A 56593-nucleotide genomic window follows, 5' to 3' on the forward strand; every position below is an offset into this window, starting at 1 on the left:
GAGCAGGGCTTCCGGGCCATCAAGATGAAGATCGGCCTCGGCGACCCCAAGCTCGACCTGCGGCGGGTGGCGGCGGTGCGCGAGGTGATCGGGCCAGACATCAGGCTGGCCGTGGATGCCAACCACTGCTTCACCGTGCCGCAGGCCATCCGCCTGGGCCGCGCGATGGAGGAGCTCGACATCCTCTGGTTCGAGGAGCCAATCAGCCCGGAGGACCATGACGGCTATGTGGAGGTCACGCGCGCGCTCGACATGGCGGTGGCGGGCGGCGAGAACGACTTCACGCGCTGGGGCTTCCGTGACGTGATCGCGCGCAAGGCGATGGACATCGTGCAGCCCGACGTCTGTGCCGCCGGCGGCATCAGCGAGTGCCGCAAGATCGCCGCCATGGCCTCGGCGCACGGGGTGGAATGCGTGCCGCATGCCTGGGGCTCGGCCATCGGGCTGGCGGCGACGGTGCAGTTCCTGGCGGCCCTGCCGGATACGCCGCCCGCCCTGCGGCCGATGCCGCCCATGCTGGAATTCGAGCAGACGCCCAATCCGCTGCGCGACATGCTGGCGCGTGAGCCGATCGAGCAGCGGTGCGGCATCGTGCGGGTGCCGGACGGGCCGGGGCTCGGCATCGAGATCAACCGCGACGTCCTGCACCGCTACAAGGTGGCCTGACCATGCTCGTCGCGCTGACCGATCCGATCGACCCGGCGGGCGAAGCCATCCTGCGCGAGTCCGGGCATGCCGTGGAGCTGGCGCAGGAGGGTGGACTGGATGACCTGCTGGCCCGGGCCGATGCCGTCATCGTGCGGCGCAAGCTGCCGGATGACCTTTCCGCGCGTGCACCGCGCCTGCTCGGCGCCATCCGGCAGGGGGTGGGCGTGGACATGATCCCGGTGGAGGACTGCACGGCGCAGGGCGTGCTGGTGGCCAATGTACCCGGCGGCAATGCTGACTCCGTCGCGGAGTTCGCCATCGCACAGATGCTGGCCATTGCACGTCATGCGGAGGCCATGCACGCCCTGCTGCTGCGGGAAGGGTGGAACACCGCTCGCGCGCAATCGGCGGCGGCCTCGGAACTGCGCGGCCGTACGCTGGGCATCATCGGTGTCGGTGCCATCGGGCAGCGGCTGGCGGAGATTGCCGCGCATGGTTTCCACATGCGGGTGCTCGGCCACCGCCGCAATGCCGCCGGCCTGCCGGAGCACATCCGCTACGCCACGCCGGAAAGGCTCTTCGCCGAGAGCGACTACATCGTCCTGGCCTGCCCGCTGACGGAAGCGACGCGTGGCCTCGTCTCGGCCGCGCTGCTCGCCCGGATGAAGCCGGACGCCTGGCTGCTGAACGTCGCGCGCGGGCCGGTGGTGGACGAGGCTGCGCTGCTGGAGTCCCTCCGCGCGCGGCGGATCGGTGGCGCGGCGCTCGATGTCTATGCCGTGCAGCCGCTGCCGGCGGACCATCCCTTCCGCAGCCTGCCGAACGTGCTGCTGACGCCGCATACGGCGGGGCTGAGCCGCGAGGCCGTGACGCGCATGAGCATCGGCGCGGCGGAGGAGACTGTCCGCATCCTTCGCGGCGAGCAGCCGCGGAGCTTCATCAACCCGGAAGCCTGGAAGGCGGCGCTGCGGCGGCGTGCGCGTCTCGGGCATTCCGCCCCGGAGGTCAGCCCGGCATGAGGATCTCGCGCGTCCAGGCCACGTGGTGCCGTGTGCCGATCCCTTACGACCAGCAGCACACCAGCGATTTCGGCCGTGTGCCCACCTTCGACTCCGTCATCGTGCGGGTGGAGACGGATACCGGCCTGACCGGCTGGGGCGAGGCCAAGGCCGGTGTGGGCAGCGCCGCCGCCTGCGCCGGCCTCGCCGCCATCATCAACCAGGATTACGCGCCACTCCTGCTGGGCCAGGACCCGCGCGACATCACCCGCCTGTGGGACGTGATGTACAACACCCCGCGCGAGGGCTACGCCATCGCCCGAGGGCATGCCCTGCCGCAGCTCGGCCGGCGCGGGCTTTCCATTTCCGCCATCGCGGGGGTGGACGTCGCCCTGTGGGACATCCTGGGCAAGTCGCTCGGCGTGCCGGTCTGGCGCCTGCTGGGCGGGCGGCGGGCGGAGCGCATGCCGGCCTATGCTTCCGGCGGCTGGGCGGATGCGACGAAGATCGGCGCGCAGCTCAAGGGCTACTGCGACAAGGGCGGCTTTCGTGCGGTGAAGATGCGTGTCGGTGTCATGGACGGCTCGCCCGCCGCCTCCGCGGCCCGCGTGCGGGCGGCGCGGGAGGCGCTGGGCCCGGAGATCAAGCTGATGGCCGACGCACACGGCACCTGGACCGTGGCCGAGGCGCGGGCCTTCTGCCGCATGGTGGAGAACCTCGACCTCTTCTGGTTCGAGGAGCCGGTCAGCGCCGACGACAAGCACGGCCTCGCCGAGGTGCGCCGCTGCTCCACGGTGCCGATCAGCACGGGGGAGAGCGAGTTCACCCGCCACGACTTCCGCGAGATCGCCGAGCTGCGCGCCGCCGACGTGCTGCAGCCGGATCTGGCGATCGCCGGCGGGCTGACCGAGGGGCTGCGCATTTCCGCCATTGCCTCCGCCTTCAACCTGCGGCTGGCGCCGCATCTCTGGTCCGGCGCGCCGGCCTTCGCCGCCGGGCTGCACCTGGCGGCGACGCAGAGCGTCGGCTTCATCCTGGAATACTCCCTCGGCCACAACCCGATGCTGCACGACCTGATCGAGGAGAGCTTCCCGGTCACGGATGGGCATGTCGCGTTGCCCGACCGCCCCGGCCTCGGCATCACCGTGCGCGAATCCTTCCTGCAGCAATATGGGCAGCCCGGAGTTCCGACATGAGCAAGATCGTTTCCATCAAGGCCTATCCGACCTCTTTCCCGGTGCCCAAGGACGGCGGCGTCGCGCTGGGCGTCGGCCGCGCGGTGAAGCGGGACGCGGTGGTGGTGAAGGTCACCACGGAGGACGGGCTGGTCGGCTGGGGCGAGAGCCATCACGGCCGCGCCCATACGGCCGTCGCCGCGCTGCTGGAAACCACGCTGAGCCGTCTCGTGATGGGCATGGACGCGGTGGACACGGTCGGCGTCTGGAACAGGATCTACCGCAACCAGCTCGCCAGCCACGGCATGGGCGCGGGCTGCGCGCTGGCCATGTCCGGGCTCGACATGGCGCTGTGGGACATCCGCGGCAAGGCGGCCGGCTGGCCGCTTTATCGGCTGCTCGGGGGCGCGTCGCGGCCGGTGCCGGCCTATGCGGGGGGTGTCGCGCTCGGCTATCAGCCGCCGGAGCAGCTGGTGGAGGAGGCGCGACCGCACCTGGAGGCCGGCTACCGCGCGCTGAAGTTGCGCATCGGCGACACGGTGCGGAACGACATCAGCCGCATGGAGGCCGTGCGCGACGCTTTCGGCGAGGAGATCGACATCCTCGCTGACGCCAACACCGCTTACCGGCTGGAGGATGTCCGCCGCGTGCTGCCGGCGATGGACCGGCTGGGGATGGGCTGGCTGGAGGAGCCTTTCCCACCGCATGACCGCCGCGCCTATGCGCAGGCCCGCAGCTATGGCCGGACGCCGCTGGCGGTGGGCGAGAATCACTTCACCCGCTTCGAGTTCACCCCGCTGCTGGACGACGGCGCCATCGGCATCTGGCAGCCGGACCTGTCGAAATGCGGTGGCATCACGGAGGCGCTGCGCATCGCAGCAATCGCCTCCGCGTACAAGATCCCTGTCCACCCGCACAGCTCGATGACCGGGCTGAACCAGGCGGCGAGCATCCATTTCCTCTGCGCCATCGACAATGCCGGCTACTTCGAGGCCGATGTGTCGCGCGGCAACCTGTTCCGCGACGCCCTGGTCAGCGAGCCCTGGCGCATCGGCGGGGATGGCTGCGTGCGGCCGCTGGAGCGGCCCGGCATCGGTGTGGAGGTGGATGAGGATTTTCTGAAGGCCCATCCGGCGATCGAGGGGCCTGGCTACGTGTGAACCCAACCCGCCGTGACCGCCCGGGACAAGGGCGGCCTGGCAAGCAGAGGAGGAACATATGGCAGAGAAGAAACGGCGCGGCATGCTGCGCCACCTGGCGACCCTGGCCCTGGCCGGCACCCTCATCCCGGGCGGCATCGCGGCCGCGGTGGAGAACTCGTTCCCGTCGCAGGAAATCCGCTTCATCAACGCCTTCTCGCCCGGCGGAACCTCCGACATGCTGGGCCGCATCCTGGCCGACCAGCTCTCGAAGCAGCTCAGCCAGCGGGTGGTGGTGGACAACCGCACCGGCGCGGGCGGCGTGATCGGCACGCAGGAGCTGGCGCGCGCGGCGCCGGATGGACATACGATCCTGCTGGCCTCCATGGGCATCATGACCATCACGCCGCAGATGCAGGCAGTGCCCTATGATGTCGGGAAGGACATTACACCGGTTGCCAACGTCGCATCGGTCTACAACATTCTCGTCGCCAGCCCGAAGAGCGAGATCCGCACCTGGCAGGATCTCGTGCGTCTGGGCAAGGACAGCAGCCGCAACCCGCGCTGCGCAACGGTCGGGGCGGGGTCCAGCCAGCAGCTTTCCTGTGTGCTCTTCGCGTCTCTCACCGGAGCGCGCATCGACCAGGTGCCCTATCGCGGCGGCGCGCCGGCGATTCTCGACATCACATCCGGCCGCGTGGAGGTGATGTTCGGCAACATGCCGGAATTCCTGGGGCAGATCCGCGACGGCGGGTTGCGGCCGGTGGCCTATGGCGCGGCGGATGCCTCGCCGTTGCTGCCGGATGTCCCCGTCATCTCCAAGACCGGCCTGTCCGACTTCGTCATCCCGAACTGGTTCGGGGTGGTGATGCCGGGTGGTGCCTCGCCGGCGCTGGTGCAGCGGTGGAATGTGGAGATCAACAAGGCGCTGGAAGCGCCGGAGGTGCAGCGCCGCTTCACCGAGAACGGCCTGCAGCGGCTCGGCGGCACGCAGGAGGCTTTCCTGCAGCAAATCGCCGCGGACCGGGCACGGTGGGGCAAGGTCATCCGCGAGCACAATATCCGGCCGGAGTAACGGCCTCGATACTCTCAGGCTTGTGAAGGTCGCGTCTGATCTAGCGCAAGATCATGCGGCAGATGCCCATGCTGTCCTTCCGCCGCTGCCGGCACACAGCCGCGCAGGCACCGTGGCAGTGGCGGAAGGGAGGACCGGGGCGATGCTCGCGCGCGACTCGATGACGCAGGACGTCGTGACTGTTCCCGAGGACATGGCTGTGGCCGGCGTGGCGCGGGTGCTGGCGGAAGCGGGGATCTCCGCCGTGCTGGTCACCGATGGGGAGCACCGCCTGCTCGGCATCGTTGCCGAACTGGACCTCATCCGCGGCCTCTCCGAGGAAGATGCTGCTCCACAGGGCTGGCTGGCTTCGCTGTTCGCCGACCGGCGTGGCCTGGCAGAGCGCTATGCACGGGTGCACGGGCTGCGGGCCGGTGACGTGATGACACGTCATGTTGCCACCGTTTCGGAAGCGGCCCCGGCCGAGGCGATCGCGTGGCTGATGGAGGAGAAGGGCATCCGCAGTGTGCCGGTGGTCACCGGCGATGGCCGGCTGTGCGGTATCGTCTCGCGCTCCGACCTGCTGCGGGCCGTGCTGGCGGCCGCCCCAGCAGTGGAGAGCCCGCAGGGCACGCTCGACGCTCGGATCCAGCGTGACATCCTGGAGGCCATGCGCCAGCAGCCCTGGGCCGATCTTCGCCGCATCTCGGTGGAGGTCCGGAACGGCGTCGTGCGGTTGGAAGGCTACCACCGCTCGCCCGAGGCGCAGCATGCCGCGCGCATACTGGCCGAGCGCATCGAGGGTGTGGAAGCGGTCGAGGACCAGACGCGTCTCACACCGGCTCGCTATCAGTACGGCTTCGGCGGCCCTCTCTGAGGACTCTGGGGCGCGGGTGAGGGGAGGGGAGGCGAGAGGCCCCGCCAAAAACCCCCTCCTGGAGCCAGCCACTGCCCCAGCAACGGCCGTGACGGACGCACAGCGCAGGGGAAAGGTATGGTTCCCCTGCTGCCGGGCGGCCCGGCTTCGCGCTTGCGCACGATCCCGCACCGGCGCATTGTATACCGCAGAATACGAAATGCTGGGCCAGACTGCGGAAGCCCGCGCAGCGCCGCGGCTTGCCGTCTGGAGGGCCAGCAAGCAGGAGGACGGCCATGCTTGAAAAAACCCGCAGGCAACTGCGCATCAGTGACATGCGCTCCAAGGTTTCGCCGGAGGAATGGGAGGCGCGGGTGGATCTCGCCGCCTGCTACCGCCTCATCGCGCATTACGGCATGGCGGACATGATGGCGAACCACATCTCCGCCCGCGTGCCGGGCGAGGGCGCCGCCTTCCTGATCAATCCCTATGGCATGATGTATGAGGAGATCACCGCCTCCTCGCTCGTCAAGGTCGATGCCGATGGCAAGATCCTCGCCAAGCCGGACTATGGCGACTTCGACTATGGCATCAACCGCGCCGGCTACGTCATCCACAGCGCTGTGCATTCGGCCAAGCACGAGATCGACTGCGTCATTCACACGCATACCTGGGCGGGCATGGCGATTTCCACGCTGGAATGCGGGCTGCTGCCGATGACGCAGACCTCGATGCGTTTCCTGCGCATCGGCTATCATGACTATCGCGGCGTGGTGCTGGACGAGGCGGAGAAGGATTCGCTGGTCGCCGATCTCGGCGACAACAACGCGCTGATCCTGCGCAACCACGGGCTGATGACAGTCGGCCGCACCATTGCCGAGGCTTTCAACGCCATCCACCGGCTGGAACTGTCCTGCCGGTCGCAGCTTGCCGCGATGGCCTGCAACACGCCGCTGGTACAGGTGCCGCAGGACGTGCTCGATGCCACCTACATGAACTATCAGCCGCAGACGCGCCGCCCCTATGGCGTGATGGAGTGGCCGGCGCTGCTGCGGATGCTCGACCGCCTCGACCCCAGCTACGCCGACTGAGGGGAACCTCTCCGCGGGCGGGGCACTGCCCCGCCTGCCGCGCTTCCAAACGTCCAAGCAACAAACAACAGGCAAAGGAGTCCGCGATGAAGCTGACCCGTCGCCATGCCTTCGGCTTGCTCGCCGCACCCCTGCTTGCGGCAGCAGGATGGCCCGATCGTCCGATCCGCGTCGTGGTGCCCTATGCCCCCGGCGGCAATATTGACCTGGTCGCGCGCCTGCTCGCGCCACGCATGTCGGAAATGCTGGCCCAGACAGTGATCGTCGAGAATCGGCCGGGGGCTGGCGGCAGCCTCGGTGCGGAGAGCGTCGCCCGCGCTGCGCCGGACGGCTATACCCTGCTCGCCGGCTCGAACGGGCCACTCACCGTGAACCCGCTGGTGCAGGCCTCGCTCACCTACCAGCCGCTGAAGGACTTCGCGCCGATCGGCCAGGTCAACCGCGTGCCGCTGGTGCTGATGGTCACCGATGCGGTGAAGGCGCGCGATGTCCCCGCGCTGGTGACGGAATCCAAGGCCGGTGGGCAGGGATTTTCCTGCGGCACGGCGGGTGTTGGCAGCACCGGGCATCTGGCGCTGGAACTGTTCAACAATGCCACCGGCGCCCAGTTGCTGCACGTGCCCTATCGCGGCGGCGGCGCGGTGGTGCCGGATTTCCTTGCCGGCAACGTCAAGGCGATGTTCATCGAATACTCCACGGCGCTGCCGCTGCACCGCGATGGCAAGGGCCGCATCCTCGCCATTGCTGCCGATCACCGCTCGTCGCTGCTGCCGGATGTCCAGACCTTCATCGAAGGCGGCGTGAAGGATTTCCGCGCCGCCAGCTATTGCGGGCTGCTGGCGCCGAGCGGCACGCCGGCGGCGACGCTCGCCCGGCTGCAGGAGGCACTGGCGCAGGCCGTGGCTGATCCCGGCATCCGCAAGCAGTTGCAGGAGATGGGCTCCGAGCTGGCCGAGGGCGCGCTGCTGACGCCGACGGGGTTCGCCAGCTTCCTGCGCGAGCAGGCGGCGGAGGCGAAGCGCGCCGCCGATCTCGCCGGGATCCAGCCCTCGTGAGCGCGCCCGATCCGCGCATCCCGCCCGGCGCCTGCGACTGCCACTGCCATGTCTTCGGTCCCGCCGCGCGCTTCCCCTATGCCGAGCCGCGCTCCTACACGCCGGAGGACGCGCCGCTGGAGATGTATCTGGCGCTGCTCGACCAGCTCGGTCTGGCGCGCGGCGTGGTGGTGCAACCCAGCGCCTATGACCGCGACAACACCGCCACGCTGGACGCGCTGCGCCGCGCGCCGGAGCGGCTGCGCGGCGTCGCGGTGGGCGGGGCGGAGCTGACGCCCGCCATCCTGCGGGAGATGCACGCGGCCGGCATCCGCGGGCTGCGCGCCAACGAGTACCGCCGCGCCGGGCAGGCGGCCTATCATGGCGGCGTGCGGCTGGCCGAGATCATGCCGTTGATGCCCGCCATGGCCGATCTTGGCTGGCACCTGCAGCTCTGGATCGACGCCGCCGACCTGCCGGAGCTGCTGCCGCAACTGGTGCGGCTGCCGGTGCCGGTCGTGGTGGACCATATGGGCCGATTGCACCACAGCCGCGGCACCGCCGATCCCGGCTTCCAGGCTCTGCGGCGCGGCGCGGCCGAGGGGCGGCTCTGGGCCAAGCTGTCCGGCACCTATCGGCTCGGTGCAACGGCGCCCGATTACGCCGAGGCCCGTCCCTTCCATGAGGCCCTGCTGGCCGCCAACCCGGAAGTGCTGGTCTGGGGCACGGACTGGCCGCATCCGCGCCCCGAGGGGCCGGTGCCGGACGCGGCGGCGCTGCTGCGGATCTTTCTCGACTGGACGCCCGACCCCGCCGACCGCGCACGGGTCCTGAGCCGCAATCCGGCGCGGCTCTACGACTTCCCGCCGGCCTGAGGCGGGGCCGGGCCGCGGGGACGGGCACCGCGGCAGCCGGTGGCTGACGCCCGCAGGCCAGGCAACGACAGCACCACAAGCGTGCGGAGGAAGGGAAGATGACCAGGAAGATCGCCCGGCGGCGGCTGTTGCAGGCCACGCCGCTGTTCGCTGCATCATGTCTCGTGGCCGGGCTGCCGCGCCCGGCGCGTGCCGCCGACTGGCCGACGCGGCCGGTGCGCTTCATCGTCTCCTTTACGCCGGGTGGTACCACCGACATCATCGCCCGCCTCGTCGGCAATGCGCTGGGTGAGCAATGGGGGCAGCCGGTGGTGGTGGAGAACCGCCCGGGCGCCGGCGGCAACATCGGCACGGAATACGTCGCCCGTGCCGACCCGGACGGCTACACGGTGCTGGTGGGCTCGGTGGGGCCGCTGGCGGTGAATCAGTCGCTCTACAAGGACCCGGGCTTCCGCACCCTGGAGGATTTCGCCCCCGTCACCGAGCTGGCGGGGGTGCCGAACATCCTCGTCGTGCCGGCCGCCTCGCCGCTCCACAGCGTGGCCGATCTGGTGGCCGCGGCGAAGCGGCAGCCGGGAAAGCTCAGCTATGGCTCCACGGGGGTCGGCACCTCCTCCCACCTCTCCGGCGCGCTGGCCGACCACATGGCGGGGATGACGACCGTCCACGTGCCCTATCGTGGCGCCGGCGCGCTGAACGACCTGCTCGCGGGGCGGGTGGACTTCATGTACGCCACCATCCCCTCCTGCATCGAGCATGTCCGTGCCGGCAAGCTGCGCGCGCTGGCGGTCAGCAGCCTGCACCGCTCGCGCGCCGCGCCTGACGTGTCGACCATGGCGGAGTCCGGCTTTCCCGGTTTCAACGCCTCCTCCTGGTTCGGCATGGTCGCCCCGGCGAAGACCCCGTCCGAGATCGTGCGCAAGATCGCCGGCGACACGATCGCCCTGCTGAAGAAGCCGGATATCGAGGCGCAGATGGTCAACCAGGGCGCCGACCCGGTGGCCAGCACGCCGGAGGAGTTCCGCGCCTTCATCGCCGAGGAGATCGCCCGCTGGGGCGAGGTGGTGAAGCTGTCCGGTGCGAAGGCCGACTGATCGGCCGTGGAACGGAGGAGGAAGCAATGCCGGAAGTGACACGGCGGTCCATGCTGGCCGCGGCGGCACTCGGGGGGAGCGCATCGGGGCTGGCATGGACCGCCCGGGCGCAGGCGCCCTGGCCGGAGCGCACGGTCGTGCTGATCGTGCCCTATGCGCCGGGCGGCTCGAACGACGTGGTGGCACGGCTGCTGGCGCCGAAGCTGCAGGCACTGCTGGGCCGGAGCATCGTGGTGGAGAACCGCGCGGGTGCCGGCGGGGCGATCGGCACGGCGCAGGTCGCCCGCAGCGCGCCGGATGGCTACACGCTGCTGGTCTCCTCGGCCAGCAACCACGTGATGAACCCGCTGGTGGTGCCGGACCAGGGCTATGACGTGCGCCAGGCCTTCGACGGCGTCACGATGCTGGTGGACGTGCCCCTGGCGCTGACGGTCGCCAACAAGCTGGGCGTGCATGACGTGCCGGCCCTTCTGGCGCTGCTGAAGCGGGAGCCGGGCAAGCACAGCTTCGCCTCCTCCGGCGTCGGCGGTTCGCAGCATCTGGCGGGCGAGCTGTTCCGGCTGCGGGCCGATGTGGACATCGTCCATGTGCCCTATCGCGGCGGCGGCCCGGCGCTGAACGACCTGGTGGCCGGGCAGGTCTCGATGGGCTTCCTGAACCTGCCGACCGCGCTGCCGCAGGCGGAGGCCGGCAAGGTGACCATCCTGGCCGTCGCCGGCGAGAAGCGCAGCGCGCTGAAGCCCGACCTGCCGACCGTGGCGGAAGCCGGCGTGCCGGGCTTCGCCGTGCGCTCCTGGACCGCGCTCTTCGCGCCGCATGGCGTGCCCCCGGCGGTGATACAGAGGCTCAACGCCGCCATCCGGGAGGCCATGGCCGACCCCGCCCTGCAGGCTCGGCTGCAGGAGCTGGGGGTGGAGCCGGACCTCTCGGAGCCGCAGGCGCTCGACGCCTTCGTGCGCGAGGAGTTCGCGCTCTGGGGGCCGGTGATCAAGGCGGCGCATGTCACGGCGCAGTGATGGCGCGTGGCGGGCGGGGAAGGAGGCGCCCGCCGCGCCGGAATGATGCCAGGCTGGGATTGCCGCCGCATCTGTGGCAGGGCTGGCATGGGACCGGCACGCCGCCGGCCCTGCCCGACCGAGAGTGAATGGCCGCCATGCTGCCCTCCGCCCAGCCTGTCCCTCCCGCCCGTTCCACCGGTGCCGGCGCCTATGAAATGCTGCTCGACGCCCTGACGCGTGGCGATCTGGCCCCCGGAAGCCGCCTGCGGGAGGCCGAGCTGGCGGAACGCTTCGGCATCAGCCGGACGCCGGTACGGGAGGCGCTGAAGCGGCTGGAGACCCAGGGGCTGGTCACGCACGAGCCGCACCATGGCGCGGTGGTGGCGCGGCTTGACTACAGCGCCATGGTCGAGCTCTACCACATGCGGGAGGTGTTGGAGGGCACCGCCGCCTTCCTGGCCGCCACGCATGCCACCGCCATCGAGCTGGAGGCCCTGCACGACATGGTGGCGGCGGACCGCGCCCTGCTGGGCGATGGCGGCCGGCTGGCGCACAGCAACCGCCTGTTCCACCGCCAGATCCACCGCGCCGCGCGCAACCGCTTCCTCGACGCGATGCTGGACAATATGCGGCTCTCGCTGGTGCTGCTGGGGCGCACCACCCTCTCGGTGCCGGAGCGCGGCGCGGCGGCGGTGGAGGAGCATGCGGCGATCGTCGCCGCCATCGCGGCGCGTGACCCCGCCGCCGCCGAGGCCGCCGCGCGGCAGCACATCCGCAACGCCTTCCGCGCCCGCCTGGCCCTGGAGAACCGCACGCCTGACGGCGCCTGAGCCCCCCTTGCGCCGCCTCGGTGATGCCGACATTGTATTCCGGCGCATACAACATCGGGGAGAGCACTTTTGGACTGGGACCGCGTCTATGACGTCCTGGTGGTCGGCGGGGGTAATGCGGCGCTCTGCGCGGCTGTCACGGCACGGCAGGCGGGTGCCAGCGTGCTGGTGCTGGAGCACGCGCCGAAGGCCTTTCGCGGCGGCAACAGCCGGCACACCCGCAACCTGCGGGCCATGCACACCGCGCCGACCTCGGTGCTGACCGAGCAGTACCTGGAGGACGAGTACTGGGACGACCTGCTGCGCGTCACCGGGGGGCAGACCGACGAGGAACTGGCGCGGCTGACCATTCGCGCCACCGCCGAGGCACTGCCCTTCATGGAGGCCTGCGGCGTGCGCTTCCAGCCCTCGCTGACCGGCACGCTCAACCTCTCGCGCACCAACGCCTTCTTTCTGGGCGGTGGCAAGGCGCTGGTGAACGCCTTCTACGCCACGGCGGAAAAGTTGGGCGTCGAGATCCTCTATGACACCGAGGTGGCTTCGCTGCGCCTGGATGACGGCTTCGTTCGCCAGGCCGAGATCATCAGCCGCGGCTTCCCGCGCACGGTGCGGGCCAAGACGGTGGTGGCCTCTTCCGGCGGCTTCCAGGCCAATCTCGAATGGCTGAAGCAGGGCTGGGGTCCGGCGGCGGAGAACTTCCTGATCCGCGGCACGCCCTATGCCAAGGGCCGCGTGCTGCGCGACCTGCTGGACCAGGGCGTTGCCTCCGTCGGCGACCCGACGCAGTGCCACGCGGTGGCCATCGACGGGCGGGCGCCGAAATTCGACGGCGGCATCGTCACCCGGCTGGACTGCGTGCCCTTCTCCATCGTCGTCAACAGGCATGGCGAGCGCTTCTATGACGAGGGCGAGGATGTCTGGCCGAAGCGCTACGCCATCTGGGGCCGGCTCGTCGCGCAGCAGCCGGACCAGGTGGCCTATGCCATCATCGACAGCCGCTCGGAGCGGTTGTTCATGCCCTCCGTCTTCCCGGCCATCAAGTCCGACACCATCGAGGGACTGGCGGAGAAGCTCGGCCTCGAGCCCTCGAAGCTGGCGGAGACGGTGCGCGGCTTCAATGCCGCCGCCGGGCACGGAAGCTTCGACAACAGCCGCCTGGACGGCTGCCACACCGAGGGGCTGACGCCGGCCAAGACCAACTGGGCGCGGCGCATCGAGGCGCCGCCCTTCAGTGGCTATCCGCTGCGGCCCGGCATCACCTTCACCTATCTCGGCGTCAAGGTGGACCGCAACGCGCGGGTGCTGATGCAGGATGGCCGCCCGACCGCCAACCTCTTCGCCTCAGGCGAGATCATGGCAGGCAGCATCCTCGGCAAAGGCTATCTGGCGGGCTTCGGCATGGCCATTGGCACCGTCTTCGGGCGTATCGCGGGGCGGGAGGCCGCGAAACATGCAAGAAACTGAAACCACCGAGGAGGCGCGCCGCGCCCTCGAGATCTGCAATGCCTGCCGCTACTGCGAGGGGTTCTGCGCCGTTTTCCCGGCGATGGAGCTGCGGCGGGAATTCACCACCGGCGACCTCTCCTACCTCGCCAATCTCTGCCACAACTGCAAAGGCTGCTACTACGCCTGCCAGTATGCGCCGCCGCACGAGTTCGGCCTGAACCTGCCGCAGGCCTTCGCCGAGCTGCGCGCCGAGACCTATGCCGAATACGCCTGGCCGAAACCGCTCGGCGCCGTGTTCCAGCGCAACGGCACGGTGGTGGCGCTGATCTCGGCGCTCGGCATCGCGCTGACGCTGATCCTGACGGTGCTGATCCAGGAGCCTTCGGTGCTCTACGCCGCGCATGAAGGGCCGGGCGCCTTCTACCGCGTCATTCCCTGGTGGCTGATGACGACGCTCGCCGGCGGCACCTTCCTCTACGCGCTGCTGGCCCTCGCCATGGGCTTCCGCAACTTCTGGCGGGACACCGGCAGCAGCCTCGCCGGGCCCGCCGGGCCGCGCCCCATTGCCACCGCGCTGCATGATATCCTGACGCTGCGCAACCTCGGTGGCGGCGGGCATGGCTGCAACGACCGCGACGAGGGCTTCTCCACGCAGCGCCGGCTGTTCCACCACGCCATGTTCTACGGCTTCCTCCTCTGCTTCGCCTCGACCTCGGTGGCCACCTTCTACGATCATATCGTCGGCCATCCGGCACCCTATCCGTTCTGGAGCCTGCCGGTGCAGCTCGGCACCTGGGGCGGGCTGGGCCTGGTGGTGGGCACGGCGGGGCTGATCTGGCTGAAGGTGGTGAGCGACCAGGCGCCGGCCGCGCGCAACCTGCTCGGCGCCGACTACGCTCTTCTCGGCCTGCTCTGCCTGACCTCGCTGACGGGGCTGCTGCTGCTGGGGCTGCGGGGGACGGGGGCGATGGGCGTGCTGCTGGCCATCCACCTGGGCATCGTGCTCTCGCTGTTCCTGCTGCTGCCCTACAGCAAGATGGTGCACGGCCTCTACCGCTCCGGCGCGCTGCTGCGCCACGCGATGGAGCGCCATGCCGGCCACGCGCCGGCCGGCGACTGACGGAAGGCGGCGGCAGGGTGCTGGCCCTGCCGCTCCGCCGCGCTACTCGGCGGCCTGCGGCCGCGTATAGACCGCCGCGCCCTCCCGGCTGACATAGCCGTCCCGCACATCCTCCTCGACCCGCGCGGGCTCGCGCTCCTCCGGTGCGCCATAGCCGGAGCCGCCGCAGATCCGCACCTCCACCATGCGGCTGCTATCGGTGAGCGTCACCAGCTCGCCGGTGCCGAGGTCGCGCAGCAGGCCGCCCCCGGCATCGAGGATGGCGCCCAACGCCGCACCGCCCTGCAGACCGCCGAACAGGCCGGGCGCCTCCACCTCCACCCCTTCGGGATAGACCGAGAACAGTGTCGGCTGGCCGTCGTCATGCAGCTTGCGCATCCGGGTGCGGGTGCCGAGGCCGCCGCGCCGCCGGCCAGGGCCGCCGGAATCCGCCACCAGTGATTTCTCGACGATCAGCACCGGCGCCCGGGTTTCGAACAGCTCGATCGAGGTATTGGCCGCCGAGGTCGGCCAGAGCAGCGCCGACTTGCCGTCGGTCCCGGCGCTGCCGCCCTGGCCGCCGCCCATGAAGAAATGGTCGGCATAGCTGCGGCCCGTCGTCTCCTTGCCAAAGACGCGCACCGAGACCGGGAGGCCGGTATGCGCCTGCACCTGAGCCGGGGCCGCCTCCGACAGGGCATGGAACACGTTGGGCGCCAGGTACCAGCCGGTGCGGGTGCGCATGGCCACCGAAGCCGGGCGGGTGCAGTTCAGCAGCGAACCTTCCGGCGCCTTGGCGCTGATCGGATAGAAGCTGCCGGCATTGCCGCGCACCTGCGGGCTCAGCATGCACTTGATCGGGTAGGAGGCGTGCGCGACCGTGTAGGAAAGGGTGCAGTTCAGTCCGCCGCGTTCGAGCTGCGGCGGCGCGCCCTCGAAGTCCAGCTCGATGCTGTCGCCGCTCACGGTCAGCTTCAGCGGGTAGCGCAGCGTGCGGCCGAGCATCCGGTTGCTGACCTCGGAGTGATAGACGCCGTCGGGCAGGGCGCGGATGGCCTCACGCATGGCGCGTTCGGCGCGGCCCTGCACCACGGCGGCGAGGGCCCGCAGGTCGTGCATCCCGTAGTCCTGCATGAAGGCCAGCAGGCGCTCGGCGGCTTGGGCATTGGCCGCCATGAAGGCGTGCAGATCGCCCAGCACCTCCTCGGATTTGCGGACGTTCTCCGCCATCAGCTCGAAAAGCGCGGCATTCGGCCGGCCTTCGCTGTAGAGCTTCATGGGCGGAATCTGCAGGCCCTCGTCATAGACCTCGCGCGCCGCCATCGGGTCCTGCACGCCGCCGATGTCGCCGACATGCCCGACGGTGCCGAGCAGCGCCACCATGCGCCCGCCATGGAAGACGGGAGTGACGATGGCGATGTCGAACAGGTGTCCGGCGCAGAGCCAGGGGTCGTTGGTGATCAGCACGTCGCCCGGGCGCAGCGTCTCGGCCGGGAATTTCTCCAGCATGGCCTTCACGGCACGCGGCAGGGTGAGGTTGAAGACCGGCATGGCGCGGGGCGAATGCGCCAGGGACTCACCCTGCGCATCGAGCAGATCGCAGGCGAAGTCCTGCGCCTCGGAGACGATCAGGCTGAAGGCGGTGCGGCAGATGCCGTGCCACATCTCCTCGACCAGGTTCTCCAGCCGGCTCCACATGATCTCCAGCGAGACGGGGTCGGCCTCGATCAGCGCGCGCGCTTCCTCGAGCGGCATCTCCGGCGTGATGCGGGCGGCCAGCGGCACGGAGACCCCCACCCGGATGCGCAGCGTGCCCGCCGCGCCCACTGTGACGCTGTCCTCCGGGCCGAGCACGGTGGTCGCCTCCCGCTCCTCGATGATGGCCGGACCGTGCAGCGTCTCGCCGGGTGCCAGGGCGTAGCGGTCATAGACCGGGGTATCGTGGAAGGCGTCCCCGAACCAGGCGCGGCGGGAGCCCTTGCGCGCGGCGCCGCCGGTCGGCCGGCCGGCCTCGGCCACGCTGAGCGCCGGCGCCGGCCCCACGGCGCGGGCGCGGAAGGAGATGATCTCCGCCGGCACGCCTTCGTAGATCGAGGCATAGCGTGCGGCATAGGCGTCGCGGAAGGCCGCCAGGATGGAAGGCATCCTCTCGGCGGTGATGGCACCGCGCGGCAGGGGGACGTTGATCTCGTGCAGCTGGCCGGCGAGGCGCATGTCGGCGCTGCGCTCGACGGAAATATCGGCGGGAGCGGTGCCGGCGGCCACCAGCAGCGCCGTCGTTTCGGCGGCCAGTTCGGTCAGCACGCGCTCGATGGCGGCGGGCGTGCCGGGATCGTCCAGCGCCAGGGGCAGGGAACGCACCTGCTCGAAGGCCAGCGGCGCCGCGAGGAAGCCGAGCGCCGAGGCGGCGCCGGAGGCGGGCGGGATCAGCACCTCCTCGACGCCCAGGATGCGCGCCACCTCCACCGCATGGGCCGGGCCGGCGCCGCCGAAGCCGACCATGGCATAGCGGCGCGGGTCCTTGCCCTTCTCCACAATGTGGATGCGCGCCGCCGCCGCCATGCTCTCCGTCACAGTACGGTGGATGCCCCAGGCGGTCTCCACGGCCGAAAGGCCGAGCTGCGTGCCGACCCGCGCCAGCGCCGCCTCGGCTGCCGGCTGATCGAGCGCCATGCGGCCGCCGAGGAAAAAGCCGGGATCGTAGTAGCCCAGCATCAGGTTGGCGTCGGTGACAGTCGGCTCGGTGCCGCCGCGGCCGTAGCAGGCGGGGCCGGGATCGGCGCCGGCCGAGCGCGGCCCCACCTTCAGCAGCCCGACTTCGTCAATCGAGGCGATCGAGCCACCGCCGGCGCCGATCTCGATCATGTCGATGACGGGGGCCTTGATCGGCAGGCCGGAGCCCTTCTTGAAGCGGTGCAGCCGTGCCACCTCCATCATCGGCGCGATCGCGGCACGGCCGCCCTCGATCATGCAGGCCTTGGCGGTGGTGCCGCCCATGTCGAAGGAGATGATGTCGGGCTTGCCCACCAATCCGCCGAAGAAGGCGGTGGCGAGGCCGCCGCCGGCCGGGCCGGATTCCAGCAGGCGGATGGGAAAGGCGCGCGCCGTCTCCGGCGAGACCAGCCCGCCATCCGACTGCATCAGCCGCAGCGCGCCGCGGAAGCCCCGCGCCCAAAGCTCCTGCTCCAGCCGTTTCAGGTAGCGGTCCACCAGCGGCTGTACATAGGCATTGGCGCAGGTGGTGACGAAGCGCTGGTACTCCCACAGCTCCGCCACGACCTCCGCCGAGGCGGAGACGGCAATCCCGGGGAAGGCCTCGCGGATGGCGGCGGCGGCGGCCTTCTCATGCGCGGGGTTGCGGTAGCTGTGCAGGAAGCAGATGGCGATGGCGCCGGCGCCGGCCTCCACCAACTCGCCTGCCGCGCGCCGCACCGCATCGAGATCAAGCGGGGTGACGACCTGGCCGCCGCGGTCCATGCGCTCCGGCACTTCCAGGCGGCGGCGGCGTGGTACCAGCGGGTCCGGAAACTGCAGGAACAGGTCGTAGATGTCGTAGCGTTGCTCGGTGCCCATCTCGATCACGTCGCGGAAGCCTTCCGTGGTGATCAGGCCGAGAATGGCGCCGCGCCGCTCGATCAACGCGTTGGTGACGAGCGTGGTGCCGTGCACGATCTCGCCGATTTCCGCCAGGGTGAGTCCGGCGCCGGCCACCAGCTCGGCGAGTCCCGCCAGGGCGCCCTGCGAGGGGTCCTGTGGCGTGGTCAGGCACTTGTGAAGCCGGATGGTGCTGGTCTGCCGGTCGAGCAGGATGAAGTCGGTGAAGGTTCCGCCGATGTCGAACCCGATCCGGTAGCGGCTTGAATCAATCGGCATCTCAGGCATCGCTTTCATTCGCAGGGGCATGGGTGAAGGCATGGCGCGAGGCGGGCGCCGCGGTCTCCAGCGCGGTGGGGCGTTGCGCAACGCCCGGAAGCGTGGCTGCATCGCTGCCGCAGCAAGGAGGGCAGGACCGATGCAGGACCGCAGGATGGGTGCCGAGGAACAGGAACTCGCCGATATGGCGCGCCGCGTCCTGCCGGCCGGCGGGTTTGGCAACATGGCGGTGGAGACCGTCATCCACCGTGGCCTCGGCGGCCGGGTGTGGGACGTCAGCGGCAACGAGTATGTCGATTACCTGCTCGGCTCGGGCCCCATGCTGGTCGGCCATGCCCATCCCGAGGTGAACGCGGCGGTGGTCGAGCAGGTGGCGCAGGGCTCCACCTTCTTCGCCAACAGCGAGCCAGGCATCCGTCTCGCGGCCGAGATCGTGGATGCGGTGCCCTGCGCCGAGCAGGTGCGCTTCGCCAGCAGCGGCACCGAGGCCGACGCCTATGCCATGCGGCTTGCCCGCGCCTTTCGCCGGCGCAGCAAGATCCTGAAGTTCGAGGGCGGCTATCACGGCATGAGCGACTATGGCCTGATGAGCCTGTGGCCCTCCGACGCCGCCAATGCACCCATCGCGCAGCCGGACTCCGCCGGCATCCCGGACAGCGTGCGCGACGAGATGCTGATCGCGCCGTTCAATGACCTGGCGGCGGCGCAGGCGCTGATCCACGCGCACCGCGAGGAGCTTGCGGGCGTCATCATCGAGCCGATGCAGCGCCTGATCCCGCCGGTTCCCGGCTTCCTGCAGGGCCTGCGCGCGATCACTGCCGAATATGGCATCCCGCTGATCTTTGACGAGGTCGTCACCGGCTTTCGCCTCGCCTATGGCGGCGCGCAGGAATACTACGGCGTCACGCCGGACATCTGCACGCTGGGCAAGATCATCGGCGGCGGCTTCCCGCTTTCCGCCGTCGCGGGGCGCGCCGAGATCATGGCGCATTTCGACAGGACGAAGGTCGGTGCGGCCGGCTTCATGCCGCAGATCGGTACGCTGAGCGGCAATCCGGTGGCCGCCGCTGCCGGCCTTGCCACGCTGCGCATCCTGAAGCGGCCCGGCGCCTATGAGCGCATCTTCGCCAATGGCCGCGCTGTCTGGGCGGCGCTGGAGCGCAGCCTGAAGGAGGCCGGCCTGCCGGCGCTGATCCTCGGCGAGCCCGTGATGTTCGACGCCGTCTTCACCCACCGCGCCAGCATCACCGATTATCGTGGCGGGCTGGACATGGACCGCGACCTGACCCGGCGCTTCAACGAACGCGCGCGCGCCAACGGTGTGTTCAAGAGCGACGGCAAGATCTACATCTCGCTGGCGCATGACGGGCGTGACCTGGCTGATACTGCCGCGGCCTTTGCCGCCGCGGCGCGGGAGACCGCCGAAGCAGCCGCCCTGACCTAGGCCCGCCGCTGCGGGGAAGGGAAGGGCCGTGCTCAGGCCGCGACCTCCCCGACGACGCGGGCCCGCACGCGCAATGCGCCGCCCGGCATATAGGCCAGCGGGAGATCCTCGATATCCACCAAGGCGAGGCTTTCCGCCGCCGCGCCCGAGGTCACGGCATTGGCCCGGGCGATGCGCTCCGCCTCGGCCATGGCCTCGATGCGGGAAAGGCCCTGGAAGACCTGATCGGCCTCGCCGGAAACCTGAGCGATGGCGGCGCCAACGGCATTGGCGACATGGGCATGTGCCGGGCGCAGCACCGCGCTGCAGCCGGCCAACCGGTCCGGCACGATGAAGGCGCCGCCCCCGACCGCCAGCAGCGGCAACTCGGCGGCCTCGGTCTTCATGCGGTCCACCGCCTCCTCCAGCATCCGGCCGGCCAGGGCGAGGACCTCGTCGCGCAGGCGGGCGGGGATATCGGCCACGCGGAATGCATCGCCGAGAGTGAGCTTCCCTGCCGCGACGGCCACGTCCGTGGTGGTCAGCACCGGGCCGCCAAAGACGCGCGCCTGTTCCAGCAACCGGAAGCCCACGCTGCGCGGCCCGATGGCGAGCGGATCGGTGGTGATGATCGAGCCGCCGCCGAGACCGATCGACAGCAGGTCGGGCATGCGGAACAGCGTGCGGACGCCACCGACCTCGACCACCGCATTGGCTTCGCGTGGGAAGCCGGCGCGCAGGGCGCCGACGTCGCTGGTGGTGCCGCCGACATCCACCACCAGCGCATCCTTGAGGCCGGTGAGGAAGGCGGCACCCCGCATCGAGTTGGTGGGGCCGGAGGCGAAGGAAAGCACGGGGAAGCGCTCGGCCAGTTCGGCGCGCACCACCGTGCCGTCGTTCTGCGTAACGAAGAGTGCAGCCGAGAGGCCGGCCTCCTGCAACGCTGCCTCGAAGGCGCGGATGGTCTTGCGTGCCAGGGGTGCGAGGGAGGCGTTCATCAGCGCCACGTTCTCCCGCTCCAGCAGGCCGATGCGGCCGAGTTGGTGGGAGAGGGTGATGCTGGCCTCAGGGTGCTCCTGCCGCACGATCTCGCCGGCGCGGATCTCCATCGAGGGATCGAGCGGGGAGAAGATGGCGCTGATTGTCACGCAGTCGATCCCTGCGGCGCGGAGGGCGCGCGCCGCCTGCGCCACGCCACACTCGTCGAGCGGCATGATCGGGCGGCCGTCATAGTCGTGCCCGCCCTCGACCATGTGCACCGCGCCACGTGCGATAGCGGCCAGATCTTCCGGCCAGTCGCAGAAGGGGGGCAGGGAGGCGGCCACCGGCATGGCCAGCCGGATGGCGCCGACCCGTGACAACTCGCGCCGCTGCACCACCGCGTTGACGAAATGCGTGGTGCCGATCATCACCGCCTGCACGCCGCGCTGCCCGGCGGCTGCAGTGACGTCGCGCAACGCCTGCCGCACCCCGGAGAGCACGTCCTCCGTGGTGGCGGTCTTGACGGCAGCAACGATGCGGCCGCCATCCAGCAGCACCGCATCGGTATTGGTGCCGCCCACGTCGATGCCGATGCGCTTCATGACGGGAACACCGAGGTGAAATCGAGATCGTAGCCAAAGGCGCGGGGACCGACGAAGTCCAGGCCCCGCGGGGAGAGGAAGACCGGCGGCGCCGGCAGCGCGATGACGGTGACACGCTGGCCGTAGCGGATGGTTTCGGTGCCGATTGCCTCGCCGGAGGTGGTGTCCAGCACACAGATCAGGTCCGGCGTCATCACCCGCGCGACGCCATTCTGCCAGCCCACCGCCCATTCGTTCTGAAAAGCCAACTCGAAGCGGTGACCGCGGTCGGCGTCCAGGCCATCGAGTTTTGCCACGCCGCGCAGGAAGCCCTCCGTGGTGCGGCGCTCGATATCCGCCACCTTGCCGGTGAAGAGCTTGAGGCCCTCCTGGCTCTTGAGCACGGCGGCGATCGGGTCGCGATGCTCGCGTTGCGCCGCCTGGATGGCATAGCCGAGTTCGATCGCCTTGCTGGTGGTGTGCAGGATACCCCAACGCTTGACTTCCGCTCCGCTGCGCGGCGCCTTGCAATTGGCCACCGTGGAACCAAGCTCGACGCACATCTTGCGGGCCATGCGTTCCATCCATTTCCAGCTGGGCACCTTCGCGACGATGCCCTCGATGCCGCGTGGATCGACCATGGCGAGCGGCCAGGGGCGCAGATCCCCAACCGCGAAGCTGGTCATCTGCGCCTCGGGATAGGCGCGGCCCATGGCATCCGCATCGACCACCGGCCTGCCCAGCTCGGCGGCGGCGAGCAGCGGCTTGACGCCGTTGTTGCCGCCGATCTCGACGCTCATGATGGCGCGGAAGGTGATGCCGAGATACTCCTCCATCAGCTGCACGGCGCGAGCGATGCTGGCGCTGTCGGCCAGCCTCTCCTGGCTGACCAGCGGGGCGCCCATGTTGGAGACGACAGCAACCTGGTCGTCATCCGCCAGCTCCTCGGGTGCCAGCAGCGCGACGCGCTTCCCCTCGGCATAAAGCCGCCGCATGTTCAGCAGTGCCAGATAGGGCGAGCCGCCGCCGCCAGTGCCCAGCACCCAGGCGCCGGTCGCGAGCGCCTCGATATCGTCGAGCGTCAGGTCGCGCATGGCTCACTCCGGCAGCAGGCAGGCGGCGGCACGGGCGGCGGTCGCGATGGAAAGCAGGATGGGGCAGTCGAGATGCCGCGCCATCCGCTCCTTGTCGGCGCGCGTATAGGACATGCAGTCGAGCAGCACGAGGTCCGGCTTCTGCGCCGCCATCTCGCGCGCGGCGGCGTCCACGGTGGCCTCATCCGAGAGCGGACGGAGGGAGCGCAGAACCGTCTCCAGCCCCTCCCGGGCCCGTTTGGCGCCGAGGGGGGCGAGCTGCTCGGGCAGGGGCAGGAAGATGCCGAGCCGCCCGCGCGGCAGCAGCGCCGCCGACAATGCGTTCAGCACCGCCGAGGGCTGCACCAGATCGGCACGCTGCGGCAGGCCCTGGAAGCTGCCGGTGCAACACAGCAATGTCGGCCCACCATGCTGCAGCTTCTCCGCCAGCCGGGCGGTGACCACGGCCTTGGAAATGGTCGTCGTCTCACCGGAGGGCAGCACGGTGAAGAGTGTGTCGGCGTTGCCCTGTGGTGCGGCGTCGCGGGCGATCTCCTGCCGCGTCATGCCATCCAGCGCACCTTCCATGGCGATGCGCAGGCCAGGTACGGCAAGGGCGATCTGCTCTTCCAGCTCGCGTCGCGGTGCCTGGCCGATGACAAGGACGCGCAGCACGGCCGGAGAGGGAAGAGGCGCTTCAGGCATCGGCGAGCATCACCGGGTCATCGGCCTGCCAGGTCAGGCCGAGTGTGGCGCCAGGCTCCAGCGATCCCGCCTCGGCATGGCGGGGCACACGGGCGAGCATACCTTGCTCGCCGGGCAGGGAAAGTTTCAGCAGCACGGAATCCCCCAGGAAGTTCGCTTCCTCAACGGTGGCGTCCACCAGACCGGCGCCGGGCGGGCAGAGCCGCACTCGCTCCGGCCGCAGCGCCACACTGGCGCGGCCTTGCCTCGCTTCCGGAAGCGGCAGCCGCCAGCCGCCGGGCATCAGCAGGGCCAGGCCACTGGCCTCGCCATCGAGAATGTTGGTGTCACCGATGAAGTCGGCGACGAAGCGGTCCACTGGCCGGTCGTAGATTTCGCGCGGCGCGCCGCACTGCGCCACCTTGCCAGCGCGCATCACGGCGATGCGGTCGGACATGGTCAGCGCCTCCTCCTGGTCATGCGTGACGTAGATCATCGTCAGGCCGAGGCGGCGGTGCAGCGTCTTCAGCTCGAACTGCATCTGCTGACGCAGCTTCTTGTCGAGGGCGCCCAGCGGTTCGTCGCAGAGCAGCACGGCAGGGTTGATGACGATGGCGCGCGCCAGCGCCACGCGCTGCTGCTGGCCACCGGAAAGCTGCGCGGGCCGGCGGTCCTCGAAGCCGGTCAGCCGCACCAGCGCCAGGGCCTCCCGCACGCGGGTGGCGATCTCGGGCTTCGGAACCTTGCGCATGCGCAGCCCGAAGGCGACGTTCTCGGCAATAGTCCGGTGCGGGAAGAGCGCGTAGTTCTGGAACACCATGCCCATGTCGCGCCGCTCGGGCGGCAGGGGCGTGATGTCCTGCGCGCCGAGGCGGATCTGGCCGGAATCCGGCGCCTCGAAGCCTGCAACCATGCGCAGCGTGGTGGTCTTGCCGCAGCCCGAGGGACCGAGGAGGGAGAAGAACTCACCCTCCTCGATCCGCAGGGAGACGTTGTCCACAGCGGGAGCACCGTTGCCGAAGCTCTTGCTCAGGGACTGCAGCGCCAGGGCGCGGGCGCCCTGGCCTCCGGTCTCAGCCACGATGCGTCAGCCCCGGAAGATGCGGTTGACGCGGTCGTCGATGCGGTCCTTGTTCTCGTTGTACCACTGCCAGGGCATCTGAACGAGCGTCGCCACCTGCTCCGGCGTGGTCAGCAGCTTTCCGCGGTATTTCTCCGCCAGCGTCAGGTCCGAGCGGACAGGGCTGTACCAGACGGTCTCCGCCATGCTGCGCTGCACCTCCTGGCTCAGCATGAAGTTGATCCATTCATGCGCCAGCGCCTTCTTCGGCGTGCCCGTCGTGACGGAAAGTACCTGCTCCAGTGCCATGACGCCCTCGGAGGGAGCGGCGAACTCCACGGGCACCTTGTCCTGGTTGCGATAGGCGGCGGTGTCGTGAAGCACGGCGATGTCCAATTCGCCCGCCAGGATGGCGTTCTCGGCGCCGCCGGTGAAATCGAACAGCCGCACCGGCTTCACCGCCTCCATCGCCTTGAAGGAGGCGTCAAGGTCCTTGAAGCCCTTGCCGTAGACCTTGCCGGCCATCATGAACAGCGCCTGGCCCAGGGAGTTGGCCGGAATCACGTAGCTGGCACGCTTGCCGGCATATTCCGGCTTCCAGAAATCCTTCCAGCTCGCCGGCGCCGCCTGGATGCGGTCCTTGCGCCAGGCCAGCCCGATGGCCGAGGTGAAGATGACGATGCCGACGATGGAATCGGAGGTCGCGTAAGGATAGGTCTTGGCCGCGTTGGGCACCAGCTTCAGGTCGGGCCGCCGCTCCACCAGCCCCTGCTCGAAGACGGACCATTGCTCGTTGCTGTTGGTGTGCAGCACGTCATAGACCGGGCGGCCGCGCGGGCTGGCCAGCAGCTTCGGTACGAAGGGGAAGGCGGTATCCACCTCCACCGTGCAGTTATGCGCCTTCTCGAAGGTGGGGATGTGCTTCGAGCGCATCACCTCGCCCCAGGCGCCGCCCCAGCCGGTGATGCGCAGCGTGTTGGCCTCCTGCGCACCGAGCAGGGTGGGCATGGCGAGGGTGCCTGCGGCGGCACCTAGCAACGTTCTTCGATTCAGCATGGTGAAGTCTCCGTTTTCCTGGGTCTTACAGCCGGGTTGAGTTCTGCAGGCCGACGGTGCGCTCGATCGCCAGCACCAGCAGTACCGCGAGCAGGATGGAGACGGTGCTGGCAGCGGCGATGGTGCCGTCGAAATCGAAGCGGAGGTAGTTGAACATGGCGATGGGCAGCGTCTCCTCGCCAGGCGCAACGAGGAAGAGGCTCACCGGGAACTGATCGAAACTGGTGATGAAGGCGAACATGCAGCCGGCGATCACGCCCGGGCGGATCAGCGGCAGCGTCACCTCGCGGAACACCGTGGCCGGCGAGGCGCCGAGGCCGCGCGCGGCTTCCTCGATGGAGCGGTCGGCATTGGCCAGCACCGCCAGCACAGTGCGCATCACATAGGGAATGGCGACCACGGTGTGCCCCACCAGCAGCACACTGCTGCTGCGGCCAATGCCCAGCACCATGACGAGCTGGAACATGGCGAAGCCGGTCAGCAGCCCCGGCAGAACCAGGGGCGAGAGGAACAACGCCGTCAGGAACCCGCTCCCCGGCAGGTTGCCGCGCGCGATGGCCAGTGCCGCCGCTGTGCCGATGCAGCCCGCCAGCAGCGCCGTGCCCACGCCGAGCTCCAGCGAGAGCATGAAGGCGTGCATGAAGTCACGGCTATGCAGGAACTTGTCGTACCAGCGGAGTGAGAACCCACTGGGCGGAAAGGCGATGAACGGCTCGGGGTTCAGCGCGAAGAGGATGACGATGGCCACCGGCAGCAACAGGAAGGCCAGGATCAACCCGTTCAGGACATAGAACCAGCGGCCCATCACGCAGCTCCCGGCGCGCGTGCCATGACGCGGTTGTAGGCGCCCACCAGCAGCAATGCGACGATCAGCAGCACGATGCCGAGCGCTGCCGCGAAGCCCAGATTGAAGCTGGAGGAAATCTGCTGATAGACCAGCATCGGCAGGGTCTGGATATTGTAGTTGCCGATGACGATCGGCGTCACATAGGCGCTGATCGCCAGGGCGAAGACCAGCAGCGAGCCAGCCAGGATGCCGGGCATGGAAAGCGGCAGCGTCACCTGCAGGAAGGCGGCGGCGCTGCTAGCGCCGAGGCCGCGCGCCGCCTCCTCCAGTCGCGTGTCGATGCGGGCGATGACGCCGCTCAGCGTCAGGATCATGAACGGCACGTAGATGTGCGCCAGCGCCACCACCACGGCCGCCTCGCTGCCCAGGAACTGGATCGGCTCGTCGGTCAGACCCAGCCAGGCAAGGCTGCCATTGATCACGCCGCGGTTGGAGTACATGGCGAGCCAGGCATAGGTGCGCACCACAAGGCCCATCATCATCGGCGCCAGCACCGCCATCATCAGCAGCGTCCGCGTTGTGCGGCTGCGTGCGCGGGCCAGCCAGAGCGCCAGCGGATAGCCGATCAGCAGCGAGACAATGGTCGTCGAGAGGCCCAGCCGCACCGTGATCCAGAGCGTCTCCAGGTAGTAGACGTCATCGAGGATGCGCTCGAAGTGTCGTGTGGTGAAGCGCGGGTTCGGCACCACCATGGGGTTGCCGCTGAGCACCGACATCGTCGCCATGGTCAGGAAAGGCACGGCGAAGAACAGTATGAACATCGCCAGGGCAGGCGTCAGCAGCAGCCAGGCGGAGCTTCGCGGCAGGGTGGGCGCCCCATGGGCGGTGACGGCGGCCATGCTCAGTCCACGATGAAGAGGCGGGCGCCGGCCTCGGTCGAGGAGCGGTGCGCCGCGTCGCCGAAATCCGAGACGGTGTAGCCCTGGCCGGCGGAGAAGGTGAAGCGGCGGCCGTCCTTCAGCTCCGTGCGCAGCTCGCCTTCCAGCACGTAGATGATGTGGCCGCGGTCGCACCAATGGTCGGCGAGATAGCCCGGCGAATACTCCACCACGCGCATGCGCACTTCGCCGTTGTTCAGCGTGCGCCAGAGCGCCGTTCCGGTGATGCCCTGGTGCTCGGTGGCCGGCAGGGCATTCCAATGGACTTCGGTGAAGGGCAGGGGCGGAAGCTTCAAGGCCGGACTCCCGTGGCAGCGCAAGGGCGGCAGCTTGCGCGGAGCAATAGCGCGGTGCAACAAGCATATTGCACTCGGAGCATTCGGATGGCGAACCATCGTGAACTGGCCGACAAGGTTGCGCGGCAGATCGCCGAGGGGAAACTCCTGCCGGGCATGCGTCTGCCGCCGCAGCGGCGCTTCGCCGAGCAGCAGGATATCGCCGATTCCACCGCCGCACGGGTCTATGCTGAGTTGCGCCGCCGCGGCCTGGTTTCAGGCGAGGTCGGGCGCGGCACCTTCATCCGCAAGCCGCCGGAATTCCCGGTCTTCCGCAGCGAGGACCGGCCGGGGATTACGCTCGACCTGGAGCAAGGCTTCCCCATGCTGCCAGCGCAACACGCGCCGCTTTCCGAGGTGCTGCGCGATCTCGCCACCCCCGAGGCGCTTGCCGACCTGTTGCGCCCGACCAGCGTCATGGGCAGCGAGCGCTACCGGCGCCTCGCCGCCGATTTCGTTGCCGCCGGGCGCTTTCAGCCGGCGCCGGAGCAGATGCTCTTCACCTCCGGCGGCCGTCAGGCCGTGGCGGCTGCCATCGCCGCGCTGGTGCCCGCCGGGCGACGGCTGGCGGTCGAGGCGCTCACCTATCCGCAGGTGAAGGCGATCGCCGGCACGCTCGGCCTGCATCTCGTGCCGATCGCCATGGATGCGCACGGGCTGCGCCCCGATGCCCTGTCGGCGGCGCACCGGCAGGGGCCGCTGGACGGCCTCTACCTCCAACCTGCGCTGCACAATCCGCTCGGCCTCTCGATGCCGCCGGCGCGGCGGGCGGAACTCGGCGCGGTGCTGCGCCAGACCGGCATCCGGGCGGTCGAGGACGTGATCTATCGCTTCCTGCTGGGCGAGGAGCACGAGCCGCTGGCCGCCGAGGCGCCGGAGCAGGTGGTGCTGGTGGATGCAATGTCCAAGCGGCTGGCGCCGGGCCTCTCCATCGGCATCATCGCCGCGCCGCCGGCGCTCACCGAGCGCATGGCGCGGGCGATCCGCGCCGGCTGCTGGGGCGCGGGCGGCTTTGCGCAGGCCGCCTGCAGCCAATGGATCGCCAGCGGCGTGGTGCGGCAGATCGAGGCGGCGAAGCGCGCGGATGCCGCTGCGCGGCAAGCGCTGGCGCGCAGGATCCTGCCGGCGGGCACCGTGCAGGCGGACCCGCGCGCCTATCATCTCTGGCTGCGCCTGCCGGAGACCTGGTCGGCCGAGGCCTTCACCGCGCATGCAGCGCGGGCGGGGATCGCGGTCTCGCCCGGCGGCAACTTCGCTGTCCTCCGCGCCCAGGCGCCGCGGGCGGTGCGCCTGTCGCTGGCAGTGCCGCCGTTCGAGGCCCTGGCGCCCGCGCTGCACCGCCTTGCCGACGCGATGCGCGCCGGCCCGGAAGGCGGCAGCTTCGACTGACCGCCGCCTGCGTCAGGAGCGCCCGCCATCCACCGAGAGGATCTGGCCGGAGATCCATTCGGAAGCGCCCTCCGCGAAGAACAACACGGCGTTGGCGATATCCTCGGGCCGGCCCAGACGACGTGTGTGGATCCCCTGCACCAGCCGCTCCTGCCCTTCGGGGCCATAGCTCTCCCACTGGCGCTGGGTGGCCGGATTCGAGAGCACGAAGCCCGGCGCAACGCTGTTCACGGTGATGCCGTGCGGTGCCAGCTCGAAGGAAAGCTGCTTGGTCAGCCCGACCAGCGCGTGCTTCGCCGCGGTATAGGCCTGGATGCCGGTCAGGCTGGGCCGCAGGCCGGCGCTGGAGGCGATGTTCACGATCCGCCCGCTGCCCTGCCGCTTCATGGCCGGTGCCACGGCCTGGGCGCACCAGAAGCTGCCATCCACATTGGCCTCGAAGATGCCGTGCCAGTCCTGCTCGGTGATGTCCTCCAGCGGGCGGCCCACCTGGCCGCGCACGCCGCCGGCGCAGTTCACCAGCACGTCGATGCGACCCTCGGCGCTGGCGATTTCATCCATCAGGCGGTGGACATCAGGGCGCCGGGCGAGGTCGAGGGCGCGGGTCTCCGCCGCGCCTGCCTCCCGCGCCGCCGGAAGCCCGGCGGCATCGAGATCGACCCCCCAGACCCGCGCGCCCTCGGCGGCGAAGGCGGCGATGACGGCGCGGCCAATCCCCTGGGCCGCACCGGTGACGATCACGCGGTGGTCGGCGAAGCGCTGCGGCATGTGTCCAACATCTCGTCCAGAGTTTCCCAGGCCTGCGGGCGCCGGCCTTCCTCGATGTCGTGGATCAACGCAACGAGGCGCCGGATGGCGGGTGTCTCCACGCCTTTCTCCGCACCCAGCGTGGCGATGATGGCGATCTGCGCGTCCACCTCCGTCCGCCGTTTCCGCACGGCGAGGTCGCGCCAGATGCCGGAATGCGTCTTGGCGCTGTAGCGGTTGAACTCGGCGAGCTGCGCGATGCTGTCACGCGCCGCCTCCTCCGGTGCGCCCGGCATGAAGGCTGCGGGATCGAAGCCGTTGAAGCCGAGGGGCTGCACGCCCCGCGCCTGGGCCACCGCCATCACTTCCTGCCCCAGCCTGTGCCAGACCGGGAAGTGGCGTGCGGAGGCGAAGTTCTCGGTGATGGAGGCGTCGTCCAGCGCAGTGGCAAAGAGCATGGCGCCATAGGCCAGCTTGCCCCAGAGATAGCCCCAGATGTTGTCGGTCAGCACCGCATCCGGCTCGAAGTGCCGCAGCAGGGCGTGCATCGCGCGGGCACGCTCGGTGATGCTGCCATCAATCTCGCCGACCACGACGGCGCCCCGGCTGCCGAACAGAATGCGGCCCGGTGCCAGCCAGTCGGCGCTGAAGTTGACGAAGCTGCCCATGGTGCGCGCCGCGCCCACCGCCTCGGCGATGGCCAGTTCGTTCAGCCCGTTCTGCGCCGAGACCACGAAGCCGTCCTCGGCGAGGAAGGGGCGCAGCGCGGCCGCGGCCGTGGCGGTATCCTGGGCCTTCACCGCCAGGATGATGCGGCGGAACCGGCCCTGAAGCTCCGCCGGCGTGGCGGCGGCGACGGGTTGAGTAAAGGTCTCCACCGGCCCCTCGATGGCGAGCCCATCGGCTTGCATGGCCCGGACATGCTCCTCCACCCGGTCTACCAGCAGCACATCCTCGCCCGCACGGGCCAGATAGGCCCCGATCGTGCCGCCGATGGCGCCGGCGCCCCAGATCAGCAGCGTGTCACGGTCCATTCCCAGCCCTCCTGCATGATGGTGCGCGTCTTCCCGAACGCGGCGCCCCGGTGCCGGGCATCACCGGACCGGGGCGCCGGCACAGGCCACCACAATTGCCGCCCCGGGGCAACCGGGCTCAGTTCGCGGGCGGTCGCAGGCCGGAGAAGCGAATCAGGCCATCCGGCGAAGGCTCGAACCCTTCGACTCCTGGCCGCATGCCCCAGAACCAGCGATAGTGATAGAGGATGAGCATCGGACGCTCCGCCAGCCAGTGCTCGGCGGCGGTGTGATAGAAGCTGCGCCGCTGTGCGGGGTCATTGATCTGGCGCGCGGCGACGAAAGCGGCGTCCACCGCCGGGTTCCTGTAGCCCATGCGGTTCAGGAAGCCGTCGGAGGCGATCCAGAGAGCGATGTTGCCATCCGGGTCGGCGCGGCCGGACCAGATACCGAAGGCGGCGTCGTAGTCGCCTCGCTCCGCGCGCGCCACCAGGGCTGCGGATTCCAGCGTCTCGATCTTCACCTGGAAGCCGGCTTCGCCCGCCATGGCCTGGATGATCTGCGCCACCTGGCTTTCCACCGGACTGTTGGGCGCCAGCAGAGTGAAGCCCGGTGCCGGCTGCCCGGCCTCCCGCAGCAGGGCCTTGGCCTTCTCCACATCACGCGGCGGCGCTGCGAGATCCTCGAAGTAATAGGGTGCGCCCGGTGCCTCGGGCTGGTTGTTCGGCACGAAACGGCCTTCGAGCGCGACCTGGTTGATGATGCCGCGGTCGATGCTCAGCTCAAGCGCCTGCCGCAGCCTCGGGTCTTTCAGCGCCCCGCTGGTGGTGTTGAAGTAGATCAGCTCGTAGGCGATGGCCGTGGAGTCGGCGATCTTGACGGCCGTGTCCTTCTGCACCGTCGGCACATCCGCCGGCGCCACGCGCTCGATCAGGTCGAGCTGTCCGGCGCGCAGGTTCAGCAGGCGCACGGTGTTGTCGGGTATCGGCTGCATCACCAGGCGCTGGATGTGGATGTTGGCGGCATTCCAGTGCTCCGGCACCTTCTCCATCTCGATCCGGTCCTGCGCCACGCGGCGCACCAGACGGAAAGGGCCGGAGCAGATCGGCTCGTCGCGGATCTTCTCGCCCAGCCGCGCCAGGGCGGTGGGCGACAGGATCATGCCCGCGCGATCCGAGAGGACGGAGAGCAGTGGCGCGTAGGGTTCGCGCAGATGGATCAGGAGGGTGCGCGGGTCCGGCGCCTCCACCGACTCCACCGGCCGCAACTCCGATTTGCGGCGCGATTCCGGCGCGGTGCGGTAGCGGTCCAGGTTGATCTTCACCGCTGCGGCGTCGAGCTTCGTGCCGTCATGGAAGCGGCCGTCCTCGCGCAGCGTCAGCCGAAGCGTGCGGCCATCCTCGGACCACTCCCAGGCGGTGGCCAGTTCCGGCCGGAAGGACAGGTCCGGTCCCACATCCAGCAGGCGGTCGCAGAGTGCGGTGAAGACCACCCGCTCCACGAAGGCGCCAGACTGCGCGGGGTCCAGCACGTTCGGGTCCGAGCCGATGCCGATGCGCAGCGTCTGCGCCGTTGCCGGCAGGGCAAGCATCGAGGCGAGGAGGGCGAGGGAGGGCCACCGCATGAGGAGCGCTCCTGCTCAGGCCGCGGGCGCCGGGTCAGCGCGGCCCAGCTCAGCGATGCCCATCTCCTGCATGGTCTCGGCCAGTGCCTCCATCGCGTCGGCGATGTCGCTCTCCGTCACGTCGCCCATGCAGCCGATCCGGAAGGTGTCGGCGAGCGCGAGGCGGCCGGGAAAAATGATGAAGCCGCGGCGCTTCATGCCCTGGAACAGGGCCTCGAAGGAGAAGTCCGGATGGTTGGGATAGCGAAAGGTGGCCACGATCGGCGAGGCGAAGCCGTCCGGCACCACCGTCACGAAGCCCATCTGCCGCATGCCGTCCACCAGGCGCCGCCAGTTGCGGCGGTAGCGCTCCAGCCGCGCCTCCGTGCCGCCCTCGGCCGCGTGCTCGCGGCAGGCCTGGGCGAAGGCGGCGACGACCTGGGTGGGCGGCGTGAAGCGGAAGGCGCCGCTGTGCTCCATGTGCTGGTTCTGGTCCCAGAGGTCCAGCGTGAGCGAGTCCGAATTGCCCCTGGCGCTTTCCAGTGCATCGCTCTGCACGATTGCCCAGCCGACGCCGGGCACCCCCTGCATGCACTTGTTGGAAGAGAGCGTGACCGCCTGGAAGTCCAGCTTGCGCGCATCGATCGGCACGGCGCCGAGCGAGGCGACGGCATCGATCAGTAGCCCCTTGCTGTGGCGTCGGCAGACCTCGGCGACCGGCTCCAGCGGGTTGAGCACGCCGGTACTGGTCTCGCAATGCACGACGAAAACATGGGTGATCGCCGCATCGGCTGCCAGCGCCTGCTCAAACTGTTCGGCGCTGGCGGGCGTGAAAGGGGGTGTTCGCAACACCGCACAAGCGATGCCGCGCGCCGCGCAGATCTCGACCAGCCGGTCGCCATAGACACCGTTGCTGTGGATCAGCACCTTGCCGCCGCGGGGCACCAGGGTCGCGATCACCGCCTCGTTCGCATAGGTGGCGCTGCCGGGGATCGGGACGGCGCTATAGCTGCCCTGGCCGTTGATAAGGGAAACCAGATAGGTCCGTGCGAGCGTCACGTCCTCCTGGAACTCCACATCGCCCGAGGGGCGATCGCGGAGCATGACCTGCTTGGTGGTGAGGGAGACGCTGACGGGCCCGGGCGTGAGCAGCAACGGCTCCGTGGGGCTGCGGGGCATGGGCACCTCCGGGGTTGACGGAGGCCAGCCTAGCGCTGGCGGTACGACGCCGCCCAGGGTGTTCCGTTCGATACCAGGGCTGTTTCGCACAAGATATGGCTAAAAATTGTGCTTAATGGTGCTCATTCCGCCCATAATGCATATGTAGTGGCCTTTCTGTGTTCCGAAATGCTGGATTTGCCAACTCCATGTGCAGATTCGATTGACGGGCTTTTGGGGGCGCTGGATAGTCGTGCGATGCCACCTTTTCCTGGGATGGAACGGATGAAGCGGCGTGATCTCCTCCTGGCTTCCCTGCTCCCCACCATGGCCGCTTTTGCGGCGCCGGCGAGAGCCGCGCCGCATCGGGGAGGCACCCTGATCTTCGCCCGTGCGATGGACAGCCTCTTCCTTGATCCCGTCCACACTGCCCAGAACGCGGATATCTGGATCTCGCTCAATCTCTATGACACGCTGCTGCAGCCGAGCGCGGACGGGAAGGGGCTGCAGCCCGGCCTTGCCGCTGAGCATAGCGTCTCCGAGGACGGCAAAATCCTCACCTTCAGGTTGCGGCCGGATCTGAAATTCGCCGATGGCTCGCCGATCACTGTGCGGGACGTGAAGTGGTCGCTCGATCGCGCGCGTTCCAAGGAGGAAGGTGGGGAATTCGCCTTCCTGCTCTCGGCCATCGGCTCGATCGAGACGCAGGGCGAGGACACCGTCATCATCAATATGGCGCAGTCCGATCCGGCGATCCTGCAGGCGCTGGCCACCTTCAATGCCGGCGTCGTGCCGGAAAAGCTGCTGATGGCTGCAGCGGGCGACACCTTGCTGGAGAAGTCGAAATCCTTCGCCGAGAAACCCGTCGGCTCCGGTCCCTTCGTGGTGGAAAGCTGGCGGCGCAACAGCGAAATGGTGCTGAAACGCAACCCCTACTACTGGAAGGAAGCGGACGACGGGCAGAAACTGCCCTATCTCGACGCCATCCGCTTCGTCATCATTCCCGATGACGCCACGCGCATCCTGAAGTTGAAGGCCGGCGAGGTGGACGTCACCGAGTTCGTCCCCTACGCGCGTGTTGCCGAATTGCGCAACACGCCAGGCATCACCATGACGCTCTTCCCGGCGGCGCAGGTGCACTACTTCACCATGAACAACCGCCCGACGCTGAAGGACGGGACGAAAAACCCCCTGGCCGACCAGCGCGTGCGGCAGGCGCTGAACTACGCGACCAACAAGGAGGCGCTGATTCAGGTGGTGACGCATGGCGTCGCCAAGCCAGCGCGCTCCTACATGCCGATCGCGACACCAATGGCCTATGACGGCGGCCCGCTCTATCCCTATGACCTTGCCAAGGCCAAGGCGCTCCTGGCCGAGGCCGGCTACCCGAATGGCGGTTTCGAGGTCACCTGCATGGCGCTGGCCGGCAATGCCGATGATGCCGCCAAGCTCCAGACGCTGCAGCAGATGTGGAGCCAGGTCGGCGTGAAACTGAAGATCGAGCAGCTGGAGAGTGCCACGCGCCTGGCCCGCTTCAACGCTACCGACTTCCAGATGCGCACCTCGCTCTGGACGAACGACCTGAACGACCCGAAGCAGATCACCTCCATCTTCGCCTACTACCCGGCACGGCAGTCCAACCGCACGGGCTGGAACGATCCGCGCGTCAATGAGCTGTTCGAACAGAGTGAGCACGAGATGGATTCCGAGAAACGCACTGCCATGTACAAGGAGATCCAGCAGCGCTACTACGAGGCTGCGCCTATCATCTTTGGCATGGACGTGCCCTATCCGATCGCCATGTCCAGCAAGGTGCACGATTTCGTACAGATCCCTCTGGGGAACAACATCTTCATCAACGCCTACAAGGACGCGTAAGGGAGCGCCGGCGTGCACATCGTCGGCATTCTCGGCCGCCGCCTGCTGCAGATCGCGGCGACGGTCCTTGTGGTGGCCGTCCTTGTCTTCGGCCTGATGCGGCTGCTGCCCGGAGATGCGGCGCTGGTGCTGCTTGGCGAGCGCGCCTCGGACGAGGCCATTGCCCGGATGCGCGACCAGCTCGGCGTCAATCAGCCGATCCTGGCGCAGTTCTGGGATTTCCTGCTCCGCATGGTGACGCTGCGCTTCGGCGATTCCGTCACCCTGCGGGTTCCGGTTTCCTCGCTGATCGCCGAGCGCCTGCCGGTGACGCTGCTGCTCACCGGCATGGCGGCCGTGCTGGCGCTGCTCATCGCTGTGCCGCTGGCTTTCTGGTCGGCGGTGCGGCGCGGGAGCTGGGTGGATGCCGCCATTCGTGTCTTCGCCCAGGTCAGCGTCTCCATGCCAGTCTTCTATATCGGGCTGGTCCTGTTGATCACTCTGGCCGCCGGGCTGCGCTGGTTTCCGGTGGGTGGCATCGGCACGGGCTTCCTGGAAGATCTCTATTATCTCTTCCTGCCGGCGCTGACGCTGGCGCTCAGCCTCTCCGCCATCCTGCTGCGCAATCTCCGTGAGTCGCTGATCGAGGTTCTGGATGCCGAATATGTCGGCTTCGCCACCGCCAAGGGGCTGCCGCGCGGTCTCGTGCTGCGCCGGCATGTGCTGCGCAACGCCTGGGTCTCGACGGTGACGCTGCTTGGGCTGCATATCGGCTCGCTGGTTGGCGGTGCGGTGATCACCGAGACGGTCTTCGCCATTCCCGGCATCGGCCGCCTGATGATCGACAGCATCTTCTCCCGCGACTACGCAGTGGTTCAGGGACTGACGGTGGTGCTTGCCGTGCTGGTTTCCGTCGTGTTCCTGGCGCTGGATGCGGTGCAGGCGGCGCTTGATCCGCGGGTCGGCACATGAGTGACGAAGCCGTGGCCCCGCCGGCCGCCCTTCGTCCCGCCGCGACGGCGCCACGCAGGAAGCAACTGCGCCTCCCCGCGACAGGCCTGCTGGGCGGCGCCATCCTGCTGCTCTTCCTGCTTTGCGCCCTCGCGCCCTGGCTGATCGCCCCCTACGATCCGCTGGCCTTCGACTACATGGCCATCATGCAGCCGCCGAGCTGGGAGCATCCCTTCGGCACCGACAATTTCGGCCGCGACGTCCTCTCGCGCACCATCTGGGCCGCGCAGGTGGACCTGCAGATCGCCGTTTTCGCGACGTTGTTCCCCGCCATCTTCGGCACGCTCGCCGGCTGCCTGATCGGTTACGCGGGGGGATGGGTGGATGCGCTGTTCCGTCGCCTTGTCGATGTCATCGTTACCATCCCCTTCGTGGTTCTGGTGATCGCCATCGTCGCTGTGCTGGGGCCGGGGCTGCTGAACATGTACATCGCCATCTCGGCGGTGGGCTGGATCATCTATGCCAGGCTGATGCGCTCGGAGATCATCGCGCAGAAGAAGCGCGACTATGCCGCCGCCGGGCGGGTGATGGGCTATGGGCGGCTGCGCATCATCTTCCGGCACCTCCTGCCCAACGCGGCCTCCCCGCTCCTGGTCTACTGGATGACGGACATGTCGCTGGCCATCCTGCTCGGCTCCAGCCTGGGCTATCTCGGCCTCGGCGCGCAGCCTCCCACCGCCGAATGGGGCGTGCTGATCGCCGACGGTAAGAATTTCATGACTACAGCCTGGTGGATGTCCATCTTCCCCGGCACCGCCATCGTTCTCGGCGGCATGGGCTTCAGCCTGTTCGGCGACGGCTTGGCCACCTGGCTGCGGCGCCGCGCATGACGCCGTTGCTCTCCCTCCGCGGCCTCGGCGTGCGCATTGGCGGCGTCGCGCCGGTCTCCGGCGTCAGCCTGGATGTCGGGCGCGGCGAGGTGCTGGGCCTGGTCGGCGAGTCCGGCTCCGGCAAGAGCCTGACGATGCGTGCCGTTCTGCGCCTGCTGCCGCCGGCGGCGCAGGTCACCGGGCAGGTGCTGTGGGAGGGACAGGACCTCACCACGCTGCCGGAGGGCGGCATCCGCAAGGTGCGCGGGGGGCAGATCGCCATGGTGTTCCAGGAGCCGATGACGGCTCTCAACCCGGTCCTGCCGGTGGGGCTGCAGATCACCGAGAGCCTGGGTGAGCATCTCGGCCTGCGCGGCGCCGCGGCGCGCCGGCGGGCGGTGGAACTGCTCGACCAGGTGGGAATCCCCGATGCCGCACGCCGCCTCGGCGCCTATCCGCACGAGTTCTCGGGCGGCATGCGGCAGCGCGCAATGATCGCCATCGCGCTCGCCGCCGGCCCGAAGCTCCTGCTGGCGGACGAGCCCACCACGGCGCTCGACGTCACCATCCAGGACCAGATCCTGAAGCTGCTGCTGCGCCTGAAGGATGAACTGGACATGAGCGTGGTGCTGGTCACGCATGATCTCGGCGTGGTCGCCGGCACCTGCGACCGGGTGGCCGTGCTCTATGCCGGACGCGTGATGGAAACCGGGCCGACGGAGCGGCTTTTCACCCGCCCGTCGCACGCCTACACGCTGGGCCTGCTGCACTCGCTGCCCGATGCCGCGCAGGCGCGCCAGCGGCTGCGCGGCATTCCCGGCGTGCCGCCCGATCCGGCCGCGCTGCCATCGGGCTGCCGCTTTGCGCCGCGTTGCGCCTATGCGGTGGCGGCCTGCCGCCTGGAGCAGCCGCCGCTCGTGCCGGTTGCCGAAGCGCAGGAATCCGCCTGCCTGCGGGCCGCCGATCTCCTCGCGGCGGGAAGGGAGGCCGCATGAGCGCCGTGCTGAGGGCCGATGATCTGGAACGCGGCTTCCCCGGCCGCCGCTCCTTCGGCGAGATGCTGCGTGGCAGGCCGCGCCCCGTTGTGCAGGCCCTGGCCGGTGTCAGCCTGACGCTGAACCGTGGCGAGACCCTGGCCGTGGTCGGGGAATCCGGCTGTGGCAAGTCCACCGTGGCGCGCGCCCTGGTGCGGCTGATCGACCTGGACGCCGGCCAGATCGACTTCGAGGGGCAGGATGTCCGCACCCTTCGGGGGGAGGCGCTGCGGCGCTACAACCGCCGGGTTCAGATGGTGTTCCAGGACCCCTATGGATCACTGAATCCGCGCATGACCGTGGGTGAGACGCTGGCGGAGGCGCTCAACGTCCATCGTATGGTGCCACCGGGGCAAGTGGCCGGGCGGGTGGCGGAACTGCTCGCCCTGGTGCGGCTGCCGGCGGATTCCGCGGCCCGCCTGCCGCACGAATTCTCCGGTGGGCAGCGGCAGCGTATCGCCATTGCGCGGGCGCTGGCGGTGGAGCCGGAGGTGCTGATCGCCGATGAGATCGTCTCCGCGCTCGACGTCTCCGTGCAGGCGCAGATCCTGAACCTGTTGCTCGACATGCAGGAGCGGCTGGGACTCTCCATCCTGTTCGTCTCACATGACCTGCGCGTGGTGCGGCACCTCGCGCATCAGGTGGCCGTCATGTATCTCGGGCGCGTGGTGGAGCTGGGGCCAGCCGAGGCGCTCTTCCAGCGCCCGAAGCACCCGTACACGCAGGCCCTGCTGCGCGCCGCGCCGAAGCTGGCGACGGGCCCGGGCTCCCGCTCCACTGCCGCAGCGCTGACGGGAGAACTGCCGAGCCCGATGAACGTGCCCTCCGGCTGTCCTTTTCATACCCGCTGCCCCGAGGCCTTCCCTCGCTGCGCGCAGGAGCGGCCGCGGCTGCACCTCGATCCGGTGGATCAGCGACACCAGGTCACCTGCCATCTGTATGACGGACCGATGGCCATAGCGGCTGTGCAGGGCGCGGGAGGATAGTTCGGCGGCTTGCGCTCAGGGGGGGGCGCCTGGAGCGGTTGGACCGCCCACCTGCCGATGGAGACCTCGCCCTCAGTTTCGCGCCGTTGCTCGCCTTCGTCGCGCTGGCGTTGCTGCTGTTTCCGCGCCTCGGCCCGGACAGCAGGCATGCGCGGCGGATCGGGGCCTGCGCCGCTGCGCTCTTGCTGCTGCGCTACTCTCCGGCGGCGACGCACGCTCGGTGGCGCGGAGGAGCCCGCTCGGCCTCGCCCGCGTCGTTCTCCGTCGCGCGCTGCACTGAGCCGGTCCAGACTTTTGACGGGGTCCAGAAGGGGTGATCCCTCCCCGGATTCCCCGCCGTGGTTCCAGGGGTAGCGCCCCCGGCCAGGGAGGGTGGCTGTCAGCAACCGGGGTCCGCCTTTCAGCCGGCATCGCGCAGGTTCTCGCGCAGGGTGCGGCCGGCATATTCCCGGCGAAACAGGCCACGGCGCTGCAATTCGGGCACCACGGCCCGGCCGAATTCCTCCAGCGTGGTGGGGAAGACGGTGGGAGGAAGAATGAAGCCGTCGGCAGCGCCGGCGGTGAACCAGTCCTCCAGCACGTCGGCGATCATGGCGGGCGTGCCGGCGAGCAGGGCGCGCGGGCGGCGGACAGCCTCCGCGAAGCTGATGCCCTTCTCCTGCGCCACCTGCATCATCCGGTCCCGGTGGCCCTGCACGCCCTGGTTGCCGCCGCCGGCATCCAGCGCCTCCGGGGTCTCGATCTTCGAGAGATCCGCCACCACCGACCAGGAACTGGCGGCCAGCACCAGCTCGGGATCGACCAGGCTCTCCAGATAGGCGGCCTTTTCCTGCGCGATCGCTTCCGTCTCCCCGACGACCACGGTGAAGGAAGGCAGCACGGCGCACTCATCGGGGTCCCGCCCGATCGCCGCCATGCGGGCGCGGATGTCGCTGCGGTAGGCGATGCCGTCCGCCTTGGTGGCAGGGGTGCAGAAGATCATCTCGGCCCAGCGGGCGGCGAAGGCGCGGCCGCGCGGCGAGGAGCCGGCCTGCATGAGCACCGGCCGCACCTGCGGGCTGCGCGGAATGGAAAGCGGGCCGCGCGTGCTGACATAGCGGCCGCGGTAGTCGGCGTAGCGGATCTTCCCCGGGTCGGCGAAGGTGCCGCCGGCCTTGTCGAGCACCAGCGCGTCCTCGTCCCACCCGGTCCAGAGTGCGTCGCAGGCCTCCAGCACCTCGTCGGCCATATCGTAGCGCGCCTCCTTGGGAGGCAGCCCGGCCATGCCGCAGTTCTGCGCCTCGAAGTCCCGCCCTGTGGTGACGACGTTCCAGGCCACGCGTCCCTTGCTGATCATGTCGAGCGAGCCGAGATAGCGCGCGGTGATGTAGGCTGGCGTGAAGCTGGTGGAGAGGGTGATGCCGAGACCCAGCCGCTCCGTCACACGGGCCATCTGCGGCACCAGCACCATCGGGTCCACCAGGCTGAGCTGCCCGCCACGGCCGACATAGTCGTCGTAGCGGCCCTTGTAGAGGTCAGGGATGCCGAGTCCGTCGGCGAAGAAGAAGGCGTCGAACCGCGCCGCCTCCAGCACGCGGGCGATGTGCTCCCAGCGCTCCGACTCGAACAGGTCGTCCAGCGTGGCCTGTGGATGGCGCCAGGTGCTCGGATAGCTGGCGGAGGGGCCGGCCTTGAGATAGGCTACGAGGTGCATCTTGCGGGCAACGGGCATCGGGCCTCCAGGGCGGCCGGCGCGGCAGGCCGGGCGCGCGGACATCGCTGTGGTTGATGGCTGACGTGTTCCCCGGCGCGGAGGTTAGGCCCGATCCTGCCGGGGCGGAAGCACCCCGCAGCAGGCCGGATGGGGCTACAGGGCGGCGGTGGGCGCCTCGGCCGCCAGATGGCAGGCCGCCAGCGTACCGCCCTCGCGCAGGACGAGTGCGGGAGGCTCTGCCCGGCAACGGTCGAAGGCGAAGGGGCAACGTGGGTTGAAGGCGCAGCCCGGCGGAACGTTCAGCGGGTCGGGGAAGGCGGTGCCGAGGCGCATCGCCGGCAGGCCCAGCGCCGGGTCCGGCGTCAGCACCGAGGCCAGCAGGGCGCGGGTATAGGGATGCGTCGGCGCAGTCAGCACCTGCCGGGCCGGGCCTTCCTCCACCATCCGGCCGAGATACATCACCGCCACCCGGCCGGCGAGCATCTGCACCACCGCCAGATTGTGGCTGATGAACAGGTAGGAGAGGTTCAGCCGGTCGCGCAAATCGAGCAGGAGGTTGAGGATCTGCGCCTGCACGGAGACGTCGAGCGCGCTGGTCGGCTCATCGCAGACCACCAGGGCCGGGCGCAGCACCAGGGCGCGCGCGATGGCGACGCGCTGCCGCTGCCCGCCGGAAAGCTGCGCCGGCAGCGCCGCCGCATGGCGCGGCGCCAGCCCCACCAGCGCCAGCATCTCCGCCACCTGGTCGCGCCGCTCGGCGGGTGTACCGATGCCATGCACCGCCAGCGGCTGAGCGACGATTTCCGCGATGCTGCGGCGCGGGTTCAGTGAGGAATAGGGGTCCTGAAAGACCGGCTGCACCAGCCGTGAGCGCTCCAGCCGGTGCAGGCCCGCGATCGGCCGGCCAGCGACCAGCACCTCGCCCTCGCTGGGCACCTCCAGCCCAAGCACGAGGCGGGCGAGGGTGCTCTTGCCGCAGCCGGACTCCCCCACCAGCCCCAGCGCCTCGCCGGCGCCGAGGGTGAGGGAAACGCCCGCCACCGCAGTCAGTTCGCGGCGCGGCGCGAAGATCCCGCCGCCAACGGAATAGCGCCGGCGCACGTCGCGCAGTTCGAGCAGCGGCGCAGAGCTCATGCGGCATGGTCCAGCGTCTCGGGGGGCAGCACGCAGCGCCACATATGGTCGTCGGGTCCGTGCCGCGGCGCCACGGTCGCGGCGCATTCCGGCCGCGCGAAGGCGCAGCGCGTGCGGAAGGCGCAGCCCTGCACCTCTCCCACCAGTGAGGGAACCATACCGGGAATGGTGCCGAGCCGCTGCCCCGGTGCCATGCGGTCGGGCTGCGGGATGCAGTCGATCAGCCCGCGCGTATAGGGATGGCGCGGCGCGGTGAAAACGGTGCGGGCCGGGCCTTCCTCCACCACCTCGCCGGCATACATCACCGCCACCCGGTCGGCGATGCGCGCGACGATGCCGAGGTCGTGCGTCACCAGCATCAGCCCCATGTGCATCTCCGCCTGAAGTTCCGCCAGGAGCTGCAGGATGCCGAGCTGGATGGTGGCATCGAGCGCCGTGGTCGGCTCGTCGGCGAGCACCAGGCCGGGGCTGCACATCAGCGCCATGGCGATCATCACCCGCTGCCGCAGGCCGCCCGAGAGCTGATGCGGGTATTGCGCCAGCCGCCCGCCGGCATTGGCGATGCCGACGCGCTCCAGCAGCGCCACGGCGCGCTCGCGCGCGGCACGGCGGTTGCCTTTGCCATGCCGGATGAAGATCTCCTCGAGTTGGTCGCCGACGCTCCAGGCCGGGTTTAGGCTGGTCATCGGGTCCTGGAAGATCATGGCCATGCGGTCCCCACGCAGGGCCCTCAGGCGGCGCGGGGAAGCCGACAGGAGATCCTCGCCGGCCAGGGCAAGGCGCCGCGCCCGGCGCTGGGCGGCGGGCGGCAGCAGCCCCATGATGGCCAGCGAGGTCAGCGATTTGCCGCAGCCGGATTCCCCAACGACGCAGAGCGTCTCGCCGCGCCGCACGGTGAGGGAGACGTCCCGCACGGCGTGCAACACGCCCGCCTCGGTGGGAATATCGACGGAAAGTCCGGCCAGTTCGAGCAGCGGCGCCTCGCTCATGCGCGGCCTTCCGGCACGGTGAGGTCGCGGATGCCATCGCCCAGCAGGTTAATGGCCAGCACCAGCACGCAAATGGCGGCGCCGGGCAGCATGATCATCCAGGGCTCGAACAGCATCACCTCCTTGGCTTCGGAGACCATCAGGCCCCAGGAGGGCAGGGGCGGCTGCACGCCGAGGCCGAGGAAGGAGAGCGCCGCCTCCAGCAGGATGGCCTGCGCCATCTCGTAGCTGGCGATGACGACGAGGCTGGAGAGCACGTTGGGCAGCACCTCCTGCCAGAGGATGCGCGGCACCGAGCAGCCGATGGCCTGCGCCGCCAGGATGTACTCGCGCCCGCGCACCTGGTGCGTGGCGCTGCGCATCACCACCGCGAAGCGGTCCCACAGCAGGAAGCCCAGCACCAGCACCACCACCTCCAGCGAACCGCCGAAAACGGAGACAACGGCCAGCGCCACCATGATGATCGGCAGCGACAGGCGGGTGGTGACGAGGAAGGAGACGACCGTGTCCGTCCTGCCGCCGAAATACCCGGCCAGCACGCCCATCACGGTGCCGATCAGGCCCGAGACCACCATGGCAAAGAAGCCGATCAGCAGCGAGATGCGCGCGCCGTAGAGCAGGCGCGAGAGATAGTCGCGGCCGAGATTGTCGGTGCCGAGCGGGTGAGCGGGCATGGCGCGCTCGGCATCGACGAAGAAGGGCGGCAGCAGCCGGTCGTCCAGTGACTGGAGATAGGGGTCGTGCGGCGCCAGCCAGGGCGCCCCCAGCGCGGCGATGACGATCGCCGCCAGCACCAGCGCCGAGCCGATCAGCCCGGCATTGCGCCGCCAGCGCGGACGGCGCTGGGATGCCACGGGGGCGGGCAGGGCGGCCTGCGCCGCCAGCTCCTCACCGGGAGCGGATACGGGGGTCGAGCCAGGCATTGAGCAGATCAGTCAGCAGGGTGAGCACCACGTAGAAGAGCGCGACGACCAGCAGGATGCCCTGCACCACGGGGAAGTCGCGGCGCGAGATGGATTCCCAGGCGAGATAGCCGATGCCCTGCAGCGCGAAGACCGTCTCGATGACCACCGAACCGGAGAGCATGTTGCCGAACTGCACCGCCGCCAGCGCCACCACCGGCACCACCGCATTGCGCAGCGCGTGCTTGATCAGCACGACGCGCAGCGGCAGGCCCTTGGCATGGGCGGTGCGCACGTAGTCGGCGGCCAGCACGTCCACCATGCCCGCGCGCGTCAGCCGCATCAGCACCGGCGTGGCATACCAGCCCAGCGCCATGGCCGGCATGATGAAGTGGGCGAAGCTCTCGGTGCCGGAGATCGGCAGCCAGCCCAGCGTCATGCCGAAGAGAAAGACCAGCAGCAGGGCGAACCAGAAGTTCGGCATGGCCTGGCCGAGCACGGCCAGCATCAATGCCAGCCGGTCGATCCAGGAGTTGCGCCAGAGCGCCGCCGCCATGCCGAGCGGGATGGACAGAGTGAGCGCGATCAGCAGGCCCAGCGAGGCGAGCAGCGCGGTGTTCGGCAGCCGGTCGCGGATCAGCGCGCCGACGCTTTCGGGATAGAACAGCGAGCGGCCGAAATCGCCGCGCAGCGCGCGCCAGAGCCAATCGCCGTATTGCAGGATCAGCGGCCGGTCCAGGCCGAACTGCTGGCGGATGCGCTCCACATCCTCCGCCCGCGCCTCCTGTCCGGCGAGGGTGGTGGCGAGATCGCCGGAGAGTCGCAGCAGCATGAAGGCGATGGCCGAGACCGTGAGGGCCACGGCCAGCGCGAGCAGAAGCCGCCGCGCGGCGAAGCGCAGCATCGCGGCTTACTGCTTCCAGCGCGAATTGAAGAAGCGCGGCACCTCGTCGGCTGAGGGCGTGAAGTCGAGCTTCTCATTCATCGCGTAGGTCAGCGGGAAGGTCCAGAGCGGCACCCAGTAGGCCTGCTCGGTGATGCGGCGGATGGCCGGGGCATAGAGCTCCTTCCGCTTCGCCGGATCGGTCGCCGCGTCGCCGGCGAGCAGCGCCTGGGCCACCGCGTCGTCGCGCGCCTGGTCGTCCGGCGTCTTGCCGAAGAAGTAGGTGGTGATGGCGGCCACGTCGTAGAGCGAGGTGGAACCCCAGGAGCCGAATCCCATCTGCACCTTGCCGGCGCGGGTGTCGCCCGAGAAGGTGTCGGCCTGCACCCAGTTCAGCTTGGCGCGGATGCCGACGGCCCGCAGGTTGCCGATGATCGCCTCGACCCAGGGCCGCTCGCGATAGGCGGTGATGCTCACGTCGAAGCCGTCCGCATAGCCGGCTTCGGCGAGCAGCGCCTTGGCCTTGGCGGGATCGTAATCGTATTTCGTGACGCCGTCCTGCGCGCAGCCGAACTGTTCGGGGTGGCAGGGCGTGTTCAGCACCTGCGCACCTTCGCCGACAAGGTTGCGCACGATGCCGGGCCGGTCGATGGCGTGGTTGATGGCACGGCGCACCCGCAGATCGGTCAGCGGGTTGTTCTCGGTGCCCGTGCGCCCGGCGGCGTCGAGGCCGATGTAGAAGATGCGGATGGTCTCGCCGCTAACCACACGGATGCCACGCCGGCCCTTCAGGTTGCGCGCCTGGTCCGGCTGCAGGCGCCAGATCCAGTCCAGCCCGCCGGTCATCAGCTCGGCCATCTGCGTGTTCCGCTCGGGGATGCGGCGGAACACCAGCTTCTCGATCGAGGCCTGCCCCTTGGCGCCGCCGAAATACTTGTCGAAGCGCTCCATCACGATCTGCCGTCCGGGATTCATCTCGGCGACGCGATAGGGGCCGGTGCCGACCGGCGCGCGCGCCAGTGCCTCGGCCCCTTCCGCCTTCAGCAGGTCGCCGGGCAGGATCGCCAGCGTCGTCAGGTACTCCTGCCAGGGGCCGAAGGGCTTGGCCATCGTCAGCTGCACGGTGCGGTCGTCAATGACCTTGGCGCCCGAGAGCCAGGAGATGCGGTTGAATGCGATGACCTTGTTGGCGGGGTCGAGCATGGCGGTCACAGTCTGCGCCACGTCATTGGCGTCGATCGCCTCGCCATTGTGGGCGACGATGCCGGGCCGCATCTTCAGCTCGATGGTCGTGTCATCGAGCAGTCGGAAGGATTCGGCCAAATGCGGCTTGTAGTCGCCGCTGCCGGGATCGCGGTAGATCGGCGCATCCCAGACGAGATAGCTCAGGACGACGCCTTCGCGAACATTGTTGTAGTAGGGCAGGATGTTCGCGGGCTCGCTGTCCGAGGCCCAGCGCAGGCTGTTGTCCGCAGGGCCGGCCTTTGCGGCACCGGTCGCCAGCAGCGTTGCCGCCAACGCGGCGGCAAGGGTTCCGAATCGCATCTCCAAAACTCCCGACCGTTCAGGCCTTCCCCTCACGGCAGCTTGGATGCAACCTTTCTTCGGCGCAACCATCCATCTGCAGGGAAACGGCGGAAAGACATGGCGGGAACACGGGAGGGCGCGATCGCGCGCGCGCAGGGCTTCTTCGATGGCGGGCGCTATCTCGATTCGCTGCGCCGGCTGGTGGCGGTGCCGACGGAAAGCCAGATGCCGGATTCGGAGCCGGCGCTGCGCCGCTACTGCAGCGAGGCGCTGCCGCCCGAGCTCGCCGATCTCGGCTTCGACATCACTCTGCTGGAAGGCACCCGCCCCGGGCGCGGCCCGGCGATGCTGGCCACGCGCATCGAGGACCCGGCGCTGCCCACCGTGCTGGTCTATGGCCATGGCGACGTGGTGCGCGGCCTCGCCGGGCGCTGGCGCGACAACTTCGATCCCTGGTCGGTCACGGTGGAGGGCGATCGCTGGTACGGCCGCGGCACGGTGGACAACAAGGGCCAGCACCTGATCGCCATCCAGGCGCTGCGCGCGGTGATCGAGGAGCGCGGGCGGCTCGGCTTCAATGCCAAGGTCTTCGTTGAGACGGGCGAGGAGGTTGGCTCGCCCGGCCTGCGGGACATGATGATCCGCGACCGCGAGAAGCTGGCCGCCGACGTCTTCATCGGCCTCGACGGCCCGCGCGAGACGCAGACCGTGCCCGACCTGAAGCTCGGCGCGCGCGGCATCGTCGCCTTCGACCTCGTGCTGCATCTGCGCGACCACGCGCACCATTCCGGCCACTGGGGCGGCGTGCTGGCCGATCCCGGCTTCATCCTGGCGCAGGCGCTGGCGAGCATCGTCGATCGGCGCGGCCGCATCCAGGTGGAAGGCTGGCTGCCGAAGCAGGTGCCGGATTCCGTGCGGCGCGCCTGTCAGGCGCTGCAGTTTCCGCGCATCCCCGGTACGCCGGAGCCTGATCCTGACTGGGGCGAGCCGGGCCTCTCCAAGGCGGAGAAGGTCTTCGCCTGGACCAGCGTGATCGTGCTGGCGGCGATCACCGGCCACCCGGACAACCCGACCAACGCCGTGCAGCCTGAGGCGCGCGCGCGCCTGCAGGTGCGCCACACCGCCGATGTGAAGGGTGCCGACATCATCCCCGCGCTGCGCCGCCACCTGGACGAGCGAGGCTTCGAAAAGGTCGTGATCGAGCCGGCGATGGAGGAGGATGTGTTCAGCGCCTCCCGCACCGATCCGGAGCATCCCTGGGTGCAGGCCGTCGCCGCCTCGGTGGAACGCACCTACGGCCGGGCGCCGAACATCCTGCCCAACTCCTCCGGCTCCAACCCCTCCGAGATTTTCGTGGACGAACTCGGCACGCCGGTGATCTGGATCCCGAACTCCTATGCCGGCTGCAACCAGCACGGGCCGGATGAGCACGCCCTGGCGCCGCTGCTGCGCGACGGGCTGGGCATCATGGCCGGCATCTGGTGGGACATCGGCGAGGGCCGGGTGCCGCCGAAGGGATGAGGGAAGTGCGGGCTCCCTGTCATCCGCGCAGCAGCCGCGGCACCACGGCGAGCCCGGCCAGCGCCGGCAGGGCGGCAATCAGCAGCAGCGGCAGGGTCCAGCCCCAGGCCGCCACGCCCGCCGCGAAGGCGATGGGCGCGGCGAAGTAGCAGAAGAAGACGATCAGCGTGACGCCCGAGGTGGCGTCGCTGATCCGCGCCGGCGGGGCCACCCGCGCCACCTCGGCGAGCGAGATGCCGTTCCAGCTCGCCGCGACGAAGCCGGTCCCGGCCGCGAGCAGCCCGAGCAGCGATACCGGCGTGCCGACCGGAGCCAGGGCGAAGAGCGCCGCCAGGGCCGCCCCCGCGAAGGCCTGCACGGCCAGCACCAGGCTCGGCCGGCCGCTGCGGTCGGCCACCCAGCCCAGCACCAGCCGCGCGGTGACGCCCGCGCCCTGCATGACGGCGAAGATCATCCCGGCTTCCGCCAGCGGCAACCCGTGCTTGCCGACCAGCCAGGTGACGACGAAGGCGAAGAGCGAGCCCTGCAGGCAGGCGAAGGCGCCGCTGAGCAGCGCCAGCGGCATGAGCAGCCGGTGCAGCCGCAGCGCGGCGAAGGGCGCGGCGAGGTTGCTCGGGCTGAGCAGGGCGGCAAGGCTGACGGCGCGAAGCGGGTCCCGCTCGGTGTCCAGCGAGGCACGCCAGGGCTGCACCACCACGGCCACCGCAGCACCCGCCAGCAGCCCCACGAGGCACACCGCCTCCCATCCGAAGCGCAGGGCGATGGCCGGCCCGGCGAGGCCCGCCAGCACCGCACCCAGCGGTGCCCCGGCCTGCTTGACCGAGAAGATCAGCGTGCGGTGCTGCGGCGGCGCGGTGGCGGCCAGGATGCGGCTGCCGGCGGGCGGCGTCGGCCCATAGCCGATCCCGAGCAGGAGCGAGGCAAGGAACAGCACGGGCGGCCAGCCCAGCGCCGCCAGGCCGATCGAGCCGCCCGCCAGCAGCAGCCCGGTCTGCAGCGTCCGAACCGGCCCCAGCCGCGCCAGCACCGGAGCGCCACAGGCCAGGAACAGCGCCGTGCCGAGCGACCCCAATCCGGCGAGATAGCCGATGCTCTCCGGTGCGAGACCGATGGCATCGGTCATCACGGGCGCGACCACAGGCAGGGTCTGGCCTAGCGCCGCCGCTGCCGTCTGCATGGCCAGCGTGACGCCGAGCGCCGATTGCCAGCTTGGCTGCCCGGTCTTCGACGGATGGTGGCTGCCGGATGGCCCGGCCGTATCCGGCGGGGAGGCAGCGAGGGCATCGGGGGCAACGCATGGCTTCGGGGGTGCGCTCTGCATGTCCATCAGCTTCCGGTGCGCGGCGCGGGTCGGCAAGTGCTGCGCCGCAACAGCAGCCGGACCGCCTTCGCCGCCAGCCATGCCGCGGCAAAAATTTCCGTATGACAATATGTCGATTCACGGGAAGGCTTGGTTCTGCTTACAGCGCTGGGGGCAAGGCGGCCCTTCCGAGGCGCCTCAACTCCAGGGCTCCCGCCGGCGCTGATCCGCTCCGCCCCGGGCCGCCGAGGCGTCCCGCGCCGGCGCGGTCCAGCCGCTCTCCGCTGCCACTGCGCAGCCTGGCAGCACCTCGCGCGACAGCGTCCGGCTCGCGGCGGATCGCGTGAACGCGGCCGGCGGCATCAAGTCGATGGGGATGCGAAGATCAGCTGGCCACCGCCGCCGCAGAGCGCGATTAGGCGGATGCCAGCCCCTGGCGGTATCCTCTCCGTGGCCTCCTGGGCCCATGACCCGAAGGGAGAAGAAGTCCCGCATGTCCGAGTTCCGCCCTGCCACGCCGCTGCCGCGCTGGCGATCCCTGCTCTTCGTGCCCGCGCATGTGGAGCGCTTCATCGCCCGCGCCCATGAGCGCGGCGCCGACGGCATCATCCTGGACCTCGAGGATGCCGTGCCGGCGGAGCAGAAGCCGGCCGCCCGCGCCGGGCTGGCGAAGGCCGTCGCCGGCATCGGCCGCAACGGCACCGCCGTGCTGGCGCGGGTGAACCACGGATTGCGCGCCTTGGCCGCCGACCTGGAAGCGGCGGTGGTGCCGGGGCTCGCGGGGCTGGTGCTGCCGAAGGTGGAGGATGCCGGCTTCGTCCGCGAGGTCTCGTCCGCCGTGGCGGAGCTTGAGCTGGAGCGCGGTATCCTGCCCGGCACGGTGCGCCTGCTGCTGCAGATCGAGACGCCCGCCGCGCTCTTCGCGCTGCCCGCCATTGCCGGCGCCGATCCGCGCACGGTGGCAATGATGCTCGGCCCGGAGGACTTCTGCGCCGCGCTGGGCGCGGTGCCCGGCCCGGCCTCGCTGCTGGGTCCGAACCTGGCCGTGCTGACGGCGGCGCGGGCGGCGGGGCTGCTGCCCATGGGCTTCGTCGGCAGCATCGGCGACTTTGACGACCTGACGGCCTTCCGGGCCACCATCGCCGAGGCGCGCCGGCTGGGCTTCCGGGGCGCACTGGCGGTGCATCCGGCGCAGGTGGCCGTCATGAATGAGGTCTTTGCCCCCGATGCCGCCGAGATCGACTGGGCGCGGCGCGTCGTGGCCGGTGATGCGGCGGCGCGGGCCAGCGGGCGCGGCGCCTTCCAGGTTGATGGTCGCATGGTGGACCCGCCGGTGGTGCGCCGCGCCGCCGAGATTCTGGCCCTGGCCGGCGAGGCCGGGCTGCCCGCCACCTGAGGGGCCGGGGAGGAAGGCGGCCAGCCTGTCAGACAATATTCCCGGCCCTTCCCGTTCCGTCTATCATGCGGCCCCGCTGTGCGGCAGCGGACCTGTGGGCTCATGGAGGCGGTGGAGCAGTCGATGACGGATGATGCGGCGTTGCGGGTGGTGCCGAAGCCGATGCGGAAGCTGGTCGAGGAGGGGCTGCGGAACGCCATTGTGACCGGCCGCTTCAGCCCCGGCCAGCACTTGCCCGACCGCATGCTGTGCGAGCTGTTCGGCGCCAGCCGCAGCGTGGTGCGGGAAGCCGTACGGCTGCTGGAGGCCGAGGGGCTGATCACCACCATCCCCAACCGCGGCCCCTTCGTCAGCTTCCTCTCCGCCGCCGAGGCGGTGCAGGTCTATGAGGTGCGCGGCGTGCTGGAGGCGCTGGCGGGGGAGGGCTTCGCCATCCGCGCCTCGGATGCCGAGCGGGCGGAACTGCGCCAGATCTATGAGCAACTGGCCCGGATGCCGCCGGATGCCGACCGCGAGGCGCTGCTTGGCATCAAGCAGAACTTCTACGAGGTGCTGCTGCGCGGCTGCCGGAACCCGCTGGTGGCGCGGATGCTCGAATCCATCATCAACCGCAACACCCGGCTGCGCGCCACCTCGCTCTCCGATCCCGGCCGCCTGGCGCATACGGTGGCGGAGATCCGCCGCGTGGTGGAGGCGATCGAGGCGCGCGATCCGGAAGGCGCCTGGGAGGCCTGCCGCTTCCATGTCCGCCGCGCCGCCGCCGTGGCGCTGCGCATCCTGCGCGAGCGGGAGGAGGCGGCGGCCCTCGCCAGGGAATAAGCCGCCGCCCCAGTGCTTCAGCCGGCGCTGGCGCCGGAGGCGTGCACCAGCGGCACCCAGGTGTCGATCTCGTCCTTCACGTACTGGGCGAAGCGGGCGGGCGTCCAGCCGCGCATCGTCGGCGTGCCCAGCGCCTTCAGCTTGGCGTCGATCTCCGGGTCTGCCAGCGTCGCGTCGATCGCCGCCGCCATCTTCCCGGTGATCTCGGGCGGCAGGCCCGCCGGGCCGAAGATGCCGTACCAGGAATAGGACTTGTAGTCGGGAATGCCGAGTTCGCTCTGCGCGGGCACATCGGGCAGCAGCGGCGAGCGCTCGGTGCCGTTGACGAACAGCACCTTCACCGTGCCGGCCTCGTGGTGAGGCTTCAGCAGGGAGGGGATGTCGTGGGTGAACTGCGTCTCCCCGGCGATCAGCGCGTTGAAGCTCTGGCCGGCGCCGCGATAGGGGATGTGCTCCGCCGTGGCGCCGAGCTGGCGCAGGAAGTTGGCACTGGCGATATGGCCGGTGGAGCCGGAGCCGCTGCTGCCGTAGGAGTAGCCGTTCGGCTTGGCCTTCAGCGCCGCGACGAACTGCTCGTAGGTCTTCACGTCCCAGCCGCGCTGGGTGATGGCGAAGCTGATCGGGATGAAGACGGTGGGGGCGATGGCCGTCAGGTCCTTCACCGGGTCGTAGGGCAGGTTCGGGTAGAGCCCCTTGGCGACGCCCGTGGAGGAAAGGGTGGCCAGCACGAAGGTGTAGCCATCCGGCGCCGACTTGGCGACGTAGTCGGTGCCGACGGTGCTGCCTGCGCCCGGCTTGTTCTCGATGACGACCGGCTGGCCCAGCACCTCGCCGAGCTTGGGGCCGAGCAGGCGCATGGTGACATCCGTGCCGCCGCCGGTGGCGAAGGGCACGATCACCCGCACGGCGCGGTCAGGCCATTTCGCCTGGGCCCAGGCGCCGCGCGGCAGGATCAGGCTGGGCGCGGCCAGTGCCAGGCCGCCGGCGAGGCCGAGGACGCGGCGCCGGCCCGCAAGGGCAGATGGGGTCTTGCTCATGGATTCAGTTCCCGGGCTTGTGGTTCTGTTGTTCCCGCATGAGGGTCAGGAGGAGCCGCCATTCACCGGCAGAACCTGCCCCGTCACGTAGTCCGCAAGGTCGGAGGCGAAGAACATCACCGCCTTGGCGATGTCATCGGCGGTGCCCAGGCGGCGCAGCGCGATGCCGTCCAGCACGCGCTGCTGGCCTTCCGGACCGTAGCCTTCCCACTGGGCGATCGGGCCTGCCGAGACGGGGAAAAGCCCCGGCGCAACGGCGTTGACGGTGATGCCATGCGGCCCGAATTCCTGCGCCAGCTGGCGCGTCAGCCCGATCACCGCATGCTTGGCGCTGGTATAGGCCTGGATGCCGGTGCGCGAGGGCTTCAGCCCGGCGCCCGAGCTGATGTTGATGATCCGCCCCCGCCCGGCGCGCTTCATGCCCGCCGCCGCGGCGCGCGTGACGGCGAAGGCGGCGTCGAGATTGACGCGCAGGATGGCGTCCCAGTCCTCGAAGGCGGTTTCCTCGATCGGGCGGTACTGACGGCCGAGCACGCCGCCGGCATTGTTCACCAGCACGCCGAGCGGCCCGCCGGTCTCCCGCTCGATGCCGGCGACCCAGGCGGCGACGGCCGCACGGTCGGTCAGGTCCATCACGTGCTGCCCGATGCCGGGGAGGCTGGCCGTCTCCGCCAGCCCGGCGCCGTCGCGGTCGGTGGCGAAGACGCGGGCGCCATGCCGCGCGAAGCGCTGTGCGATGGCGCGGCCAAAGCCGGTGGCGGCGCCGGTGACGGCGACCACCGCGCCATTGAAGTCAAGACTCACGGATTCATGCCCTTCCTGTTGCAGTGCGGCGGCCGCGCCGGACCATGGCCGCGCCCCTGGCGCGCTCGGCCAGGACCAGCAGGGCCAGCTCCGCCGAGGCCTCGATATGGCGGATGCAGGCGGCCTCGGCGGCGGCGGCTTCGCGCGCCGTGACGGCGTCGGCAATGGCGCGCAGCTCGGCCACACTGCGCTCGGCGCGGCCGGGCCAGCGGGTGGAGGTGAAGCGGAAGAAGGCCAGCCGGTTCTGGATGCCGAGCATCGCCTGGCGCAGCGCCTCGTTGCGGGCGCCGGCATTCAGCGCCGCGTAGAAGGCGGTGTTCGCCTCCAGGATGCCGAGCATGCTGGCAGCCTGTCGCGCCCGCTCCATCTGGTCCACTGCCGCGTGCAACGCGGCCGCATGGCTCGCGTCGCCGCGCAGCACGCAGAGCCGGCCAGCCTGCCCCTCCAGCATGGCGCGCAGTTCGTAGAGGTCGCGTGCCTCCTCTTCGGAGAGTACGGCGACGATGGGGCCACGATGCGGAATGGTGGTGATCAGCCCCTCGGATTCCAGTTGGCGCACCGCCTCGCGCACGGTGGTGCGGCCGACCCCCGCCAGCTCGCAGAGGCTGCGCTCGGTCAGCCGCTGTCCGGGCTTGAGGTCGCCCGCGAGGATGGCGTGGCGCAGGATCTCCTCCGCCATCCGGCGCGCGGTCTGCGGAGTGGGTGCGACGTCGTTCATCTGCGTGAGCCTGGCAGGGTTCGTCTCATTTCGTTCACAGGATTGACAGACAATTTGTGCTCGTCAAGTCTGCGAATCCTAAGCCTGATTTACGGACGGAAAAGAGGAGCAGACCATGGCCGAGCCGGTGGTGATCTGGGGTGCGGGGGCGATCGGCGGCACGATCGGTGCCTATCTGGCGCGTGCGGGGCATGAGGTCCTGTTCGTGGACGTGGTGCCGGAGCATGTGGAGGCCATCAATGCCGGCCGCCTGCGCATCGAAGGGCCGGTGGACAGCTTCACCACCGGCAGTTCTGCCGTCACGCCGGACCGCATGACGGGCAAGCACCGGCGCATCCTGCTGGCGGTCAAGGCGCACCACACCGAGGCGGCGACGCGCGCGCTGGCGCCCTTCCTGGCGGAGGACGGCATGGTCGTCTCCTGTCAGAACGGCCTGAACGAGCTGGTCATCGCGGAGATCGTCGGGAAACCGCGCACCATCGGCGCCTTCGTCAACTTCGGGGCGGATTATCTGGAGCCCGGCCGCATCCTGTTCGGCAATCGCAGCGCGGTGGTGGTGGGCGAGCTGGATGGTGCCCGCACCCCGCGCATCACCGCCCTGCATGAGCAGCTCAGGCTCTTCGAGCCGGACGCCGTGCTGACCGACAACATCTTCGGCTATCTCTGGGGCAAGGCGGGCTACGGCGCCATCCTGAAGGCCTCGGCACTGGACAACGAGTCCATCGCCGACTTCATCGCCAACCCGGCGCGGCGCGGGCTGATTGTCGCGCTGGTGCGGGAGATCCTGGCGGTGGCGGCGGCCGAGAAGGTCCGGGTGCTCGGCTTCAGCGGCTTCGACCCCGAGGGCTTCGCGCGCGGCGACGAGGCCGCCATCGCTGCCTCGATGCAGCGGATGGAGGCGTTCAACCGCGCCTCGGCCAAGTCGCACAGCGGCATCTGGCGTGACCTCGCGGTGCGCAAGCGGCAGACGGATGTGGCGGCGCAGCTCGCCCCGGTGCGCGCCGCCGCACGCCACCATGGCCTGCGCACGCCGATCGCCGACCGCCTGGTGGAACTGATCGGCGAGGTCGAGGCCGGCACCCGCGCCATCGGGCCGGAAAGCGCCGATGCCCTCTGCGCCGCGGCACGGGAGGCGGCGTGATGCCCGGCACCCCCAGGCCCACCGACGCGCACGCCTTCGCCGCCGGTGTTGATGCCGGCGCCATGATGGAGACGCTGCGTGGCTTCGCGCACTGGCGGAAGCTGACCGGCACGCCGGAGGAGCTGGAGAGCCTGCGCTACCTGCAGGGCAAGCTCGACTCCTACGGCTACCGCACCGAGCTGCTGCACCACGAGGCCTATGTCAGCCTGCCCGGCCCGGCGCGGGTGGAGGTGGATGGCGCCCCGCTCACCGCCATCACCCATTCCATGTCGCAGTCCTCGCCGGCCGGCGGGCTGCGCGGCCCGTTGGTGGATCTGGGGGAGGGGACGGAGGCGGATTTCACCGGCCGCGACCTCGCCGGCGCCATCCTGCTGCTGGACGGCATCGCCAGCCCGGCGGCGGCGCACCGCGCCAGCCGGGCCGGCGCGGCGGGGACGCTGCATGTCAGCCCGCACGAGCATATCCACGAGATGTGCATCTCGCCCGTCTGGGGCAGCCCCTCGGTCGAGACGGCGGCCGCCCTGCCGCGCACCGTTGCCGTGACGGTCTCCCGGGCGGACGGCGCCGCGCTGCGCGCCCGGCTGGCCCGTGGCGAGACGCCGGAGGTGGTGCTGCATGCCGTGGTGGACACGGGCTGGCGTCCGATCCCGCTGCTGGTGGCGGAGCTGGATGCGCCGGACCCCGAAGCGCCCTTCATCCTGTTCTCCGGCCATCACGACACCTGGTATGAGGGCGTGATGGACAATGGCGCCGCCAATGCCACCATGCTGGAGGTGGCGCGGCTGGCGGCACCGCACCACGCCGCCTGGCGCCGGGGCCTGCGCTTCTGCTTCTGGTCCGGCCACTCGCAGGGGCGCTATGCCGGCTCCGCCTGGTATGCCGACACGCATTGGGCGGAGCTGGAGGCGCGCTGCGCCGTGCATGTGAACGTCGATTCCACCGGCGGCATCGGCGCGACGGTGCTGGACGAGGCGCCGAGCGACGGCGCGCTCGCCGGCTTCGCCGCCGCTGTGTTGCAGGACGAACTGCACCTGCCGCACCAGGGAAAGCGAAACGGGCGCAACGGCGACCAGTCCTTCTGGGGCATCGGCGTGCCGAGCCTGTTCAGCACGCTGAGCCATCAGCCGCCTGCACCGGTGAGGATGCGCAACCCTCTGGGCTGGTGGTGGCACACGCCGCAGGACCTGCTGGACAAGATCGACCCGGACTTCCTGGCGCGCGATACCCGCGTCTATGCGCATGCGGTCTGGCGCCTGCTGACCGATCGCGTACTGCCGCTCGACCATGCCGTCACCGCCGAAGCGCTGCTGCGGGAGCTGGAGCGCTGCGAGACGGAGGCCCTGCCGCTGGGGGACCTGCGCGCGCAGGTGGCGGCATTGCGAGACCGGCTGACGGGCGCGCGCCTGGACGATGTGGCCGCGCTGCGCGTCAGCCGCGCGCTGGTGCCGCTCGACTACACCAATGGAGACCGCTTCGCGCATGACCCGGCCCTGCCGCAACCGGCCTGGCCGGCGCTGGAGCCGCTGCGCGCCCTGGCGCGCGCCGAGGAGGGCAGCGAGGCCGCGCGCCTGCTCACCGTCTCGGCCCGCCGGGCGCGGAACCGGGTGGCGCATGCGGTGGGGCAGGCGATAGCGGTTCTCTGAGCACCGCTGCCGGGCCTCACCCGGCCCGGCCGCCGCGCTTCCCTTTCTGGGTCATGCCGCGGTTGCCGGCGGCCTGCGCAACGCCGCCTGCGGCTGCTCCGCCACGCCTGGAGACGGCCTGGAGTTGCCGCGCCTGATCCCCGACGACCGGTACCATGCCTGGGTTGCTTCCTCATGACCGAGAACCCGAGCCTGTTCCGCGCTCACTTCGCCAGCGCCCGGATTTTCTGGAGTGGATAACAGGAGGAGGGACATCACGCTGCGGACAGGATGCCCGCCACGATTCAGTCACCCGCCATACACAGGTGCGAGGGCGCCCAGCAGGCGTATTTCGGGTGATCCGGCGGCAGC

Annotated in this window: 50 protein-coding genes (2 of these 50 running past the window's edge); 26 read left to right on the forward strand and 24 right to left on the reverse strand. The window is 69.9% G+C overall.

Translation table 11 applies throughout. From position 1 onward, the window contains the following. The 14 genes from QMO56_RS11810 to tcuB form a co-directional block, all read left to right on the forward strand. Positions 1 to 666, forward strand: partial view of a mandelate racemase/muconate lactonizing enzyme family protein gene (locus QMO56_RS11810; protein ID WP_283525943.1) — the 3' portion only. It extends 474 nt beyond the left edge of the window; only the last 666 of its 1140 coding nucleotides appear in the window; the start codon falls outside the window, past its left edge; the stop codon is at positions 664 to 666. Positions 667 to 668: 2 nt separating this feature from the next. Next, positions 669 to 1667 (forward strand): hydroxyacid dehydrogenase, encoded by a 999-nt coding sequence (locus QMO56_RS11815; protein ID WP_283525945.1) that lies wholly within the window; start codon positions 669 to 671, stop codon positions 1665 to 1667. Next, complete coding sequence (locus QMO56_RS11820; RefSeq protein WP_283525947.1) at positions 1664 to 2842, forward strand: mandelate racemase/muconate lactonizing enzyme family protein; 1179 nt, start codon at positions 1664 to 1666, stop codon at positions 2840 to 2842. Before QMO56_RS11815 ends, QMO56_RS11820 begins: the two co-directional genes overlap by 4 nt. Continuing rightward, positions 2839 to 3981 (forward strand): mandelate racemase/muconate lactonizing enzyme family protein, encoded by a 1143-nt coding sequence (locus tag QMO56_RS11825; RefSeq protein ID WP_283525949.1) that lies wholly within the window; start codon positions 2839 to 2841, stop codon positions 3979 to 3981. Before QMO56_RS11820 ends, QMO56_RS11825 begins: the two co-directional genes overlap by 4 nt. Before the next feature lie 58 nt (positions 3982 to 4039). Beyond that, positions 4040 to 5035: a tripartite tricarboxylate transporter substrate binding protein gene (locus QMO56_RS11830; RefSeq protein WP_283525951.1), complete on the forward strand. Its 996-nt coding sequence runs from the start codon at positions 4040 to 4042 to the stop codon at positions 5033 to 5035. Between the two features lie 142 nt (positions 5036 to 5177). Then, on the forward strand, positions 5178 to 5891 hold the full coding sequence (locus QMO56_RS11835) for a CBS domain-containing protein (RefSeq protein ID WP_283525952.1): 714 nt from the start codon (positions 5178 to 5180) through the stop codon (positions 5889 to 5891). A 275-nt stretch (positions 5892 to 6166) separates the two neighbouring features. After that, the gene (locus QMO56_RS11840; protein WP_283525954.1) at positions 6167 to 6961 is read left to right on the forward strand and encodes a class II aldolase/adducin family protein; all 795 of its coding nucleotides are present in this window, start codon (positions 6167 to 6169) and stop codon (positions 6959 to 6961) included. A gap of 86 nt (positions 6962 to 7047) precedes the next feature. Beyond that, a complete protein-coding gene (locus QMO56_RS11845) occupies positions 7048 to 8016 on the forward strand; it encodes a tripartite tricarboxylate transporter substrate binding protein (RefSeq protein ID WP_283525955.1) in 969 nt (322 codons plus the stop codon). Then, positions 8013 to 8870, forward strand: a complete 858-nt coding sequence (locus QMO56_RS11850) for an amidohydrolase (RefSeq protein ID WP_283525957.1) — start codon at positions 8013 to 8015, stop codon at positions 8868 to 8870. Before QMO56_RS11845 ends, QMO56_RS11850 begins: the two co-directional genes overlap by 4 nt. A 98-nt stretch (positions 8871 to 8968) precedes the next feature. Next, positions 8969 to 9964 carry a tripartite tricarboxylate transporter substrate binding protein gene (locus QMO56_RS11855; protein WP_283525959.1) on the forward strand — a complete coding sequence of 332 codons (996 nt, stop codon included), beginning with the start codon at positions 8969 to 8971 and terminating at the stop codon, positions 9962 to 9964. Positions 9965 to 9990: 26 nt separating this feature from the next. Continuing rightward, entirely contained in the window at positions 9991 to 10980 is a 990-nt protein-coding gene (locus tag QMO56_RS11860) for a tripartite tricarboxylate transporter substrate binding protein (RefSeq protein ID WP_283525961.1), read from the forward strand. A gap of 137 nt (positions 10981 to 11117) precedes the next feature. Further along, positions 11118 to 11792 (forward strand): GntR family transcriptional regulator, encoded by a 675-nt coding sequence (locus tag QMO56_RS11865; RefSeq protein ID WP_283525962.1) that lies wholly within the window; start codon positions 11118 to 11120, stop codon positions 11790 to 11792. A 69-nt stretch (positions 11793 to 11861) separates the two neighbouring features. After that, complete coding sequence (tcuA, locus tag QMO56_RS11870) at positions 11862 to 13256, forward strand: FAD-dependent tricarballylate dehydrogenase TcuA (protein ID WP_283525963.1); 1395 nt, start codon at positions 11862 to 11864, stop codon at positions 13254 to 13256. Next, complete coding sequence (gene tcuB / locus QMO56_RS11875; RefSeq protein WP_283525965.1) at positions 13243 to 14358, forward strand: tricarballylate utilization 4Fe-4S protein TcuB; 1116 nt, start codon at positions 13243 to 13245, stop codon at positions 14356 to 14358. Before tcuA ends, tcuB begins: the two co-directional genes overlap by 14 nt. A gap of 42 nt (positions 14359 to 14400) precedes the next feature. Here tcuB and QMO56_RS11880 read toward each other — a convergent pair whose 3' ends face one another. Next, on the reverse strand, positions 14401 to 18210 hold the full coding sequence (locus QMO56_RS11880) for a hydantoinase B/oxoprolinase family protein (RefSeq protein WP_283525967.1): 3810 nt from the start codon (positions 18208 to 18210) through the stop codon (positions 14401 to 14403). Positions 18211 to 18349: 139 nt separating this feature from the next. Here QMO56_RS11880 and QMO56_RS11885 point away from each other — a divergent pair, with 139 nt between their 5' ends. After that, on the forward strand, positions 18350 to 19654 hold the full coding sequence (locus QMO56_RS11885) for an aspartate aminotransferase family protein (RefSeq protein WP_283525969.1): 1305 nt from the start codon (positions 18350 to 18352) through the stop codon (positions 19652 to 19654). Between the two features lie 32 nt (positions 19655 to 19686). Here the strand turns inward: QMO56_RS11885 and QMO56_RS11890 are convergent, their stop codons facing one another. The 8 genes from QMO56_RS11890 to QMO56_RS11925 are packed head-to-tail and all read right to left on the reverse strand — an operon-like array spanning position 19687 to position 27089. Further along, positions 19687 to 21216: a hydantoinase/oxoprolinase family protein gene (locus QMO56_RS11890; protein WP_283525971.1), complete on the reverse strand. Its 1530-nt coding sequence runs from the start codon at positions 21214 to 21216 to the stop codon at positions 19687 to 19689. Continuing rightward, on the reverse strand, positions 21213 to 22289 hold the full coding sequence (locus QMO56_RS11895; protein ID WP_283525972.1) for a DUF917 domain-containing protein: 1077 nt from the start codon (positions 22287 to 22289) through the stop codon (positions 21213 to 21215). Before QMO56_RS11895 ends, QMO56_RS11890 begins: the two co-directional genes overlap by 4 nt. 3 nt (positions 22290 to 22292) lie before the next feature. Then, positions 22293 to 22973, reverse strand: coding sequence for an AroM family protein (locus tag QMO56_RS11900; RefSeq protein ID WP_283525973.1), 681 nt, complete (start codon positions 22971 to 22973; stop codon positions 22293 to 22295). After that, positions 22966 to 24033, reverse strand: coding sequence for an ABC transporter ATP-binding protein (locus QMO56_RS11905; RefSeq protein WP_283525975.1), 1068 nt, complete (start codon positions 24031 to 24033; stop codon positions 22966 to 22968). Before QMO56_RS11905 ends, QMO56_RS11900 begins: the two co-directional genes overlap by 8 nt. Before the next feature lie 6 nt (positions 24034 to 24039). Continuing rightward, positions 24040 to 25068 carry an extracellular solute-binding protein gene (locus QMO56_RS11910; RefSeq protein WP_283525977.1) on the reverse strand — a complete coding sequence of 343 codons (1029 nt, stop codon included), beginning with the start codon at positions 25066 to 25068 and terminating at the stop codon, positions 24040 to 24042. 25 nt (positions 25069 to 25093) lie between these two features. After that, positions 25094 to 25873 (reverse strand): ABC transporter permease, encoded by a 780-nt coding sequence (locus QMO56_RS11915; RefSeq protein ID WP_283525979.1) that lies wholly within the window; start codon positions 25871 to 25873, stop codon positions 25094 to 25096. Further along, the gene (locus QMO56_RS11920) at positions 25873 to 26754 is read right to left on the reverse strand and encodes an ABC transporter permease (RefSeq protein WP_283525981.1); all 882 of its coding nucleotides are present in this window, start codon (positions 26752 to 26754) and stop codon (positions 25873 to 25875) included. The genes QMO56_RS11915 and QMO56_RS11920 overlap by 1 nt, the downstream gene beginning before the upstream one ends. Positions 26755 to 26756: 2 nt before the next feature. Beyond that, complete coding sequence (locus QMO56_RS11925) at positions 26757 to 27089, reverse strand: DHCW motif cupin fold protein (RefSeq protein WP_283525983.1); 333 nt, start codon at positions 27087 to 27089, stop codon at positions 26757 to 26759. Positions 27090 to 27176: 87 nt separating this feature from the next. On the opposite strand from QMO56_RS11925, the gene QMO56_RS11930 reads away from it, so the two are divergent. Beyond that, positions 27177 to 28517, forward strand: a complete 1341-nt coding sequence (locus QMO56_RS11930; RefSeq protein WP_283525985.1) for a PLP-dependent aminotransferase family protein — start codon at positions 27177 to 27179, stop codon at positions 28515 to 28517. 12 nt (positions 28518 to 28529) lie between these two features. On the opposite strand, the gene QMO56_RS11935 is transcribed toward QMO56_RS11930, so the two are convergent. From QMO56_RS11935 to QMO56_RS11950, 4 genes are all read right to left on the reverse strand, one after another. Beyond that, the gene (locus tag QMO56_RS11935) at positions 28530 to 29285 is read right to left on the reverse strand and encodes an SDR family NAD(P)-dependent oxidoreductase (protein WP_283525987.1); all 756 of its coding nucleotides are present in this window, start codon (positions 29283 to 29285) and stop codon (positions 28530 to 28532) included. Further along, on the reverse strand, positions 29255 to 30298 hold the full coding sequence (locus QMO56_RS11940; RefSeq protein WP_283525989.1) for a ketopantoate reductase family protein: 1044 nt from the start codon (positions 30296 to 30298) through the stop codon (positions 29255 to 29257). The genes QMO56_RS11935 and QMO56_RS11940 overlap by 31 nt, the downstream gene beginning before the upstream one ends. 118 nt (positions 30299 to 30416) lie before the next feature. Continuing rightward, positions 30417 to 31901, reverse strand: coding sequence for an ABC transporter substrate-binding protein (locus tag QMO56_RS11945; RefSeq protein WP_283525991.1), 1485 nt, complete (start codon positions 31899 to 31901; stop codon positions 30417 to 30419). Between the two features lie 15 nt (positions 31902 to 31916). Next, positions 31917 to 33059: a 2-aminoethylphosphonate--pyruvate transaminase gene (locus QMO56_RS11950; RefSeq protein ID WP_283525993.1), complete on the reverse strand. Its 1143-nt coding sequence runs from the start codon at positions 33057 to 33059 to the stop codon at positions 31917 to 31919. Positions 33060 to 33323: 264 nt separating this feature from the next. Between QMO56_RS11950 and QMO56_RS11955 the strand changes: the two genes are divergently transcribed. Genes QMO56_RS11955 through QMO56_RS11975 form a run of 5 tightly spaced genes read left to right on the forward strand, consistent with a single transcriptional unit; the run spans position 33324 to position 38735 of the window. After that, positions 33324 to 34916: an ABC transporter substrate-binding protein gene (locus QMO56_RS11955; RefSeq protein ID WP_283525994.1), complete on the forward strand. Its 1593-nt coding sequence runs from the start codon at positions 33324 to 33326 to the stop codon at positions 34914 to 34916. A gap of 12 nt (positions 34917 to 34928) precedes the next feature. Beyond that, positions 34929 to 35867 carry an ABC transporter permease gene (locus tag QMO56_RS11960; RefSeq protein WP_283525996.1) on the forward strand — a complete coding sequence of 313 codons (939 nt, stop codon included), beginning with the start codon at positions 34929 to 34931 and terminating at the stop codon, positions 35865 to 35867. Then, a complete protein-coding gene (locus QMO56_RS11965; protein ID WP_283525997.1) occupies positions 35864 to 36736 on the forward strand; it encodes an ABC transporter permease in 873 nt (290 codons plus the stop codon). Before QMO56_RS11960 ends, QMO56_RS11965 begins: the two co-directional genes overlap by 4 nt. Continuing rightward, a complete protein-coding gene (locus QMO56_RS11970; protein ID WP_283525998.1) occupies positions 36733 to 37710 on the forward strand; it encodes an ABC transporter ATP-binding protein in 978 nt (325 codons plus the stop codon). The genes QMO56_RS11965 and QMO56_RS11970 overlap by 4 nt, the downstream gene beginning before the upstream one ends. Further along, the gene (locus QMO56_RS11975) at positions 37707 to 38735 is read left to right on the forward strand and encodes an ABC transporter ATP-binding protein (RefSeq protein WP_283526000.1); all 1029 of its coding nucleotides are present in this window, start codon (positions 37707 to 37709) and stop codon (positions 38733 to 38735) included. The genes QMO56_RS11970 and QMO56_RS11975 overlap by 4 nt, the downstream gene beginning before the upstream one ends. A gap of 400 nt (positions 38736 to 39135) precedes the next feature. Here the strand turns inward: QMO56_RS11975 and QMO56_RS11980 are convergent, their stop codons facing one another. From QMO56_RS11980 to QMO56_RS12005, 6 genes are all read right to left on the reverse strand, one after another. Next, complete coding sequence (locus QMO56_RS11980) at positions 39136 to 40446, reverse strand: NtaA/DmoA family FMN-dependent monooxygenase (RefSeq protein ID WP_283526002.1); 1311 nt, start codon at positions 40444 to 40446, stop codon at positions 39136 to 39138. 135 nt (positions 40447 to 40581) lie between these two features. Continuing rightward, positions 40582 to 41562, reverse strand: coding sequence for an ABC transporter ATP-binding protein (locus QMO56_RS11985; protein WP_283526004.1), 981 nt, complete (start codon positions 41560 to 41562; stop codon positions 40582 to 40584). Then, positions 41559 to 42551: an ABC transporter ATP-binding protein gene (locus QMO56_RS11990; RefSeq protein ID WP_283526006.1), complete on the reverse strand. Its 993-nt coding sequence runs from the start codon at positions 42549 to 42551 to the stop codon at positions 41559 to 41561. The genes QMO56_RS11985 and QMO56_RS11990 overlap by 4 nt, the downstream gene beginning before the upstream one ends. After that, positions 42548 to 43474 (reverse strand): ABC transporter permease, encoded by a 927-nt coding sequence (locus QMO56_RS11995; RefSeq protein WP_283526007.1) that lies wholly within the window; start codon positions 43472 to 43474, stop codon positions 42548 to 42550. The genes QMO56_RS11990 and QMO56_RS11995 overlap by 4 nt, the downstream gene beginning before the upstream one ends. Further along, complete coding sequence (locus QMO56_RS12000) at positions 43440 to 44357, reverse strand: ABC transporter permease (RefSeq protein WP_283526008.1); 918 nt, start codon at positions 44355 to 44357, stop codon at positions 43440 to 43442. Before QMO56_RS12000 ends, QMO56_RS11995 begins: the two co-directional genes overlap by 35 nt. 6 nt (positions 44358 to 44363) lie before the next feature. Further along, positions 44364 to 45881 carry an ABC transporter substrate-binding protein gene (locus QMO56_RS12005; RefSeq protein WP_283526010.1) on the reverse strand — a complete coding sequence of 506 codons (1518 nt, stop codon included), beginning with the start codon at positions 45879 to 45881 and terminating at the stop codon, positions 44364 to 44366. A gap of 99 nt (positions 45882 to 45980) precedes the next feature. Here QMO56_RS12005 and QMO56_RS12010 point away from each other — a divergent pair, with 99 nt between their 5' ends. Then, the gene (locus tag QMO56_RS12010) at positions 45981 to 47384 is read left to right on the forward strand and encodes a M20/M25/M40 family metallo-hydrolase (RefSeq protein ID WP_283526011.1); all 1404 of its coding nucleotides are present in this window, start codon (positions 45981 to 45983) and stop codon (positions 47382 to 47384) included. A gap of 19 nt (positions 47385 to 47403) precedes the next feature. Here QMO56_RS12010 and QMO56_RS12015 read toward each other — a convergent pair whose 3' ends face one another. Continuing rightward, positions 47404 to 48705: an MFS transporter gene (locus QMO56_RS12015; protein WP_283526012.1), complete on the reverse strand. Its 1302-nt coding sequence runs from the start codon at positions 48703 to 48705 to the stop codon at positions 47404 to 47406. 472 nt (positions 48706 to 49177) lie between these two features. Between QMO56_RS12015 and QMO56_RS12020 the strand changes: the two genes are divergently transcribed. Continuing rightward, positions 49178 to 50080 carry a CoA ester lyase gene (locus QMO56_RS12020; protein WP_283526014.1) on the forward strand — a complete coding sequence of 301 codons (903 nt, stop codon included), beginning with the start codon at positions 49178 to 49180 and terminating at the stop codon, positions 50078 to 50080. Positions 50081 to 50203: 123 nt separating this feature from the next. Next, positions 50204 to 50899, forward strand: a complete 696-nt coding sequence (locus QMO56_RS12025; protein WP_283526016.1) for a GntR family transcriptional regulator — start codon at positions 50204 to 50206, stop codon at positions 50897 to 50899. A gap of 17 nt (positions 50900 to 50916) precedes the next feature. Here the strand turns inward: QMO56_RS12025 and QMO56_RS12030 are convergent, their stop codons facing one another. Genes QMO56_RS12030 through QMO56_RS12040 form a run of 3 tightly spaced genes read right to left on the reverse strand, consistent with a single transcriptional unit; the run spans position 50917 to position 53458 of the window. Then, positions 50917 to 51936, reverse strand: coding sequence for a tripartite tricarboxylate transporter substrate binding protein (locus tag QMO56_RS12030; RefSeq protein ID WP_283526017.1), 1020 nt, complete (start codon positions 51934 to 51936; stop codon positions 50917 to 50919). 45 nt (positions 51937 to 51981) lie between these two features. Beyond that, positions 51982 to 52740, reverse strand: coding sequence for an SDR family NAD(P)-dependent oxidoreductase (locus QMO56_RS12035; RefSeq protein ID WP_283526019.1), 759 nt, complete (start codon positions 52738 to 52740; stop codon positions 51982 to 51984). Between the two features lie 4 nt (positions 52741 to 52744). Beyond that, positions 52745 to 53458: a GntR family transcriptional regulator gene (locus QMO56_RS12040; protein WP_283526020.1), complete on the reverse strand. Its 714-nt coding sequence runs from the start codon at positions 53456 to 53458 to the stop codon at positions 52745 to 52747. A 115-nt stretch (positions 53459 to 53573) separates the two neighbouring features. On the opposite strand from QMO56_RS12040, the gene QMO56_RS12045 reads away from it, so the two are divergent. After that, positions 53574 to 54599, forward strand: coding sequence for a ketopantoate reductase family protein (locus QMO56_RS12045; protein ID WP_283526022.1), 1026 nt, complete (start codon positions 53574 to 53576; stop codon positions 54597 to 54599). Beyond that, positions 54599 to 56242: a M28 family peptidase gene (locus tag QMO56_RS12050; protein ID WP_283526024.1), complete on the forward strand. Its 1644-nt coding sequence runs from the start codon at positions 54599 to 54601 to the stop codon at positions 56240 to 56242. The genes QMO56_RS12045 and QMO56_RS12050 overlap by 1 nt, the downstream gene beginning before the upstream one ends. Positions 56243 to 56526: 284 nt before the next feature. Here the strand turns inward: QMO56_RS12050 and QMO56_RS12055 are convergent, their stop codons facing one another. Beyond that, positions 56527 to 56593, reverse strand: the final stretch of a protein-coding gene (locus tag QMO56_RS12055; RefSeq protein ID WP_283526025.1) for a Gfo/Idh/MocA family protein. 1022 nt of this gene lie beyond the right edge of the window; only the last 67 of its 1089 coding nucleotides appear in the window; the start codon falls outside the window, past its right edge; it ends in the stop codon at positions 56527 to 56529.

This window comes from Roseomonas sp. E05 (genome assembly GCF_030063475.1).
In the GTDB taxonomy this organism is placed as follows: domain Bacteria; phylum Pseudomonadota; class Alphaproteobacteria; order Acetobacterales; family Acetobacteraceae; genus Pseudoroseomonas.

Bases quoted from the DNA above. Each gene is read 5' to 3' on its own strand.
- QMO56_RS11815 (WP_283525945.1), top strand. From the start codon at position 669: ATGCTCGTCGCGCTGACCGATCCGATCGACCCGGCGGGCGAAGCCATC.
- QMO56_RS11820 (WP_283525947.1), top strand. From the start codon at position 1,664: ATGAGGATCTCGCGCGTCCAGGCCACGTGGTGCCGTGTGCCGATCCCT.
- QMO56_RS11825 (WP_283525949.1), top strand. From the start codon at position 2,839: ATGAGCAAGATCGTTTCCATCAAGGCCTATCCGACCTCTTTCCCGGTG.
- QMO56_RS11830 (WP_283525951.1), top strand. From the start codon at position 4,040: ATGGCAGAGAAGAAACGGCGCGGCATGCTGCGCCACCTGGCGACCCTG.
- QMO56_RS11835 (WP_283525952.1), top strand. From the start codon at position 5,178: ATGCTCGCGCGCGACTCGATGACGCAGGACGTCGTGACTGTTCCCGAG.
- QMO56_RS11840 (WP_283525954.1), top strand. From the start codon at position 6,167: ATGCTTGAAAAAACCCGCAGGCAACTGCGCATCAGTGACATGCGCTCC.
- QMO56_RS11845 (WP_283525955.1), top strand. From the start codon at position 7,048: ATGAAGCTGACCCGTCGCCATGCCTTCGGCTTGCTCGCCGCACCCCTG.
- QMO56_RS11855 (WP_283525959.1), top strand. From the start codon at position 8,969: ATGACCAGGAAGATCGCCCGGCGGCGGCTGTTGCAGGCCACGCCGCTG.
- QMO56_RS11860 (WP_283525961.1), top strand. From the start codon at position 9,991: ATGCCGGAAGTGACACGGCGGTCCATGCTGGCCGCGGCGGCACTCGGG.
- QMO56_RS11865 (WP_283525962.1), top strand. From the start codon at position 11,118: ATGCTGCCCTCCGCCCAGCCTGTCCCTCCCGCCCGTTCCACCGGTGCC.
- tcuB (WP_283525965.1), top strand. From the start codon at position 13,243: ATGCAAGAAACTGAAACCACCGAGGAGGCGCGCCGCGCCCTCGAGATC.
- QMO56_RS11880 (WP_283525967.1), bottom strand. From the start codon at position 18,210: ATGCCGATTGATTCAAGCCGCTACCGGATCGGGTTCGACATCGGCGGA.
- QMO56_RS11885 (WP_283525969.1), top strand. From the start codon at position 18,350: ATGCAGGACCGCAGGATGGGTGCCGAGGAACAGGAACTCGCCGATATG.
- QMO56_RS11890 (WP_283525971.1), bottom strand. From the start codon at position 21,216: ATGAAGCGCATCGGCATCGACGTGGGCGGCACCAATACCGATGCGGTG.
- QMO56_RS11895 (WP_283525972.1), bottom strand. From the start codon at position 22,289: ATGCGCGACCTGACGCTCGACGATATCGAGGCGCTCGCGACCGGCGCC.
- QMO56_RS11900 (WP_283525973.1), bottom strand. From the start codon at position 22,973: ATGCCTGAAGCGCCTCTTCCCTCTCCGGCCGTGCTGCGCGTCCTTGTC.
- QMO56_RS11910 (WP_283525977.1), bottom strand. From the start codon at position 25,068: ATGCTGAATCGAAGAACGTTGCTAGGTGCCGCCGCAGGCACCCTCGCC.
- QMO56_RS11915 (WP_283525979.1), bottom strand. From the start codon at position 25,873: ATGGGCCGCTGGTTCTATGTCCTGAACGGGTTGATCCTGGCCTTCCTG.
- QMO56_RS11920 (WP_283525981.1), bottom strand. From the start codon at position 26,754: ATGGCCGCCGTCACCGCCCATGGGGCGCCCACCCTGCCGCGAAGCTCC.
- QMO56_RS11930 (WP_283525985.1), top strand. From the start codon at position 27,177: ATGGCGAACCATCGTGAACTGGCCGACAAGGTTGCGCGGCAGATCGCC.
- QMO56_RS11935 (WP_283525987.1), bottom strand. From the start codon at position 29,285: ATGCCGCAGCGCTTCGCCGACCACCGCGTGATCGTCACCGGTGCGGCC.
- QMO56_RS11940 (WP_283525989.1), bottom strand. From the start codon at position 30,298: ATGGACCGTGACACGCTGCTGATCTGGGGCGCCGGCGCCATCGGCGGC.
- QMO56_RS11945 (WP_283525991.1), bottom strand. From the start codon at position 31,901: ATGCGGTGGCCCTCCCTCGCCCTCCTCGCCTCGATGCTTGCCCTGCCG.
- QMO56_RS11950 (WP_283525993.1), bottom strand. From the start codon at position 33,059: ATGCCCCGCAGCCCCACGGAGCCGTTGCTGCTCACGCCCGGGCCCGTC.
- QMO56_RS11955 (WP_283525994.1), top strand. From the start codon at position 33,324: ATGAAGCGGCGTGATCTCCTCCTGGCTTCCCTGCTCCCCACCATGGCC.
- QMO56_RS11965 (WP_283525997.1), top strand. From the start codon at position 35,864: ATGAGTGACGAAGCCGTGGCCCCGCCGGCCGCCCTTCGTCCCGCCGCG.
- QMO56_RS11970 (WP_283525998.1), top strand. From the start codon at position 36,733: ATGACGCCGTTGCTCTCCCTCCGCGGCCTCGGCGTGCGCATTGGCGGC.
- QMO56_RS11975 (WP_283526000.1), top strand. From the start codon at position 37,707: ATGAGCGCCGTGCTGAGGGCCGATGATCTGGAACGCGGCTTCCCCGGC.
- QMO56_RS11980 (WP_283526002.1), bottom strand. From the start codon at position 40,446: ATGCCCGTTGCCCGCAAGATGCACCTCGTAGCCTATCTCAAGGCCGGC.
- QMO56_RS11985 (WP_283526004.1), bottom strand. From the start codon at position 41,562: ATGAGCTCTGCGCCGCTGCTCGAACTGCGCGACGTGCGCCGGCGCTAT.
- QMO56_RS11990 (WP_283526006.1), bottom strand. From the start codon at position 42,551: ATGAGCGAGGCGCCGCTGCTCGAACTGGCCGGACTTTCCGTCGATATT.
- QMO56_RS11995 (WP_283526007.1), bottom strand. From the start codon at position 43,474: ATGCCTGGCTCGACCCCCGTATCCGCTCCCGGTGAGGAGCTGGCGGCG.
- QMO56_RS12000 (WP_283526008.1), bottom strand. From the start codon at position 44,357: ATGCTGCGCTTCGCCGCGCGGCGGCTTCTGCTCGCGCTGGCCGTGGCC.
- QMO56_RS12005 (WP_283526010.1), bottom strand. From the start codon at position 45,881: ATGCGATTCGGAACCCTTGCCGCCGCGTTGGCGGCAACGCTGCTGGCG.
- QMO56_RS12010 (WP_283526011.1), top strand. From the start codon at position 45,981: ATGGCGGGAACACGGGAGGGCGCGATCGCGCGCGCGCAGGGCTTCTTC.
- QMO56_RS12015 (WP_283526012.1), bottom strand. From the start codon at position 48,705: ATGCAGAGCGCACCCCCGAAGCCATGCGTTGCCCCCGATGCCCTCGCT.
- QMO56_RS12020 (WP_283526014.1), top strand. From the start codon at position 49,178: ATGTCCGAGTTCCGCCCTGCCACGCCGCTGCCGCGCTGGCGATCCCTG.
- QMO56_RS12025 (WP_283526016.1), top strand. From the start codon at position 50,204: ATGACGGATGATGCGGCGTTGCGGGTGGTGCCGAAGCCGATGCGGAAG.
- QMO56_RS12030 (WP_283526017.1), bottom strand. From the start codon at position 51,936: ATGAGCAAGACCCCATCTGCCCTTGCGGGCCGGCGCCGCGTCCTCGGC.
- QMO56_RS12040 (WP_283526020.1), bottom strand. From the start codon at position 53,458: ATGAACGACGTCGCACCCACTCCGCAGACCGCGCGCCGGATGGCGGAG.
- QMO56_RS12045 (WP_283526022.1), top strand. From the start codon at position 53,574: ATGGCCGAGCCGGTGGTGATCTGGGGTGCGGGGGCGATCGGCGGCACG.
- QMO56_RS12050 (WP_283526024.1), top strand. From the start codon at position 54,599: ATGCCCGGCACCCCCAGGCCCACCGACGCGCACGCCTTCGCCGCCGGT.